Here is a 55815-nt window from a genome sequence, read left to right as displayed (position 1 = left end):
CACCGGATCCTCAGGCGTCGATGACCACCGGGATGATCATCGGACGGCGGCGCAGCTTCTGCCCCACCCACGAGCCGAGCGTGCGCCGGACGACCTGCTGCAGCGCGTAGGTGTCGAGCGTGCCCTTGGCCATGGCGTCCACGACGGCCTGCTCGACCTGCGGCCGGATCCGGTCGAAGACCTCCTGCCCCTCGGCCACGCCGCGCGCCGTGATCTCCGGGTCGGCGACGACCTCATGGGTGGAGGTGTCGACGATGACGATGCAGGTGATGAAGCCCTCGTCGCGCAGGATCCGACGGTCACGCAGCAGGTCGTCGCCGGTCTCGCCACCGAGGGCCGAGCCGTCGACGTACACGTAGCCGCACGGGACCTCGCCGACGATGCGTGCGCGGCCGCGGACCAGGTCCACCACGGTCCCGTCCTGGCAGAGCAGCACCTTGTCGTTCGGGACCCCGGTCGCCTCGGCGAGCTTGCCGTTGGCCACCAGGTGCCGCCACTCGCCGTGCACCGGCATGACGTGCCGGGGCTTGACGATGTTGTAGCAGTAGAGCAGCTCGCCGGCGCTCGCGTGGCCCGAGACGTGGACCTTGGCGTTGCCCTTGTGCACCACGTCGGCGCCCAGACGCATCAGCCCGTTGATCACCCGGTAGACGGCGTTCTCGTTGCCGGGGATGAGGGACGAGGCCATCAGCACGGTGTCCCCGGGCCCCACCTCGATGCGGTGGTCGCGGTTGGCCATCCGGGACAGGGCCGCCATCGGCTCGCCCTGGGAGCCGGTGCAGATCAGCACGAGCTGGTCGTCGCGCAGCGAGTCGACCTTCTTGACGTCGATGAGCACGCCGGGCGGGACGTGCAGATAGCCCAGGTCGGCGGCGATGGTCATGTTGCGCACCATCGAGCGGCCGACCATGGCGACGCGGCGACCGGCCTTGTGCGCGGCGTCGAGGACCTGCTGGACGCGGTGCACGTGCGAGGAGAAGCACGCGACGATGATCCGGCCGGAGGTGTGCCGGAAGACCTTGTCGATCGCCGGGGCGATCTCCCGCTCGGGGGTGGTGAAGCCGGGCACCTCGGCGTTGGTGGAGTCGGTGAGGAAGAGGTCGACGCCCTCCTCCCCCAGCCGGGCGAAGGCCCGCAGGTCGGTGAGGCGGTCGTCCAGCGGCAGCTGGTCCATCTTGAAGTCACCGGTGTGCAGCAGCGTGCCTGCCGTGGTGCGGACCATCACCGCCAGCGCGTCGGGGATCGAGTGGTTGACCGCGACGAACTCGCACTCGAAGGAGCCGAGCCGCTCCACGTCGCCCTCGCGGACGCCGAGGGTGAACGGCTGGATCCGGTGCTCCTTGAGCTTGGCCTCGACCAGGGCGAGCGTCAGCTGGGATCCGACGAGCGGGATGTCGGGCTTGCGGCGCAGCAGGTACGGCAGGGCCCCGATGTGGTCCTCGTGGCCGTGGGTCAGCACGACGGCGTCGATGTCGTCGTAACGCCCCTCGAGGTACTCGAAGTCCGGCAGGATCAGGTCGATGCCCGGGTGGTGCTCCTCGGGGAACAGCACCCCGCAGTCGATGATCAGCAACCGGCCGCGGTGCTCCAGCACCGTCATGTTGCGGCCGACCTCGCCGAGGCCACCGAGGGCCACCACCCGCAGGCCGTCGGTGGGCAGGGTGGGCAGAGCCGCGACGGTGCTCGTCGGCAGCTCGGTGTCAGTTGGGGTCACAGCAGTCCTGAGTCGTGGAGGCCGGATCGGAGGATCTCGACCTGGTCGGGGGTGGCTTCGACGAGGGGCAGACGCACCGTGGGGTGCGCGATGACGCCCAGCTCGACGAGGGCCGCCTTGGTCATGATGGCGCCCTGGGTGACGTTCATCACCGCGTCGACCGCGGGGACGAGGCGGCGGTGGATCTCCCGGGCGCGCGCGAGGTCACCGGCGTCGACGGCGTCGACCATAGCCCGGTAGTCCGAGCCGGCCACGTGGCCGACGACGCTGACGACGCCCACCGCGCCGAGCGCCAGGTGTGCCAGGTTGGCGACGTCGTCGCCGGAGTACCACAGCAGGTCGGTGTCCCGCATGAGCCTGGTCGCGGCCCACAGGTCGCCCTTGGCGTCCTTGACCGCCGTGATGCGGGGGTGCTCGGCGAGGCGCAGCGTCAGGTCGGTGGGGATCGGGACGCCCGAGCGGCCGGGGATGTCGTAGAGCATCACGGGCAGGTCGGTCGCGTCGGCCACCGTGGTGAAGTGCCGCTCGAGCCCGGCCACCGGGGGCTTGTTGTAGTACGGCGTCACCACGAGCAGCCCGTCGACGACCCCCGAGCCCGCGGCCTGGCGGGCGAGCTCCACGGTGTGGTGGGTGTCGTTGGAGCCGACGCCCGCGACGATCCGCAGATCCGGACCGACGGCCTCGCGCACCAGGCGCAGCAGCTCGAGCTTCTCCTGGTCGCTGGTCGTCGGGGACTCCCCGGTCGTGCCGTTGACGACGACGCCGTCGTGGCCGTGGTCGGCCAGGTGCCGCGCCGCCTGCTGGACCCCCTCGCGATCGAGAGAACCGTCGGGAAGCATCGGGGTCACCAGGGCCGAGAGGACCCGGCCGAAGGCAGTGGCGGTCGTCATACGGTCAATGTATCGCCTGCCGCCGACAGACACCTGGACAGGCTGTCCGACGCGGGCGCCGTCGTTCACGCGGGTGCGGACGTGGCGATCGCGCAACCACCCGCTCGGGGGTCCGGGTGGTTGCGCGATCCGGGAGGGACATCGGACGAGCACCGGCGTTCGTTACCCCGGGGCCAGGAAGTCAGATGTGTGCTGCATCACACCTACCCTGGCGGGTGGCGCAGCCGGTACGGCGCTGACCGGGGCCGGTCGGCGTCGGCGGCTAGCGTGGTGGCATGCAGCAGTACCACCAGCTCCTCGCCCGCATCCTCGACGAGGGCGCCGTCAAGACCGATCGCACGGGCACGGGCACCCGCAGCGTCTTCGGCCACCAGATGCGCTTCGACCTGGCCGAGGGCTTCCCGGTGCTGACCACCAAGCGGCTGCACCTGCGCTCGATCATCGGAGAGCTGCTGTGGTTCCTGCGCGGAGACACCAACGTGCGGTGGCTGCAGGAGCGCGGCATCACCATCTGGGACGAGTGGGCGGACGAGCGGGGCGACCTCGGTCCGGTCTACGGCCACCAGTGGCGCAGCTGGCCCACCCCCGACGGCGGGCACGTGGACCAGATCGCCCGGGTCCTCGAGCAGCTGCGCACCCGTCCCGACTCCCGCCGCCACGTGGTGTCCGCCTGGAACGTCGCCGACGTGGACCGGATGGCGCTGCCGCCGTGCCACGCGATGTTCCAGTTCTACGTCGCGGACGGACGGTTGTCCTGCCAGCTCTACCAGCGGTCGGCAGACGTCTTCCTCGGGGTGCCGTTCAACATCGCGTCCTACGCCTTGCTGACCATGATGGTCGCCCAGCAGACCGACCTGACCCCCGGCGACTTCGTGCACACCCTCGGCGACGCGCACCTCTACCTCAACCACCTCGACCAGGCCCGGCTGCAGCTCACCCGGGAGCCCAGACCCCTGCCCACGATGCTCATCCGGCGGCGCGCGTCGATCGACGCCTACGAGATCGAGGACTTCACCCTCGAGGGCTACGAGGCGGACCCGACGATCAAGGCTCCGATCGCCGTATGACGAACCCCACCCCTCCCCCCGCCTCGCCGGTGCCGGTGCCGGGACAGACCCTGACCCTGGTCGCCGCCGTCGGCCGCAACGGCGCGCTCGGTCGCGACGGCGCCCTGATCTGGCACCTGCCCGGCGACCTGCCGCGGTTCAAGGCCCTCACCGTCGGGCGGCCGATGATCGAGGGCCGGCGGACCTATGACGCGATCGGCCGGGCCCTGCCGGGGCGCCGGACCATCGTGGTGACCCGCGACGACCGCTGGCACCGCGACGACGCCGAGACCGCAGGGTCGATCGAGCAGGCCCTGGTGCTCGCCGGTCCCGGCGAGGTGACCTGCGGCGGGGGCGGCGAGATCTACGCCCTCGCCCTCCCGCACGCCGACCGGCTCGAGCTCACCGAGGTCGACGACGCCCCGGCGGCCGATGCCTACTTCCCCGAGGTCGACCCGGCGCAGTGGCGCGAGACCGCGCGCGAGGAGCGTCCCGCGGGGCCGGACCACCCGGCCTTCGCCTTCGTGACCTACGAGCGGGTGCGAGGCTGAACCGTGCGCAACCGGACGATCCTGCTGCTCCTGCTGCCCGGCATGCTCGCCGCGGCGGGGCTGGCCGCCGGCTGGCTGCGACCCCGGGAGCGGGCGGCGCGGCTGGCGGGCCGACCCCCGGGCCGACCCCACGTGTGGGCCCTGACCCTGCTCGGGGCGCTGCTCGGGCTCCTGGTCGGGGTGGCCGTCGGCACCCTGGGCGGGATGGCCGACCACCACCGCGACCTCGGGGCCGACGCCATGGACGGAACCTTCCTGCTCGTCCCCGGCATGCTGATGGGGCTGGCGGCGGGGATCGGTCGCTGGGCGGTCGTCCGGGCAGAACGCCGGCGCCGGGTCCGGCTGCGGCTGCCCGGCCGGCGACGTCGCCGTTGAGGGCCCGCCCGCTCACCAGAGGCCGAGCAGTCGGCCACCGATGCGGATGACGAAGCCGCCGACCACCACCACGAACACGACCCGGACGAAGCCGGTCCCCTGGGCCACGGCCGTCCGGGCCCCGAGGTAGCCGCCCGCGACGTTCGCCGCGCCCATCGCCAGGCCCACCGGCCAGATCACCGCGCCGTGCGGGACGAAGACCACCAGGGCCGCGAGATTGGTCGCGAGGTTGGCGATCTTGGCCTTCGCGCTCGCCTCGAGGAAGGCATAGCCCAGCAGCCCCACCAGCGCGAAGACGAAGAAGGAACCCGTGCCGGGCCCGAGCGCCCCGTCGTAGCACCCGATCAGGGCCCCGACGGCCAGGGCGGCGCCCAGGTGCCGGCGCCCGGACCACCGCAGCCGGGTGGCCGACCCCAGGCTCGGCCGGAACACCGTGCAGGTCCCGACGACGACCAGCGCGACCAGGATGACCGGGTCGAACGCCGCCTGGGGGATGCGGGTGGCCAGGCCGGCCCCGACCAGGGACCCGGCGAAGGCCGCGAGCGCGAGGGGTATCGCGGTGCGCAGGTCGGGCCGCACCCGGCGGTAGTAGGTCGCCGCGCTGGTCGTGGTGCCGCAGATGGACGCGAGCTTGTTGGTGGCGAGCACCTGTGCCGGGGAGGCACCGGGCAGGCCGAGGAGCAGCGCCGGCAGCTGGATCAGTCCCCCGCCACCGACCACGGCGTCCACCCAGCCCGCGCAGAAGGCCGCGGCCACGAGCCCGGCGAGCACGGGCGCGGACAGGTCAGCCATCGGGCGGCCGCCCGGGGCCGCCGCCCGCCCGCCAGCCGTCGACGATCGTGAGCACGTCGAGCAGCTCGTGGGCCACGGCGTCCGGCTCGGCGTCGTGGGAGACCTGCTGCGCCACCGGGATCCGCGAGTGCGGCACCCAGATCGCCCGCATCCCCACCTGCTGCGGGCCGTGGACGTCCTCGAAGGACCGGTCGCCGACATACACGCAGCGCTCCGGCGCCACCCCCACCGCCCGGGCCGCCGCCCGGAAGGCCTCGGGGTGCGGCTTGGCCCACGCGATCTCGCTGGAGTAGACGTCGCCGTCCAGCAGGTGCTCGACGCCGTCGCGGGCGAAGATCGCGCGGTGGTGCTCCCGCGTCCAGAGGGTGTTGGACAGCACGCCGACCCTGATCCCCCGCTCGCGCAGCCCCGCCCACAGCGGCAGCACCTGCGGGTCGGTGAGGGTGTGCTGCTCCCAGAAGCGTTCGTAGGCCGCGAGCCCCGCGCGGGTGGCCTCGCCGTCGGGGTCCAGACCGACCCCGGCCAGCAGCTCGGCGAGCCGGGACGACTCGTGGGTGGTCCGGGAGCGGCGCCACAGCTCGTCCTCGGCGACGACGAGACGCCCGGTGAGCTCGTGGAGCGAGCAGGCCATGGTGCCGTAGCCTCGCGCGAACTCCACCCACTGCTGTCGCAGGTCGACGTCGTGCCAGGGGGTCAGGGTGCCGCCCCAGTCGAAGATCACCGCATCCACGGGTCGGTGCGCGCTCTCGACCGGAGAAGACGTCATGGGTCGCATGCTAGGACGGGTCGTCCCCGCAGGGACGACCCGTCCAGGTGCGGCGTGGCGCGGCCGAGATGTCGAGGCCGACCGGGCCGTCAGCCGCGGACCTCGCGCACCACCTCGGTGACGACGTCGGCGGGCGAGACCTCGCGACGATCGCCCGACCGGCGGTCCTTGATCTCGACGACGCCCTCGGCCAGGCCCTTGCCCACGACCACCATGGTGGGCACCCCGACGAGCTCGGCGTCCTTGAACTTCACGCCGGGGCTGACCTTGCCGGTGCGGTCGTCGTAGATCACGGTCAGGCCCTGGTCGGCGAGCTCGCGGGCGATCCGCTCGCCCTCGGCGAAGAGCTCCTCGCCCTTGCCGGCGGCGATCACGTGGACGTCGGCGGGAGCCACGTGGCGGGGCCAGACCAGCCCGAGGTCGTCGTGGTTGGCCTCGGCGATCGCGGCGACGGCCCGGGAGACGCCGATTCCGTAGGACCCCATGGTGACGGTGACCAGCTTGCCGTTCTCGTCCAGGACCTTCAGGCCCAGGGCCTCGGCATACTTGCGCCCGAGCTGGAAGATGTGACCCATCTCGATGCCGCGGGCGGTGCTGAGCGTGCCCTCGCCCTGCGGGGACGGGTCACCGTCGCGGACCTCGGCCGCCTGGATGATCCCGTCGGCCTCGAAGTCGCGGCCGCGCACCAGGTTGATCACGTGATGGCCCTGGCGGTTGGCGCCGGTCGCCCAGGACGAGCCGATGCCGACCCGCGGGTCGAGCAGGTAGCGGATGCCCTCGACGGACACCACCTGGCCCTGGTCGTCGCGGGTCACCTGCTGCCCCAGCGCCTCCGGACCGATGTAGCCGCGCACCAGCTGCGGGTGGGCCGCGAAGTCGGCCTCGGTGAAGTCCTCGACCTCGGCCGGGGCGACCTGCGCCTCGAGCCGCTTGGCGTCCACCTGGCGGTCGCCGGGCAGGCCGACGACGAGTGGCTCGCGGGTGCCGTCGGGCTGCCGGAGCATGACGACGACGTTCTTGAGGGTGTCGGCGGCGGTCCAGGGGCGGCCGTCGTGGCGGGGGTGCTCGGCGTTGAGCACCTCGACGAGGGTCTCGATGGTGGGGGTGTCGGGGGTGGCGACGACCTGGGCGCCCGGGACGTCGGCGAAGTCCACGGGTGCGGCCTCGGCGACCTGCACGGCCTCGACGTTGGCGGCATACCCGCTCCCGTCGCGGACGAAGGTGTCCTCGCCGACCTCGCTGACCGCCAGGAACTCCTCGGACGCGGAGCCACCCATGGCGCCGGACGTCGCCTGGACGATGACGTAGTCGAAGCCGAGGCGGTCGAAGATCCGGACGTAGGCCGCGCGGTGGGCGTCGTAGGACCGCTGCAACCCCTCGTCGGAGACGTCGAAGGAGTAGGAGTCCTTCATGACGAACTCGCGACCGCGCAGCAGCCCGGCGCGGGGGCGGGCCTCGTCGCGGTACTTCGTCTGGATCTGGTAGATCGACAGCGGCAGGTCCTTGTAGGAGCTGTAGAGATCCTTGACCGTGAGGGTGAACATCTCCTCGTGGGTGGGCCCGAGCAGCATGTCGGCGCCCTTGCGGTCCTTGAGCCGGAAGAGGTTGTCGCCGTACTCCGTCCACCGGCCGGTCGCCTCGTAGGGCTCGCGCGGCAGCAGCGCGGGGAAGCTCAGCTCCTGGCTGATCTGGTCCATCTCCTCGCGGACGACGTCCTCGACGCGGCGCAGCACCTTGAGCCCGAGCGGCAGCCAGGTGTAGACCCCGGGCGCGGCGCGACGGATGTAGCCGGCGCGCACGAGCAGCTTGTGGCCGGGCAGCTCGGCGTCGGCCGGGTCCTCGCGCAGGGTCCGCAGGAAGAGGGACGACATGCGCATGACGGCACCTGACACGGTGGGGCTCCTCGGGGCGGGGTGCGGAGGACGGGACGGCCCTCCCTGGTCCCGGCAGGATATCGGCCGTACGGCGGGACGGACGAACCGATGGCACCGCCGGTGCCGGTCCTGCGACGGCTCGCGGGCGCCTCAGAGCAGGACGGTCCGGAAGTCGCCGACGTGCTGCATCCCGATCCCGGCGTAGGTCGCCCGGGCCCGGACGTTGAAGTCGTTGACGTAGAGGGAGACCCGCGGCGCCGTGGTCGCGAGCACGGCCTCGACGACCGAGGCCATGGCCGGCCCGGCCAGACCTTGTCCTCGCAGCCGCGGCGTCAGCCACACCCCCTGCACCTGGGCGACCCCGAGCGCCACCGAGCCTACGTCCGCCTTGAAGACCACCTCGTCGCCCTCGGTGACGACATACGTCCGGCCCTGCTCGACCAGCAGGGCCACGGCCTGGCGGTAGGCCGCGACCGAGCCGACGTAGGGCGGGTAGCCGATCTCCTCGGTGAACATCGCCGCCGCCGCCGGGACCACCGCGTCGACCTCCCCGGGGCGGGCCAGCCGGACGCGTTCGTCCAGGGCGCACCCGAGCAGGCTGGGCGGGGTGGTGGTGGCCATGACCGGCTGTCGCTCCCGGACCGCGCGCGGTCGACCCCACCCCGGGGACAGCCCGCCCCACAGGGCCTGGACGGCGGCCGCCGGGCCGAAGACCGACGAGGACCATCGACGGCGGCGGCGCAGCCGGCCCAGGTAGGCCGGGGCCTCGGACGGCTCGAGCTGCACGGGAACGACGTTGGCGCCGGCCCAGACCAGGCTCCGCCACCGGCCCGTGGTGTCGTCGTGCGGGTGCCCCAGCAGCAGCCCAGCACTGCCGCGCAGGACGCCGTCGAGGATGCGCGCGGCGACGAAGACGTTGGCGTCGGGATCCTGCGCGCAGGTGGCCAGCGCAGCCTCCGCGTCGGCCGGCCCCAGCTGGAGCACGGGCGAGCGGGATCGGAGCATGCAGACACTGTGGCCGCTCGGTCTCGCGTTGTCACGTCGCCACAGCGGCCGGGGCGCCTCGCGCCCGGCAGGTCACGGGCCGGACATAGGGGCCAGGGGGCGCCCAGGGGGACATTCGGCACCGCGAACGATCAGACCTGCTGAGGCATTTGGTCACCTTGCGTCAACAATCTTCGCCCGAGTGGGTCTACTGAGGCCTGCCCTCCTGGTCGAGACTTCAAGTTCTCCTAACTGAGAGTGACCTGTTCAGTCACTCTTTGTGATGGGTCCTCCCGGTGGTGCTCAACGCCGGCCCTCGCCCTCGACATGATCCAAGGACATCCCCATGTCTCTCGCCGTCACCCTCCACACCACCGTCACCTTCGCGCTCGGCTCCGTCTCGGCCCTGGCGGTCTCCGTCCCCGCCGTGGTCGCTCCGGAGCCCTTCCCGACCCGGGTGTTCGCCGCGGACTCGTTCTGGTACCGCAGACTGCCCACCACCACCCCCACCGACCCGCAGTCCGTCGCCAAGGCGCAGTTCCTCTACGACCAGTCCATCCAGTACTACGGCAAACCCGGCTCACCGGCCATCGGTGTCAACACCAAGGCCTACTCCTCCCCGCTGTACGTCGCACGCAACACCGATCCGCTGGTCACCTACGCCTGGGACAACTGCCAGGGCAAGACATACGGCGACTCCGGCCTCATCTCGGGCCACCTGACCAACCTGCACATCCCCGACCGCGCCGTCCCCGCCGCCGGCACCGACCAGGAGATGACCGTCTACAACGCCGACACCGGCGAGCTCACCGAGACCTGGATCACCACCAAGACCAACGGCCGATGGACCGCCTGCTGGGGCGGCACCATCCGCACCGCCACCACCTCCAACGGCGTCTTCCCCGCCCCCTTCGGCACCACCGCCTCCGGCCTGTCCTTCGCCGGCGGCACCATCCGCGCCAGCGAGCTCGCCGCCGGCCACATCGACCACGTCGTCGGCATCGCCCTGCCCAACATCGCCCCCTGGCCCACCATCAGCGCACCAGCCAACCGCACCGACGGCTACAACCCCACCGGCCGCGCCACCGTGGCCCAGGGCCAGATGCTGCGCCTGCCCAGGACCGTGAACCTGGACGCCATGAAGCTGTCCCCCACCGCCCGCACCATCGCCAAGGCCGCCCAGGACTACGGCCTCATCGTCTGGGACACCGCCGGCAGCGTCTCCTTCCGCGCCGAGAACCCCCTGGCCCTGCCCACCGACCCCTACCCCACCCTCTTCCGCGGCCGCGCCGACTGGCAAGAGATGCTCGGCGACCCCACCAAGGGCGAACGCGCCTTCCCCCTCGAGCTGCTCGAGGTCCTCCCCATGAACTACGACAACCCGAACAGGACCGGCACCCCCGCGCCCGCCCCCACACCGACGCCCACCCCGACGCCGACGCCGACGCCGACGCCGTCACCAGCACCGGCGCCGGCACCGGTCACCAACGGCACCAGCGTCGCCCGTGAGGTCACGGCCTTCTCCCCGGTGACCGATCGCCGTGGGCTGGTGTGGAACCCGCGTGCCGGGTTCGACTCCTTGAACACCGCCACCGCGATGGCCACCATGGACGTCACCGGCACTCAGGACGACGCGTTGTACCGCACCACGGCCTACAACTTCACGAGCTACCGCCGCGCCCTGCCCAACGGCACGTACACCGTCAAGCTCTACACCGCCGAGGACTACCACACCGCCCCTGGCAAGCGGGTCTTCGACGTCACCGCCGAGGGCAGGACGATCGCCACCAACGTCGACATCTATGCCCGGACCGGCGGCCGCTACCGCGCCTACGAGCCCACCTTCACCGTAACCGTCAGCGACGGCCGCCTGGACCTCGGGTTCCCGCGCAAGGTCGACTCCCCCCTGCTGGCCGCGGTGGAGGTCCTGAGCGCGCCCCGCGCGACCACCAGCCTCGCAGCGACCACCGTCACCGGCACCCGCGCCACCGCCCCGACCGCCGTCCGTCACCGCTGACCCGGCGACGACGACCCGGGCCAGGACCTGCCGCTCCGCCGCGGGCAGGCGGGCCCGCGGGGTCCGGCCGGTCAGGCCACATCCCCGGTGCGCCCGGTCGAGGATGCAGAAAAGGGCCCCGCCGACACGTCGACGAGGCCCTTCCTGCCTGTGGTGGGGCGCTCGTCCCCCACCTGGTGCACGCGAAGGGAGCGGCGCCCATCTCGCCGTGATGCCCCCGATCGGCCCCATCTGCCGAACCGCGTGCAACGCGATCATAGCGGAGACTTCGACGTCGAAATGACACGGGGTCCACCTCACCCTGCGCGTTTGCTCGATGACGCGAAGCAGCCGTCCTACCTGGGCGAAGGGCCGATCCCGGGGCCTGGCCCAGCCGAGCACGGCGAGCGGCCGGCCGCCCGATCTGGGTCCGCCGAACGAGTGCCGCCCGGTTCCTCCCAGCGTCCGGGCCAGTCATTTTCGGCAACACTGCGTCACTGGTGGTAACCGTCACTCACTCTGCCTCTGAGCCCGGCCGAAGCGTCGGCACGTCCCGCGAGGAATCCCATGCGTCTGCGCCCCCACCCCCTCGCCCGGATCACCCGCGATCGCGCTTGCGACGGTCGGCGCGCCCGGGCCCGAGGCGTCACCACGCTGGGCGGGGTGCTCGTGGTCTGCCTGGCCACCGTCACCTTCGCGCTCGGCTCCGTCTCGGCCCTGGCGGTCTCCGTCCCCGCCGTGGTCGCTCCGGAGCCCTTCCCGACCCGGGTGTTCGCCGCGGACTCGTTCTGGTACCGCAGACTGCCCACCACCACCCCCACCGACCCGCAGTCCGTCGCCAAGGCGCAGTTCCTCTACGACCAGTCCATCCAGTACTACGGCAAACCCGGCTCACCGGCCATCGGTGTCAACACCAAGGCCTACTCCTCCCCGCTGTACGTCGCACGCAACACCGATCCGCTGGTCACCTACGCCTGGGACAACTGCCAGGGCAAGACATACGGCGACTCCGGCCTCATCTCGGGCCACCTGACCAACCTGCACATCCCCGACCGCGCCGTCCCCGCCGCCGGCACCGACCAGGAGATGACCGTCTACAACGCCGACACCGGCGAGCTCACCGAGACCTGGATCACCACCAAGACCAACGGCCGATGGACCGCCTGCTGGGGCGGCACCATCCGCACCGCCACCACCTCCAACGGCGTCTTCCCCGCCCCCTTCGGCACCACCGCCTCCGGCCTGTCCTTCGCCGGCGGCACCATCCGCGCCAGCGAGCTCGCCGCCGGCCACATCGACCACGTCGTCGGCATCGCCCTGCCCAACATCGCCCCCTGGCCCACCATCAGCGCACCAGCCAACCGCACCGACGGCTACAACCCCACCGGCCGCGCCACCGTGGCCCAGGGCCAGATGCTGCGCCTGCCCAGGACCGTGAACCTGGACGCCATGAAGCTGTCCCCCACCGCCCGCACCATCGCCAAGGCCGCCCAGGACTACGGCCTCATCGTCTGGGACACCGCCGGCAGCGTCTCCTTCCGCGCCGAGAACCCCCTGGCCCTGCCCACCGACCCCTACCCCACCCTCTTCCGCGGCCGCGCCGACTGGCAAGAGATGCTCGGCGACCCCACCAAGGGCGAACGCGCCTTCCCCCTCGAGCTGCTCGAGGTCCTCCCCATGAACTACGCGGCGCCGCCGACCTCCGCACCGGGCCCGCAGCCCGGCACGGCGGGCACTCCCACCGCCCGGGAGGCCATGGCCTGGTCGCCCTTCCTCGACGAGACCAGGCGCGCCTGGGAGCCGCGTCACAACGTGGACACGACCACGACCTCGACCGAGCTGGCCGGCAAGGACGTGCTCGGCACCACGTCCGACTCGGTCTACCGCACCCAGGCCTTCGACGTGCGGTCCTACAGCCGTCCGGTGCCCGACGGCACGTACACCGTCCGGCTCTACCAGGCCGAGGACTACCACACCGCCCCTGGCAAGCGGGTCTTCGACGTCACCGCCGAGGGGCGGGTCGTCGCGAGCCAGGTGGACCTGGTGGCGCGCACCGGCGGCCGTCACCGCGCCTACGAGCCGACCTTCGAGGTGACCGTCACCGACGGCCGCCTCGACCTCGGCTTCGTCCCCCGGGTCGGTGGCGCCGTCCTCGCCGGGGTGGAGATCGTCAGCGGACCGCCGTCCGTGGAGCCGCTACGCCCCGTCTCCGCACCCACCACCCGGCCGAGGCCCGTGCTGCGGCCGCGGCTCGCCCCCCGCTCCCCACACTGACGCGCCCTGCCGTCCCCACCCGCCCGCGACGCCGCCGGAAGCGCGGACACTCCCGCAGCGGCGCCCTGCCTGCGCCCACCCACGGGATCGGGCGGCACGTGTGGCCCCGGGAGCAGACGCAGGTACGCCGAGAAGCCGTCAGCACGGGCGTCGTCTCGGCGTACGACCTGGTGCGACGCCGCTCAGCTCACGCTGACGGTGGGGGCACCCGCGGACTCCTCGTCCACCGGCTCGCCCATCTCCTCGGCGAGGCGCATGGCCTCCTCGATCAGGGTCTCCACGATGGCCGACTCCGGGACGGTCTTGATGACCTCGCCCTTGACGAAGATCTGGCCCTTCCCGTTGCCGGACGCGACGCCGAGGTCGGCCTCGCGGGCCTCGCCGGGACCGTTGACGACGCAGCCCATGACGGCGACGCGCAGCGGCACGGTCATCCCTTCCAGGCCCTTGGTGACCTGCTCGGCGAGGGTGTAGACGTCGACCTGGGCCCGGCCGCACGACGGGCAGGAGACGATCTCCAGCTTGCGGGGGCGCAGGTTGAGGCTCTGCAGGATGGCGATGCCGACCTTGACCTCCTCGACCGGCGGCGCGGACAGCGAGACCCGGATGGTGTCGCCGATGCCCTTGCTCAGCAGCGCGCCGAAGGCCGTCGCGGACTTGACGGTGCCCTGGAAGGCGGGCCCCGCCTCGGTCACGCCCAGGTGCAGCGGCCAGTCGCCGCGCTCGGAGAGCATCTCGTAGGCCCGCACCATGACGACCGGGTCGTTGTGCTTGACCGAGATCTTGAAGTCGTGGAAGTCGTGCTCCTCGAACAGGCTCGCCTCCCACACCGCCGACTCGACGAGCGCCTCGGGCGTGGCCTTGCCGTACTTCTCCAGGAGGCGCTTGTCCAGGGACCCGGCGTTGACGCCGATGCGCAGCGAGGTGCCGTGGTCCTTGGCGGCCTGGGCGATCTCCTTGACCTGGTCGTCGAACTTGCGGATGTTGCCGGGGTTGACGCGCACCGCGGCGCAGCCCGCCTCGATGGCCGCGAAGACGTACTTCGGCTGGAAGTGGATGTCGGCGATCACCGGGATCTGCGACTTGCGCGCGATGGCGGGCAGCGCATCGGCGTCGTCCTGGCTCGGGCAGGCCACCCGCACGATGTCGCACCCGGCCGCGGTGAGCTGGGCGATCTGCTGCAAGGTGGCGTTGACGTCCGATGTCAGCGTCGTCGTCATCGACTGCACGGAGACGGGCGCGTCGCCGCCGACCTCGACCGTGCCGACCGAGATCTTGCGGGTCGGGCGGCGGGGTGCCAGCACGGGGGCCGGGCCGGAGGGCATGCCTAGCGAGACGGTCATGTGGTCAGTATCTCCCAGCGCGGTGCTCGGTCGGGACGGACGGGGTGGGTTCGGGCGCCCGGCTGAGACCGGGCCCGGGCTCAGCCGAGCTTCACCGGCCGCACGATGTCGGCGTAGATCAGCAGGCCACCCATCACGATCAGCACGAGCGACATGGCATAGGCGATCGGCAGGCCCTTCGCGACGTCGACGTAGCCGGGGTCGGGGCGACCTGCGACCTTGGCGACCTGCCGGCGCAGGCCCTCCCACAGGGCGCCGGCCACGTGCCCGCCGTCGAGCGGCATGAGCGGGATCAGGTTGAAGACGAACAGCGCCACGTTGAGCGAGGCGATCAGCGAGATCAGCGTGATCAGGCGGGAGCCGACGCCCTCGAGCCCGGCGACCTGGCCGCTGGCGACCTCGCCGCCGATGCGCCCCACGCCGACCACGGAGATCGGCCCGTCGGGGTCGCGCTCGCCGGAGCCGAAGGCCGCCTGCGCGATGCCCACCATCTTCTGCGGGATCTTCACGACGACCCCGGCGGTCTGCGCGACGGCGTCCCCGATGGCCCCGGGGACGGCGGTGACGGACTGACGCTCCCGCTGGTAGATCCGGGCGGACGCCATACCGACGAAGCCGGTCTGCTCCAGCACGGGCTTGCCGTCGGGCCCCTCCACCACGGCGCCGTCGGCGTCGAGCCTGGGCAGGGCGTTGGTGATCGGGGTGACGGTCAGGGTGAGCTGCTTGCCGTCGCGCTCGACGACGATCGGCGTGGCCTGCCCCGCGCGGGGCCGCAGCGACGCGGACACGTCGGCGGAGCGCTCGATCGGCCTGCCCGCCACCGAGACCAGCCGGTCACCGGGCTCGATGCCGGCCTGGGCCGCCGGGGTGGGGCGGTCCTGGTCGGTGCAGGGGGTGGTGGTGTCGGCGCCCGCCGGGCGCACGCACTGCTGGATCGAGCCGACCCGGGCCCCGCGGTCCACGGGGATGCCGTAGCCCACCATCACCCCGCCGATGAGGACGGTGGCGATGAGCAGGTTCATCAGCGGGCCGCCGGTCATCACCAGGACCTTCTGCCAGGTGCGCAGCTTGTAGAACACGCGGTCCTCGTCGCCCGGCCGGACCTCCTCCATCGACTGCGCCCGGGCGTCGTCGATGAGGGCGCCGACCCGACCCGTGCCCGACGGCCGCAGGTGGTGCTCGTCCTCCCCCGCCCGCTTGGGCGGGAACATGCCGATCATCTTGACGTAGCCGCCGAGCGGGATCGCCTTGAGCCCGTACTCCGTCTCGCCGCGCCGCCGGGCCCACACGGTCGGCCCAAAGCCGATCATGTACTGCGGGCACTTGACGCCGAAGGTCTTGGCGGGCAGCAGGTGCCCGATCTCGTGCAGGGCGATCGAGGCTCCGACGCCCAGGGCGACGAAGAGGATGCCGAGGATCGTCGAGAGCACGGTCATGCGGATTCCTTGCCGGTCGGGTCGGGGCGGCCGTCCTGGGGCGCGAGCCCCAGGATCTCGCGGGTGCGGGTGCGAGCCCAGTACTCGGCCCGCAGCACAGCGGCAACGTCCAGGTCGGCCGGGTTGTTCCCCAGGTTGGCGACCGGCTCCCCGCCCGCGTGGTGCTCGTCCACGACCCGCTCCACGGTGTCCACGATGTCCAGGAAGCCGATGCGCCGGTCGTGGAAGGCCTCGACGCACTCCTCGTTGGCGGCGTTGTAGACCGCGGGGTGGGTCCCGCCCGCCTCGCCGACCCGATAGGCCAGCGGCACGGCGCGGAAGGCCTCGCGGTCCAGGGGGTGGAACTCGAAGGTGCGCGGCACGCTCCAGTCGTAGGCCGGTGCCGCCTCCGGCACCCGGTCCGGCCAGGCCAGGCCCAGCGCGATCGGGATCAGCATGGTGGGCGGGCTCGCCTGCAGCAGCGTCGACCCGTCGGTGAACTCGACCATCGAGTGCACGTCGCTGGTCGGGTGCACCACGACCTCGATCCGGTCGAAGCCGATCCCGAAGAGCAGGTGTGCCTCGATCACCTCGAGCCCCTTGTTGACCAGGGTGGCGGAGTTGGTCGTGACCACGCGGCCCATGTCCCAGGTCGGGTGGGCCAGGGCCTGCTCGGGCGTGACCTGCGCCAGCGCCGCCCTCGGCATGCCGCGGAAAGGTCCGCCGCTGGCCGTCACCACGAGCCGCCGGACCTCCTCGGCGCGCCCCCCGCGCAGGCACTGGGCGAGCGCGCTGTGCTCGGAGTCGACCGGCACGATCTGGCCGGGTGCCGCGGCCCGGGTGACGACCGGGCCGCCGACGATCAGCGACTCCTTGTTGGCCAGGGCCAGGGTGCTGCCCGCGTCCAGGGCGGCCAGCGTGGGCCGCAGCCCGATGGAGCCGGTGATCCCGTTGAGCACCACGTCGGCGCCGTGCGCGGCTACCTCGGTCGAGGCGTGCTCGCCCACCACGACCTGCGGGTCGTATGCCGGGAGGCCGGCCTCCGCCATCGCGGACCGCACGGCGGCCCGCACCTGATCCGCGTCGCCGCGTGCCACGCCGATCACCTCGGGGCGCAGCCGCGCCGCCTGCCGGGCCAGCAGGTCGAGCTGCCCGCCTCCCGCGCAGAGCGCGGTCACCGTGAAGCGGTCCGGGTTGCGGGTGACGATGTCGATCGCCTGGGTGCCGATGGAGCCGGTGGAGCCGAGCAGCGCCACGGTGCGGTGGCCCTCGGGCAGGACGTGGGGGCTCGATGAGGTCTGCGTCACGGGGCCAGTGTCCATCATCGCGACGACGCGGAGGTCTAGGGTGGTGCGTGGTTCACGAGCACGCCGCCGACCCAGAGAGAAGGTCTTCCAGACCCATGGCCAAGGACAACACCGGGCTCAGCCTCGGTTACCGCATCATGTGGCAGCTCCGCTACCTGGGGGTGTCTGTCTTCGGTCCCGCGCAGCTCGACCCGGACAACGACCCCAAGGACAACCTGATCAAGGAGCGTCAGCGCAAGGTGGCCGCGGCGCACGCGGCGGCCGGCACCAGCCCCAGGCGCTGACGCCGGACGCCGTCGGCGGCATCGACCACCTGGCCGCGCCGCCGTCTCAGGCCTGCAGCGCCACGGCGATCTTGTCGATCACGGCCCGCTCCGCAGGGGCCACGCCGTCGGCGGCTCCGGCCACCTCGGCGCAGGCAGCCAGGACGACCTGGCGGTAGCCGTCCGCCTGGGCCGGCGCCGCGGTGCGCAGCGCGGTCATCGCCGCCTGCAGGTCGGCCACCCGCGTCTCGACCTCCTCGGCGGAGCCGGTGGCAGGCGTGGGCAGACCGCCGGGCCCGGCCAGCAGCTCGCGCACGTCGGCGGGCGCCGCGGCGAGCTCCTTGGAGCCCGCCATGGACTCGCGGAACATCGCCGGCAAGCCCGGGTCTGCCTTGGACACCAGCGCGATGGCGCCGAAGGCACCGTTGCGGATCTGCTCGCGCTGCTCGTCGGTCAGGGCGACGGCGGTGTGGTCGGTCATTCCTCCGGGTTACCCCCGGGCCCCGGGTCGTATGCCGGTCAGCCACCCCGTCGCCGGCCCGGCCCGACGAGCCGCGGAGGACCGAACGGCCCGAGGGGCGTGCCGGTGGTGGCTCAGCCGCGGTGGCGACCCAGCGCCTGGGCGCCCACCACGCAGAGCACCGCGAGCAGGAACATCGCGGTCCCGATCACGTTGGCCTCGGCGGGGATCCCGCGCAGGTAGGCCGTGTAGACGTACGTCGGGAAGGTCTGCACCTGCCCCGACACGAAGGTCGTGATGATCACGTCGTCGAAGCTCAGCGCGAAGGACAGCAGCGCCGCCCCGGCGACCCCTGGCAGGATCGTCGGCAGCGTCACCCGCACGAAGGTCTCCCACGGCCCGGCATACAGGTCGGCGGCCGCCTCCTCCAGCCGCGGGTCGAGCGACTGCAGTCGCGCCCGCACCGTGACGACCACGAAGCTCAGGCAGAACATCACGTGGCTGAGGACCACCGTCCACCAGCCCAGCTCGAGGCCCACCCGCGCGAAGCCCTGCACGAAGATCGTCAGCAGCGAGGCCCCCAGCACCACCTCGGGCGTGGCCATCGGCAGCAGCACGAGCAGCTCCACGAGCCCACGCCCGCGGAACCTGCCTCGGGCCAGGGCGAGCGCCAGCATGGTGCCGAGCACGGTGGCGACGGTCGTCGCGACCAGCCCGATCTGCACCGAGGTGCCGAGAGCCTCGCACACGCCCGGTGCGCCGCAGGGGTCGCGCCAGTGGTCGAGGGTGGGCCGGCCGGACCAGGAGATGTTGGACTTCGTGTAGGAGTTGAACGAGAACACGAAGGTGTAGGCGATCGGCAGGAAGAGGTAGGCGAGCACCAGCGCGGCGACGGCCGGCACCAGCAGGTCGGCGGCCCGGCGCGGGGGGCGGGTCGCGCGCCGCGCACGTCGAGGGGTCGCGGGGATCACACCAGCTCCTGGGTGCCGTAGCGCCGCACGTAGCCGGTGACGAGCGCCAGGATCAGCGTCATCAGGGTGAACGACAGCGCCGCGGCGGTGGGATAGCCCCCGATGACGCGGAAGAACTCCGCGTTGATGGCGTTGCCGACCATCGAGGTCCCGCGGTCCGAGCCGAGCAGGTCGACGTTGACATAATCCCCCGCCGCCGGGATGAAGGTCAGCAGCGTCCCGGCGACGACGCCCGGCATCGCGAGCGGAACCGTGACCAGCCGGAAGGTCTGCCACGGGCTGGCGTAGAGGTCGCCCCCGGCGGCGACCAGGGCCGGGTCGACGCGCTCCAGGGAGGCGTAGAGCGGCAGCAGCATGAACGGCAGGAAGGTGTAGGTCAGCCCCAGCACGACGGCCACCCAGGTCTCGGTGAGGTGCCCGCCGGGCAGCAGGTGCAGCGCCCGCAGTCCTCGGGCGAGCGGCGCGTCGTCGGCGAGGATCTGCCGCCAGGCGACGGTGCGCAGGATGAACGAGGTGAAGAAGGGCGCCACCACGAGCACCATGAGCAGGCCGCGCCATCGCCCGGCCCGGAAGACCATGGTCCAGGCGAGCGGGAAGGCGAGGACCAGGCACAGCAGAGTCGCCAGCGCGGCATACAGGAAGGACCGGCCGAGCTGGGGGGCGAAGGTCGTCAGGGCGTGGGCGTAGTTGCCGACGTCGACGTCCCGGTAGTAGAAGCCAGGCTGGCCCGGGTAGTCCGACTGCAGGCTGACGCTGGCTAGCTGCACGAGCGGGGCGACGAAGAACACCGCCAGCCACAGGATCCCGGGCAGGACCAGGAGGTATGCCGAGCGCCGACTCACGACCGCGGGTCCCCCGCGCCGCGCGGCGCGACCTCCACCGTGGCCCCGCCGAGCCCGGCCTCGAGGTCGGACGCGGCCCGTTCCTCGGCGGCGATCTCGGCGAGGTCGACGACGTCGGCGGACAGGCCGGCCAGCGGGTCGTCGTCCCCGGGCAGGGTGAAGCTGTGCCGCAGGTCCCACGCGATCGTCACCTGGTCGCCGGGTCGTGCGGTGCTCTCGACGTCGACGTTCTGCTCGTAGACCGTCCACGTGCCCGCTCCGGGCACGTCCACGAGGTACTGCGTGGCGACCCCGGTGAACGACACGTCGCGGACGGTGGCGCGGGTGAGGACGTTGGCGACGGACTTCTTGCGGACCTTGTCGCCCGCGGCCACCACGCGGACCTTCTCCGGACGGACGCCGAGCAGCACCCGGCGGGCGCCCACCTGCGCGGTGCGGGATCGCAGCACCCGCACCCGCTGGCCGGCGAGCTCGAGGACGAGCAGGTCGCCCTCGGCGCCGACGACCGAGGCCGGGGCGAGGTTGGACTGGCCGAGGAAGTTCGCGACGAAGCTCGTCCGCGGCAGGTCGTAGAGCTCGGCGGGGGCGCCCACCTGCTCGATCCGCCCGTCGCGCATGACGGCCACGGTGTCGGCCATGCTCATGGCCTCCTCCTGGTCGTGGGTCACGTGGACGAAGGTCAGCCCGGTGGCCGCCTGCAGCCGCTTGAGCTCGACCTGCATCTGGCGCCGCAGCTTGAGGTCGAGCGCGCCCAGCGGCTCGTCCAGGAGGAGCACCTCCGGGCGGTTGACGACGGCCCGGGCCACCGCGACCCGCTGCTGCTGGCCGCCGGACAGCTGGGCGGGGCGCCGGTCCGCCATACCACCCATCTCGACCAGGGCGAGCGCCTCGCGCACCTGCTCGGCGACGACCTCGCGCGGCAGCCCGCGCCGGCGCGGTCCGAAGGCCACGTTGTCGGCGACGGACAGGTGCGGGAAGAGCGCGTACGACTGGAAGACCGTGTTGACGGGCCGCCGGTGGGGGCGCAGCGTGGTGACGTCGCGCTCGCCGATCAGCACCCTTCCCTCGTCCGGCTGCTCCAGACCCGCGATCATCCGCAGGGTCGTGGTCTTGCCGCAGCCGGAGGGGCCGACGAGGGCGAAGAAGGAGCCCTGCGGGACGACCAGGTCCAGTCCGTCGACGGCGAGGTGCCGCCCGAAGCGCCGGGTCAGCCCCTCCAGGCGCAGGTCGCCGGTCGGGCCGTCCTCGCCGCGGGGGGCGGCCGCCTCCGGCTGTCGGGTGCGTCGGAGCATCACTGGCCCACCACCTTGGTCCACATCGCGGCGTAGTCCGCCTCTTCCTGGGGGTCCAGCGCGCGGAACACGCTGGTCTGCCTGGCGAGGAAGTCCGCGGTCGGGAAGATCAGCGGGTCCGCCACGAGCTCGGGGTCGACCTTCTCCATGGCCTTGCGGGCGCCCGCGACGGGGCAGATGTAACGCACCCAGGCGGCCACCTGGGCGGCGATCTCCGGCTGGTAGTACCAGTCCAGGAGCCGCTGGGCGTTGCGGCGGTGCGGGCTGGTGGCCGGGATGACGGCGTTGTCGCTCCACAGCATCCCGCCCGACTCGGGCACGACGAAGGTCCAGTGCTCGTTGCCGGTCTCGGCGCGCAGGGTGGCGATGTCGCCGCTCCACACCATCCCGGCGAGGGCATTGCCGCTCTTGAGGTCCTCGACGTAGGAGTTGCCTTTGACCCGGCGGATCTGGCCGGTGCCCAGCTGCCGGTCGACGACCTCCACGGCGGCGGCGACCTGGTCGTGCCCGAAGGCCTTGGCCGGGTCGACGCCCTGCGCCCGCATGATCAGCCCGAGGGTGTCACGCCACTCGGACAGGGCGACCACCTTGCCCTTGAGGTCGGGGCGCCAGAGGTCGGCCACCGCCTTGACGGGCCGGACCTTGCTCGCGTCGTAGCCGATGCCGGTCAGGCCCGACTGCCACGGCAGGGAGTGCTGGCGTCCGGGGTCGAAGGGCGCATCCATGAGGGCAGGCAGGACGTTGCCGGCGTGGGGCATCCGGATCAGCTCGAGCGGCTGGACCAGGTCCTGGGCGATCATCCGGTGGACCATCCAGTCCGAGAGCACGACCAGGTCGCGGCCGACGTCCTGGCCGGCGCGGATCTGGGGGGCGATCTTGTTGACGTAGAGGTCGTTGTCGTCGATCTCCTCGACGTACGACGCCCGGATCCCGCTGGCCCTGACGAAGGCGTCCAGCGTCGGGAAGCGCTTGGTGCGCTCGTCCTGGTCGAGGTACTGCGTCCAGTTGGCGAACCGCACGACCCGGTCGGTGGCCGAGCGGTCGGCGGGCAGGGCCCGGGTGGTGCGGGCGGCGGCGGGCGGCTCCGGCGGCGCGCACGCGGCGAGGAGGGCTGCCCCAGCGGCCGATCCCAGAAGTCCCCGCCGGGTGATCGGGGGGCGGGGGTGCTGCTGGTGGGTCGGGCTGCCGGCCACGGCCGGGCGAGGGCGAGCGGGCAATAAAGGACCTCCGACTGGGCCCGGGCGGGCGCCGGGCTGAGACACGTCGGCCCGGCCGTCGTCGGTCCGACCGCCGGGCAACCTGCCAGAGGCTAGCAGCGCGCGGGGGCCGGGGCGCGCCGGTCGGGCCGCTGTCGCCCCGGCGGCGGGGCCGACCACCCGGATGGCGATCGGCCCCGCCCCTGATCGTGACGTCTGGCCACGACCGGTGGTGGCTCCTGGTGTCGGCCCAGGTCCGCGTCACTGCTCGCGCCGCAGCACCGCCGTGAGCGAGTCGAGGACGCCGCGGTCCTCGATCGTCGAGGGCACCTGGGCCTCCTGGCCGTCCGCGATCTGCCGCATGGTCTTGCGCAGGATCTTGCCGGACCGCGTCTTGGGCAGCCCGTCCACGATGTCCACGCGGTGCAGCGCGGCCACGGCCCCGACCTCCTCGCGCACCCGCTGCACCAGCTCGTTGCGCAGCCGCTCCTGGGCCTCCTCGGTCGAGGCGTCCACCCCGGACTTGAGCATCACCAGAGCCCGGGGGACCTGTCCCTTGAAGGAGTCGGCGACCCCGATGACCGCGCACTCGGCGACCGCGGGGTGACCTGCCAGGGCCGCCTCGATCGCCCCCGTCGACAGCCGGTGGCCGGCGACGTTGAGGACGTCGTCGGTGCGACCCATGACGTAGATGTAGCCGTCCTGGTCGATGTAGCCGCCGTCGCCGGTGAGGTAGTAGCCCTCGAAGGCCGACAGATAGCTGGAGACGTAGCGCTCGTCGTCCTGCCACAGCGTCGGCAGCGTGCCGGGCGGCATCGGCAGCGTGATGACGATCGCGCCCTCGGTGCCCGGCGGCACCGGCTGCCCCTGGTCGTCGAGCACCTGCACGTCGTAGCCGCACACCGCGGTCGACGGCGACCCCGGCTTGACGGGCAGGTCCTCGATGCCGCGCGGGTTCGACGCGATCGGCCAGCCGGTCTCGGTCTGCCACCAGTTGTCCACCACCGGCCTGCCGGTCTTGTCGTGGGCCCAGTGGTAGGTGTCCGGGTCGAGCCGCTCGCCGGCCAGGAAGATGGTCCGCAGGCAGGAGATGTCGTAGTCCGCCAGCAGCTTCGCGTCCGGGTCGTCCTTCTTGATCGCCCGGAAGGCCGTCGGCGCCGTGAACAGCGCGCTCGCGCCATACTCCTGCACGACCCGCCAGAACGCCCCGGCGTCGGGGGTGCCCACGGGCTTGCCCTCGTAGACGACCGTCGTGGCGCCGGTCAGCAGCGGGGCGTAGACGATGTAGGAGTGACCGACCACCCAGCCGACGTCGGACGCGGTGAACATGGTGTCGCCCGGGTTCACGCCGTAGAGGTGGGGCATCGACCAGCGCAGCGCCACGGCGTAGCCGCCGGAGTCACGGACGATGCCCTTGGGCTTCCCGGTCGTCCCGGAGGTGTAGAGGATGTAGAGCGGGTGGGCGGACTCGACGGGCACGCACTCGGCCGGCTGCACCACGCCCGGGCGCATGACCTCGGCCCAGTCCAGGTCCCGCTCCCCCATCTGCGCGGGCTCCTGCTCGCGCTGGAGGATGACGCATCGGTCGGGCTTGTGCTCGGCCCGGCGGATCGCCTCGTCGAGGTAGGGCTTGTACTTCACCACCCGCCTGGGCTCGATGCCGCAGCTGGCGCTGACGACGACCTTGGGCGCCGCGTCGTCGATGCGGGCCGCGAGCTCCTGCGGGGCGAAGCCGCCGAAGACCACCGAGTGGATCGCCCCGATGCGTGCGCACGCCAGCATGGCGATCACCGCCTCCGGGACCATCGGCATGTAGACCACCACCCGGTCGCCCTTGGTGACCCCCAGGTCCCGCAGCACTCCCGCGAACCGGGCGACCTCCTCGAGCAGCTCGGCGTAGGTGTAGGTGCGCCTCGCCCCCGTGACGGGCGAGTCGTAGTGCAGGGCCGGCTGGTCGGCGCGGCCCTTGACGACGTGACGGTCCAGCGCGTTGTAGCAGACGTTGAGGCGGCCGTCGGGGAACCAGGTGTAGAACGGCGCCCTCGAGTCGTCCAGCACCTCGGACGGCGTGGTGATCCAGTCGATGTCCGCGGCCGCCTCGGCCCAGAAGGCCTCGGGGTCCTGCCTGCTCTTGTCGTACGCCGCTGCGTAAGCACCCTTGCTCATGGATATATACAACACGTGTCCCGGTGGCCTGGGCCACCGGGACACGGCGTCGGAGCGGTCGTCGGACCGCTGGGTGCGGCGAGCGGTCAGCAGCCGCCGAGGCGCAGACCCTTGAGCACCGCGGCGGGCGCGATGCCGCAGCCCACCTGCGAGGTGCCGAGGTCGGCGACGGTCCAGCGACCGTTGACCAGGCGCAGCACGACGACGGCGTCGTCGGTCTGGCCCTTGGTGGCGTGGACGGTGGCGCGGGCCCAGCCGCCGGAGACGACCTGGACGCGCTGCACGCGCCAGTCAGCGCGCTTCCAGCCGCGCATGGAGCGGTCGGTGGCGATGGCCCAGTAGATCTTGGAGACCGTCGCGCGGGAGACGGGGACCTGACGCACGGCGGCGACGGGGCGGGTCGGCGCGGCGGACGAGGCGGTGGCGTGACCGGACAGGCCCACGCTCATGGCGAGGAGAGACGAAGCGGCGGCGGCCACGAGGGTGGAACGACGAGGCATAGGGATGTTCCTTTGCAGACCGGACGAGGAGGCGACGGAGCCACTACATCACTCCGGCGCTCATCCGTCTGCCCCCGAGCTGCCGGACCGACGGCAACATCACCCATGTGGTCGGACATGATGACCTGGTGGAGATCCATGATGCGCACAGTCTGACCATGCTCCTCGACCAGGGCCTGCCGCTCCAGGGCGTCCGGCTGCAGTCGGTCGATCTGACCCGTTGCCGCGAGTCCCTCCTGCGACGTGACGATCTCGGCGGACTCGTGGTCCTCGGCGGGGCCCGCACCGAGGACCTGACCGAGCACCTCGTCCGGGCCGGGGCGGTGGTCTTTCCCACCGTCACCGACGTCCCCGTCGATGTCTACCGCGCCGCGCTGTACGCCCCCGAGGAGCTCTACGCCGGGCTCGACGAGGGCTACGACCGCACGCCCGACGCCCGGGCCTACGCGTGGTCCCAGGACGCGGCGCTCGCCGGCGATCCCTACGTCGCCGTCCTGCGCTCGCTGCACGACGACGCCATGGAGGACGCCCTCGACGAGCTGCTCGAGGACCGGCGGGTGGTCGGCGTCATGGGTGGTCACGGGGTCTCGCGAGGGACGCCGGAGTATGCCGACGCGGCGCGGCTCGGCCACGCCCTCGCGCGCTCCGGGACGGTGGTGCTCACCGGCGGCGGACCTGGGGCCATGGAGGCCGCCAACCTCGGGGCGGCCGCCCCCGATGCGGCGGCGCTCGAGGCGGCGCTGGGGCAGCTGGGCCGGGTCCCGGGCTTCCGGCCGTCCGTGGCCGAGTGGGCTCGCGTGGCGTTCGGCATACGGCAGTCCTGGCCGCTCACGACCGCGGTGTCCAGCGTGGGCATCCCCACCTGGTTCTACGGCCACGAGCCGCCGAACGTCTTCGCCCAGCAGGTGGCGAAGTTCTTCTCCAACGCGCTGCGGGAGGACCTGCTCCTCGCCCGCTGCACCGACGGGGTGGTGGTGCTGCCGGGCGCCGCCGGCACGGTGCAGGAGGTGTTCCAGCTGTCCACCAGGCTCTACTACGCCCCGGCCGGCGGCACCCTGCCGCTGGTGCTGGTCGGCCGGGAGCAGTGGACCGAGACGCTTCCGGTCTGGCCGCTGCTGCGGGCCCTGGGCGCGGGCCGGGAGATGGGCGGCCAGCTCCACCTGGTCGACCACGTCGACGAGGTCGCCCCGCTGCTGGCACGCGCCACGGAGCTCCCGCTGCCCTGAGCCGGAACGTCTCGGGCCTCCCGGACGTCACCCCAGGCACGCCCCCGAACCGAGGAGATCGCCCTGACCACCGTCACCGCCACCCTGCCGAGCGCACGCACCCTCGCCGGCTCACCCACCACCGATCCCGCAGCCCCCGCCGGATCCACCGTCACCGACTGGGCCGTCGGGCTCATGGAGACCCTGGGCGGCCCCGGCGCCATGATCGCCACTGTCCTGGACAGCGTCTTTCCCCCGATCCCGAGCGAGCTGATCCTCCCCCTCGCGGGCTTCACGGCCTATCGCGGCGGGATGACGCTGTGGGCCGCGATCGGCTGGAGCACGCTGGGCTCGCTGATCGGGGCGCTGCTGCTCTACTGGGGCGGCGCCGCCCTGGGCCGGTCCCGACTCACCGCGGTCGCCCGACGGATCCCGCTGGTGGACGTGCACGACATCGACCGGGCCTTCGCGTGGTTCGAGCGGCACGGTCGCACCGTCACGTTCTTCGGCCGGATGGTGCCGATGGTGCGTTCCATGGTCTCCGTGCCCGCCGGGGTGGAGCGGATGCCGCTGCTGATGTTCTGCCTGCTCACCACCGCCGGCTCGCTGGTGTGGAACTCCGCGCTGATCGTGGGGGGCTATGCCCTGGGGACCCAGTGGTCGCGGATCGAGCAGTGGGCGGGCTGGTTCCAGCACGCCGTGGTGGCGTTCTTCCTCGCGCTCGCGACGCGGTGGCTCTGGCAGCGGCTACGGGCCCGCCGCGAGTCCTGAGCCGCCACGAGCCCTCGGCCGCCCCGCGTCCTGAGCTGCCGCGAGTCGGGATCGGCTGCAGGTCCTGACCGGCTGCGCCCGGCTCGTCCCGGCCCGGCGTGCCGGCCCGGCGTGCCGAGGAGCGACAGGGGCCTGGTCCGCAGGTCAGGCGGTCGCGGCGGCCAGCTGTCCGCAAGCGCCGTCGATGTCCTGGCCGCGGGTGTCGCGGACCGTCGTGGAGATCCCCCGCCCGCGCAGCCGCTCGACGAACTGCTGCTCGACGCCCTTGCGGCTCGCCGTCCACCGGCTGCCCGGCGTCGGGTTGAGCGGGATCGGGTTGACGTGCACCCAGCCCGTGCCACCGCGGGCGACGAGCTTGTCGGCGAGCAGCTCGGCCCGCCAGGCGTGGTCGTTGACGTCCTTGATCAGGGCGTACTCGATCGACACGCGTCGCCCGGTGGCCTCGAAGTAGCGCCGGGCCGCGTCCAGGGCCTCGTCGACCTTCCACCGCGTGTTGATCGGCACCAGCTCGTCGCGCAGCTCGTCGTCGGGGGCGTGCAGCGACAGGGCCAGGGTCACCGCGATCCCCTCCCCCGCAAGGCGGTCGATGCCCGGGACCAGCCCGACCGTCGACATGGTGATCCCCCGGGCGCTCATGCCCAGGCCGTCCGGGGTCGGGTCGACGAGCCGGCGGATGGCGTCGACCGCCGGTCGGTAGTTGGCCAACGCCTCCCCCATCCCCATGAACACGACGTTGGAGACCCGCAGCGGTCCGGCGTCCCCCTCGGGCATCGGGCCGAGCTCCCCCGCCCGCAGCGCCCGGGCGGCGCTGACCACCTGCTCGACGATCTCCGCGGTGCTCATGTTGCGCTGCAGCCCGCCCTGGCCCGTGGCGCAGAACGGACAGTTCATCCCGCAGCCGGCCTGGCTGGAGATGCAGATCGTCGCCCGGCCCGGGTAGCGCATGACCACCGACTCCACCAGCGCCCCGTCGTGCAGCCGCCAGACCTTCTTGTGCGTCAGGCCACCGTCGGCGACGCGCGTCGTCACCGGGGTGAGCAGCGCAGGCAGGGCCCGGGCGACCAGGTCCTCCCGCTGCGCCTTGGGCAGGTCAGGCATGTCCGCCGGATCGGTCACCAGCCGGTCGAAGTAGTGCACGCTCAGCTGCCGGGCCCGGAAGCCCGGGTGCCCCAGCCTGGTGAGCCAGGCCCTGCGGTCCGCCGGGGCGAGATCGGCCAGATGGACCGGAGGCTTGCCCCGGCGTGGGGCGTCGAAGGTCAGCCGACCCGGCTCGGGCCGGATCGTCGGCGTGGGCAGGTCCTGCGGCTGGCTGTCACTCATCGCCCCCCATTGTCGCAGCCCTCACCCCAGATAGGTGATGACCAGCCAGCACATCGGCGCCGTCAGCAGCAGCGAGTCCAACCGGTCCATGATCCCGCCGTGCCCGGGGAGGATGTGACCCATGTCCTTGATGCCGAGGTCGCGCTTGATCACGGACTCGCACAGGTCACCCACGGTCGCCGTCACGCAGGCGCCCGCCCCGAGCAGCAGGCCGGCCCACCAGGGCGCGTGCAGCAGCCAGCCCACGCAGACCGCCCCCACGACCATGCAGGTCACCATGGATCCGGCGAAGCCCTCCCAGGACTTCTTCGGGGAGACCGACGGCGCCATCGGGTGCTTGCCCTTGAGCACCCCCACGGCATACCCGCCGATGTCGCTGAAGACCGTCACGGCGATGAAGGTCACCACCTTGAGCTCGCCCGAGGGCTGGGCGAGCAACATGATGCAGAAGCTCGCGAGCAGCGGGACGTAGGCCAGCGTCAGCGCCGCTCCCCCGACGTCCCGCATCGCGTCCCGGACGCCCAGCAGGGTCCGCCACACGACCACGACGCCCAGGGCGAGGGTGAAGGCGAGGGTGAGGGCGCGGGGGCCGCCGGCATACGCGCTGAGGAGCATCGCGAGCCCGCCCACGACGGTGGGGATCACCGGGACCCGGACGTGGCCGTGGCGCACGGCGCGCACCACCTCGGTCATGCCGACGACGATGGCGGCGGCCACCAGGGCCAGGAAGGCCCGCGGGTCCCACACCAGGGTCCCGACGATGGCGGTCGCCAGGGCCACGCCCACACCGATGGCGGCGGGCAGGTCACGCCCGGCCTTCCCGGGCGTGCGGTCTCGACGCGCGTCCGCGAGGGCTCGCTGGATCCTGCGCTGCAGGCGCGAGCCCTCGCGGGCGTGCGGGAGGTCGGGCGTCGTCATGGTCGTCCGGCGGAGCTCGCTCAGACCTCGAGCAGCTCGGACTCCTTGCCCTTGAGCAGCACGTCGACCTGGTCGGTGTACCTCTTGGTCAGTCCGTCGAGCTCCTTCTCGGCGCGGCTGCCGTCGTCCTCGCCGACCTCGCCGTCCTTGACGAGCTTGTCGAGCTGGTCCTTGGCGTGACGACGCACGTTGCGGATCGAGACCTTGGCGTGCTCACCCTTCTCGCGGGCGATCTTGATGTACTCCTTGCGGCGTTCCTGGGTCAGCTCCGGGAGGTTGATGCGCAGGACCCCGCCGTCCTCCGACGGGTTCAGCCCCAGGCTGGACGCGCGCAGGGCCTTCTCCACGTCGCGGACGGCGCCCTTGTCGAAGGGAGTGATCAGGACCATCCGGGCCTCGGGGACCTGGATCGAGGCGAGCTGCTGCAGCGGGGTCGGAGCGCCGTAGTAGTCGACCATGATCTTCTGGAACAGGGCGGGGTTGGCCCGGCCGGTGCGGATCGCCGCGAAGTCCTCCTTGGCGACCTCGACGGCCTTGTCCATCTTGTCCTCTGCCTCGAGCATGATGTCGTCGATCACGGTGTCCTCCAGCGTCTTTCGGTATGGCGAAGTAGATACGGGGCAAAGCTGGTCCGGAACCGCGCGGGTCGCCCGCCGGCTCGCGGAGGTCTCAGGCGGTGACGAGCGTGCCGATGCGGGCCCCGCGGACGGCGGCAGCGACGTTGCCCTCGCCCTCCATCCCGAAGACGATCATCGGCAGCTTGTTGTCCATGCACAGGCTGAAGGCCGCCGCGTCGACGACCTTGAGGTTGCGCGCGAGCGCCTCGGCGTACGACAACGTGTCATAGCGCTTGGCCGTCGGCGTGGTGCGCGGGTCCGCGTCGTACACCCCGTCGACGCCGTTCTTGGCGATCAGGACCGCGTCGCACCGGGTCTCCAGGGCCCGCTGGGCGCTGACCGTGTCGGTGGAGAAGTACGGCATGCCGGCGCCGGCGCCGAAGATCACGACCCGGCCCTTGTCCAGGTGGCGCATCGCGCGACGCGGGATGTACGGCTCGGCGACCTGGGTCATCTCGATCGCGCTCTGGACCCGCGTCTCCACGCCTTCCTTCTCCAGGAAGTCCTGCAGCGCCAGGCAGTTCATCACGGTGCCGAGCATGCCGATGTAGTCGGCGCGGGAGCGGTCCATGCCCTTCTCCTGCAGCTGGGCCCCCCGGAAGAAGTTGCCCCCGCCGATGACCACGCAGACCTGCACGCCGCCGCGGACGGCCTCGGCGATCTGCCGGGCGATGCCCCGGACGACGTCCGGGTCCAGGCCGACCTTGCCGCCGCCGAAGACCTCGCCGGAGAGCTTGAGCAGGACCCGGTGGTAGCCGCGGTTCCCGTCAGGCGCCTGGGGCTCGGGGCGGGTGGTGGCTGCGGTCATGTCGGCTCCTCGTCACGGGCTCGTGGCCGGATCGCCGGCCGGGGTTCAGTGTTTCATACTGCGACCGGGCCCGGCCCACCACGAGGGTGGGCCGGGCCCGGGGTGTTCGACGACCTGGGTCGTCGGCGGGGATCAGCTGCCGACGCGGAACCGGACGAAGGACTTCGCCGTGGCGCCGCCCTCCTCCAGGACCTTGCCGACGGTCTTCTTGGCGTCCTTGGCGAAGGCCTGCTCGAGCAGGACGTTCTCCTTGAAGAAGCCGTTGACGCGACCCTCGACGATCTTGGGCAGGGCCGCCTCGGGCTTGCCCTCCTCCTTGGCCGTCTCCTCGGCGATGCGCCGCTCGTTGGCGACGGTCTCGGCGTCGATGTCCTCGCGGGACAGGACGTTCGGGGAGAACGCGGCGATGTGAAGCGCCACGTCGTGGGCCACGGACTCGTCGCCACCCTCGGTCACCAGCAGGACGCCGATCTGCGCCGGCAGGTCGGGGCTGGTCTTGTGCAGGTAGGACGTGACCTTCTCGCCCTCGAGGCGGGCAACCCGCTTGACCTCGATCTTCTCGCCGATGGTGGCGTTGGCCTCGTCCAGGAGCTCCTTGACGGTCTTGCCGTCGACGGTGTGGGCGAGCAGGGTCGCGGCGTCCGCGGCCTCGGCGTCCACGGCCGCCTGCAGGACGGTGTCGGCCAGCTGGCCGAACTTGTCGCCCTTGGCGACGAAGTCGGTCTCGCAGAGCACCTCGACGAGGGTGCCGACGCCACCGTCGACGTGCGCGCGGACCAGTCCGTTGGAGGTCGCGCGGCCCTCGCGCTTGGTGACGCCCTTGAGCCCCTTGACGCGCAGGATCTCGGTGGCGCGAGCCTGGTCGCCGTCGGCCTCCTCGAGGGCCTTCTTGACGTCGAGCATGCCGGCGCCGGTCTTCTCGCGGAGCGCCTTGATGTCAGCAGCGGTGTAGTTAGCCATGTTCGTAGCTACTTTCTACGCAGGTGGTGGGTGTACGCGTGCGGTGACTGCTGTGGGTCAGGCCTGCGGGGCCGCGGCCGCGTCGGCCTCGGCGGGAGCCTGCTCGGTCGCAGGCTGCCCGGTCGAGACCTGCTCGGCGGGGGCCTCGGTCGCGGCGGCCTCGGCGTAGAGCTCGCGCTCCCACTCGGCCAGCGGCTCGGCGGCGGTGGACTCCTCGCTCGACGAGCGGCCGGAGGAGCGGGCGACCAGGCCCTCGGCGACGGCGTCGGCGATCACGCGCGTAAGCAGGGTGACCGAGCGGATGGCGTCGTCGTTGCCCGGGATCTTGTAGTCGACCTCGTCGGGGTCGCAGTTGGTGTCCAGGATCGCGATGACCGGCAGACCCAGCTTGCGCGCCTCGTCGACGGCCAGGTGCTCCTTCTTGGTGTCGACGATCCACACGGCCGAGGGGACCTTGGCCATGTTGCGGATGCCGCCCAGGGTCTTCTCGAGCTTGTCCTTCTCGCGCTTGAGGACGAGGAGCTCCTTCTTGGTGCGGCCGGAACCGGCCACGTCGTCGAAGTCGATCTCCTCGAGCTCCTTGAGGCGCGTGAGGCGCTTGGAGACCGTCTGGAAGTTGGTCAACATGCCGCCGAGCCAGCGGTGGTTGACATAGGGCATCCCGACGCGGGTGGCCTGCTCGGCGACCGGCTCCTGGGCCTGCTTCTTGGTGCCGACGAAGAGCACCGTGCCGCCGTGGGCGACGGTGGCCTTGACGAACTCGAAGGCGTCGTTGATGTAGGTCAGCGACTGCTGCAGGTCGATGATGTAGATGCCGTTGCGCTCGGTGAGGATGAAGCGCTTCATCTTGGGGTTCCAGCGACGGGTCTGGTGCCCGAAGTGGACGCCGCTCTCGAGGAGCTGGCGCATGGTGACGACGGCCATGCCGAGGTCTCGCTCTCTTGTCGTTGTCAGTTACCCACGACCGACGGCGGGTGCCGCGGCCGTGCCTGGCGCCTGCGTACGCACCCCGCCGGGTGTCCCCGGACTGCCGTGGTGCGCCCCGGTTCTCACCCCACGGGTGACCTCCGGCGAGAAGGCGCGCGAATTCGGGAGGGTGCTCGCAGGCACGTCTCCCGTCCTGCCATGGTACGGCCCCGGCGGGGGCCCTCCTAATCGTCATACCGGATCGTCCCTGGACGGACGGGCGGCGTCGGTCGGCTGCCGCGCTAGATTCCCCGGTATGCCGCAGCCCCAGCACCCGGCCCTCGCCTCCTTCGGGACCACGATCTTCGCCGAGATGACCGCCCTCGCCCAGGAGCACGACGCCGTCAACCTGGGCCAGGGCTTCCCGGACGAGGACGGTCCTGCGGAGATGCTCGAGGTCGCCGCCCGCGCCATCCACGAGGGCGCCAACCAGTACCCTCCGGCGGCCGGTCTTGCCGTGCTGCGGGAGGCGGTCGCCGACCACCAGCGACGGTGGTACGGGCTGGACCTGGACCCGACCGAGCAGGTGCAGATCACGGTCGGGGCCACCGAGGCGGTCGCCGTCTGCCTGCTCACGCTCGTGCGCCCCGGCGACGAGGTGGTCGTCATCGAGCCGGCCTACGACTCCTACGCCGCCTGCATCGCCCTGGCCGGCGGGGTGGCGCGGCCGGTGACGCTGCGCTTCCCCGACTTCCGGCTCGACCCGCAGGAGCTGCGCGCGGCCTTCACGGCCCGCACCCGCGTCGTGCTCGTGAACTCCCCGCACAACCCCACCGGGCGGGTCCTGGACGCCACCGAGCTGCAGGCGGTCGCCGACCTCGCGCAGGAGCACGACGCCTGGGTCGTCTCCGACGAGGTGTACGAGCACCTGACCTTCGACGGCGCGCGGCACGTCCCGATCGCCACCCTGCCCGGGATGGGCGGACGGACCCTCACGATCTCCTCGGCGGGCAAGACCTTCTCCGCCACCGGGTGGAAGGTCGGCTGGCTCACCGGCCCGCCCGACGCCGTCGCCGGCGTCCGCCAGGTCAAGCAGTTCCTTACCTTCGCCCACGCCGCGCCCTTCCAGCTGGGGGTCGCCGCCGCCCTCGCCCTGCCCGCCGGGCGGGTGCAGGACCTCGCCTCCCGCCTGCAACGGCGTCGGGACCTGCTGGTCGCCGGGCTGGGTGACGCGGGCCTGGAGGTCAGCGTGCCGGCGGGGACCTACTTCGTGGTGGCCGACCTGGCTCCGCTCGGCTGGCGCGACGCCGTCCGAGACGCCCGCACCATGGCGCAGGACCTCGGCGTCGTGGGCATCCCGGTGGCGGTGTTCCACAGCGACGACCGCGAGGCCCGGACCCTCGCGAGGTTCGCGTTCTGCAAGCAGGAGCCGGTGCTGCTGGAGGCGGTTCGACGGCTCGCGCGATGAGCGGCGCACTCCCCTGCCAGGGACCGGCTCAGGGATAGGGCCAGGCGACGCATCCCTGCAGGGTCTTGGTCTGCTGCAGCATCACCGGGGCCGGGTGTCCCGGACCCGGACAGGCGTCGTGCCCGTGACCCAGCCCGTGCCCGACCTCGTGGTTGACCAGATAGATCCGATAGCGGGCGAGGTCCTTGCCGTAGGTGTACGCCCCCGTCACCCAGCGCTGCGCGTTGATCCAGGCCGTCCCGGCGTTGAAGCACGAGACGGCACTGTTGGTCTGCAGGGGTCGGCAGCCGGCGTCCACGGTCCCCGGGCTGGCCAGGGCCACCCGGATCTGCGGCTGCGTCCCGGACGCCACCTGCTGGGGGGACAGCCCCACCCACCGCACGTGGTCGGCCGCCTGCCACCCCCGCGGGTCCAGCAGGGTGGCGGCCACCGCGGTCGCGAACTCCCCGGCATCCTGCGGCAACCCGTCCTCCACGGCGATCGAGTAGGTGACGACGCGCCCCGGCACGGTCACCGGCGCGCTGCGGGCCGCCAGGACCGTGAACGTGCCCCGGCCGTGCTGCGGGACGCGGGGCGAGATGTCGCCGTACACCCCGTGGTAGCCGCCCTGGTCGTCGTCGGCGCCCGGGGTCGGGGCGGCGGGGGTGACCCGGGACGACACGGCCACGGCCGCGGGCGTCACGGCCGGGGGGACGGGCACCGAGGTGCTGGGGGCGGGAGCGGCGACCTGGGTCGTCGGGCGGGGGCGCAGGGCCCACGCACCCAGCACGCCGATGAGCAGCACGAGCGCGATCGCCACGGTCCGCCGGAACCGGCGGCGCCGACGGGCGCTCCACCCCCGCCCGGCCCGGTGGGCAGGCGGGCGCCCGGGGTGCCGGCCCTGGCTGGGCACCTGACGTCGAGACTCGCGCACGCCCACACCCTAGGCGACGGCCCTGCGGACTCCGACCGGCCGCAGGTCCTCGTCCCCAGGCGGGCAGGTCCGCTCGCGGTCCGGTCCGTCCTCGTCCACAGGAGGCCCCGAGACCAGGACGGTCCCGGCGTCCGCGGGCCAGGCTCAGGGGTATGCCGATACCCGCGCCCCTGCTCGCTCTCCTTCCCCTCGTCCTCGGGCTGGCTCCGCTGGTCGCGTCCCCCCGCACCGGTGACCCGGGCGCCCCCCTGCCGCCCGCGGTGGCCGCCACCAGCCGTGCACACCCGGTGGTGCGGGCGAGGTGGGTGTCGCCGGTGACGCCGCCGGTGGTGCTGCACCCCTTCGTCGCCCCGGCGCACCGGTGGTCACCAGGCCATCGTGGCGTCGACCTGGCCCTGCCCGTCGACGGGCCCGTGCACGCGGCGGCCGCCGGGGTCGTGGCCTTTGCGGGGATGGTGGCCGGTCGTCCGGTGGTGGCGGTGGACCACGGCGGCATCCGGACGACCTACGAGCCCGTCCGGGCGGTGGTGCCGGTCGGACGGACCGTGACGGCCGGTGAGCTCCTCGGCACGCTGGCCGGGCCCGGGCACTGCCTGCAGGGGTGCGTGCACTGGGGTGCGCTGCGCGGTGAGGACTATCTCGACCCGTTGAGCCTGCTCGCACCGCCGCAGATCGTGCTGCTCCCGCTGCGGTGAGGTCCTCACGCGCGGGGGTGCGCCTGCTGGTACGCCCGCCGCAGCCGGTCGACGGACACGTGCGTGTAGATCTGGGTGGTGGACAGGCTCGAGTGGCCCAGCAGCTCCTGGACGACCCGCAGGTCCGCCCCACCGTCGAGCAGGTGGGTGGCGGCGCTGTGACGCAGTCCGTGCGGGCCCAGGTCGGCTGCTCCCCCCACCTGGGCGACCGCCCGGTGCACGACCTCCCGGACCTGACGCGGGTCCACGCGACGGCCCCGGCGTCCGAGGAACAACGCCGACCCGCTCGCGTCGGTCACCAGCTGCGGCCGGCCCCGCCCGAGCCAGGCCCCGAGCGCCCGCTCGGCGGGGACGCCGTACGGCACCGTGCGCTCCTTGGCACCCTTTCCGAGGACTCGGGCGGTCCGCGACGCGCGGTCGACGTCGTCGACGTCCAGGCCGACGAGCTCGCCCACGCGGACACCGGTGGCGTAGAGCAGCTCCAGCATGGCCAGGTCCCGGAGCCGGAGCGGGTCGTCCGGCTCCTGCGGCGCAGGGGCCGCCGCGTCGAGCATGGCCTCCGCCTGACCGTGGTCGAGCACCTCCGGCAGGGTCCGCCGGCGACGAGGCGCCGCGAGCCGGGCGGCGGGGTCCACGGCGACGAGCCCGCGCCGGGCGGCCCAGGCGTAGAAGGACCGCACCGCCGCCGATCGACGTGCGACCGTGGAGCGCGCCGCGCCCGCCCCGGCGTGGCGGGCGAGCCAGGCGCGCAGGTCCGGGAGCGACAGCTCGAGCAGCCCTCCGGCACCCACCTCCCGGGCATGGTCGTCCAGGTGCCGCAGGTCCCCGACATAGGCCCGGACGGTGTGCTCGGAGCGGGCCCGCTCCGCCATCAGGTGCCGTGCGAACTCGTCGAGGGGGTCGGTCGACATGACCACACTCTCCCAAGTCCGCCCGACGCCCGCGGGCAGCCGGCGGCCGACGCGCCGCCGAGGTCACCCGTCAGACCGAGCCGCCCGCCTCGCTCAGGGGTCGAGGCGGGGCGCACCCACCTCACCGTCCGCGGCCCGCGTCTCGGCGAGCTCCCGGCGGCGGCGGGTCTCCCGCAGCCGCTCGGACCTCACGCGGCCGCTCAGGCGGCACAGGCCCTCGTCGGTCTCGGCCAGATCGAGCGAGACCAGCCGCCCGAAGGCGGCCCGGGCGTCGGCGAGCGGCAGACCGGCCCGCCGGGCCACGCTCTCCAGCGCCCGGCCCCGGGCGTACGGCAGGGCGTCCAGGAGGGCCTGGTCGACGGGAGCCAGCCGGTCCCGCTCGCACTCCGGTCCACGAAGCTCGGGAGCCAGGTCCTCCCCCATCCGGCCGCAGAGCTCGGCGACCTCCGCCGCGTCCGTCACCAGCAGGGCGGCGCCGTCCCGGATCGCCTGGTGGCACCCCGCGCTGGCCGCAGAGGTGACCGGGCCCGGGACGGCACCGACGGGTCGCCCGAGCGAGACCGCGTGCCGCACGGTGCTCAGGGCGCCGCTGCGGTGACCCGCCTCGATGACCACGGTGCCTGCGGTGAGGGCGGCGATGAGCCGGTTGCGCTGCAGGAAGCGCGAGCGGGTCGGGGCGCAGGCCGGGGGCACCTCGCTGACCACCGCGCCGGTCTCGGCCACCAGCTCCAGCAACCGCGCGTGGGCCGCCGGGTAGGGGCGGTCGACACCTCCGGCCAGCACCGCCACCGTCGTCCCGTCGCACCCGAGGGCGCCGCGGTGGGCCGCCGCGTCGATGCCGAAGGCCGCTCCCGACACCACGCAGAAGGCCCTCGCGACCAGGCCGGCGGCCAGCTCGTGGGCCACGTGCTCGCCGTAGGCCGTGGCCGCCCGCGACCCGACGAGCGCCACCGAGCGCCGCAGGGCCAGGTGCAGGGGGACGGGGCCCCGCACCCACACGCAGGCGGGTGCGAGCCGCCCCAGGTCGTCCAGCCCCGAGGGCCACTCCGCGTCCCCGGGCACGACGAGACGGGCCCCGCACCGCTCGGCAAGATCGAGGTCGCGCGCCAGGTCGGCGTCGCGCAACCTGCCCTGCAGCGGCTGGAAGCGCTCGTCCCGGCTGGTCGCCAGCGCCGCCAGGGCAGCCTCGTGCTCCCCCCGGCAGGCGTCCAGCAGCGCGAGCATCCGGCGGTCGCAGGGCTCGGCGACGCGGCTCCACAGGGCCCGCGCAGCACGGTCGTCCTGCGGGAGGTGGCCGGGGGTCATGCCGCCGTCCCCTCGGCCTGGCGCAGGGTGAGCGCCTGGTCGACGTCGTCCCTCGTGGGGACGACGTGACCGGCGAGGTCCGCGACGGTCCACGCCACGCGCCGCACCCGGTCGTAGCCCCGCAAGGTCAGCGCCCCCCGCTCGAGCGCGGCGTCCAGGGAGCGCAGCGCAGCCCTCGGGATCTGCCAGGCACCGTGCTGCAGGGCCCGGCCGGGCACCTCGCCGTTGGTGCGCCAGGGCTCGGTGGCGGCGCGGGCCGCGGCGGCCGCTCGCGCCTGGACGACCCGCCCCGCGACGGCGGCGCTCGGCTCGGGCTCGGTGTCGACGCGGTGCAGGCTGGTCACCGCCGGCACCGTGAGGCGCAGGTCGATGCGGTCCAGCAGGGGCCCGGACAGGCGGGACAGGTAGGTGCGTCGCTGCAGCGGCGTGCAGTCGCAGGCCAGGCCCTTGCCGACGGCCCGGCCGCAGGGACAGGGGTTGGCCGCGAGGACCAGCTGGAAGCGGGCCGGGAAGGTGGTGGTGCGGCGAGCCCGCCCGACCGTCACGCACCCCGCCTCCAGCGGCTGGCGCAGTCCGTTGAGGACGTTGGTCGCGAACTCGGGGGCCTCGTCGAGGAAGAGCACACCGCGGTGCGCCGCCGTGACCGCCCCCGGCACCGGGTGACCGATCCCCCCGCCCACGAGCGAGGCCATCGAGGCTCCGTGATGGACGGCGCGGTACGGCGGGCGGCGCACCAGACCCAGCGGGGCTGCGTCCGCGCTCATGACCGACTGGATGGCGGTGACCTCGAGCGCGTGGTCGTCGGCGAGGAGCGGCAGGAGCCCCGGGAGGCGCTCGGCCAGCATGGTCTTGCCGGCTCCGGGCGGGCCGCACAGGAGCAGGTGATGACCCCCGGCGGCAGCCACCTCGAGCGCGAACCGCGCCTGGGCCTGCCCCACGACGTCGGCGAGGTCCGGCGCCTCGTCCGGCGTCGGCTCCTCCTCACCTGCCGCCACCGCCAGAGTGCCCTGTCCACGGTGGAAGGCCACCACCTCGGCCAGGTGCCAGGCTCCACGCACGTCGGCGCCCTCGACCAGCGTCGCCTCCCGCAGGTTCGCCGCCGACACGACGACCCGGGTGCGCCCCTCGGCCACCGCCGCCCGCACGGCCGGCAGCACACCGCGGACGGCCTTGATGCTCCCGTCCAGCGACAGCTCGCCCAGGTGCACGGTCTCGGCCACCCGGCCCGGGACCTGACCGTCGGCCGCCAGCAGGGCGATGGCCATGGGCAGGTCCAGCGAGGAGCCGGCCTTGGGACGCCAGGCCGGTGAGAGGTTGACGGTGAGTCGCCGGGTGGGCAGCGGCACGCCGGCGTTGGCCGTGGCCGCGCGGATCCGGTCCTTGGCCTCGCCGACGGTCGCGTCGGCCAGCCCGGTCACCGTCAGCGCGGGCAGCCCCGGGCTGGCGTCCGCCTCGACGTCGACGACCAGCCCTTCCAGACCGTCCAGCGTGACCCCGCGGGTCAGCCCGATGCTCACGACAGCACCGCCTCGAGGTGCTCGACCTGCGCCGCACCGGACCGAGGCACCGTCACCCCGACCACGTCCACCCGCACGTGCGGGGACGTGACCTCGGGATGTGCCTGCAGCCAGCGGACGGCGAGCCGGCGCAGGCGGGCAGCCTTGCGCAGGGTCACCTGCTCGAGGGGGCCCCCGAAGGCCGTCGACGTGCGGGTCTTGACCTCGCACACCACGAGGGTCGGCGGCTCGCCGGGGGTCACCGCCACGATGTCGACCTCACCCAGGTCGCACCGCCAGTTGCGGTCCACCACCCGCAGACCGGACGCCTCCAGGTGGCGCACCGCCACCTTCTCGCCATACTCACCGACCGCGCGATGCCGCGCAGGCCCCGTCCCAGCACCCATCGTCCACCTCGCCCTCCACCCGGCCACCATGGCCGGGGGAACCAGGGTGACGTGGCCCGGACCGAGGCGACGCAGATCCCGCCGGCCCTGTGGACGGACCCCGCGGGACCGCGACGAGCTGGGGACAGAGCCCCGTCGGAGAGGGGTTCCGGGCTCAGCGTGGGAAGCCGGGGTCCTTGGCGAGGTCCAGCTCGGACTTGGCGAGCTCCTCGACGTTGACGTCCTTGAAGGTCACGACCCGCACGTTCTTGACGAACCGGGCCGGGCGGTAGACGTCCCACACCCACGCGTCGGACATGGTGACGTCGAAGTAGACCTCGCCGCCGTCCGAACGGACCCGCACGTCGACCGAGTTGCACAAGTAGAACCGTCGCTCGGTCTCGACCACGTGGGAGAAGAGGCCGACGACGTCGCGGTACTCGCGGTACAGCGCCAGCTCCATCTCGGTCTCGTAGCGCTCCAGGTCCTCTGCGCTCATCGCCCCTGCTCTTCCTCGTCGACGTCCGGCCCCCGGGCCGGTCCCCCATCATCCTCCATGACGCCACCCGGCGGCTGCACGCCCGGCAGCCGCCAGGACCGCCGGTGGTGCGCCGAGGGTCCCAGCCGGGCGAGCGCGTCCAGGTGCCCGGGGGCGGCGTAACCCTTGTTGTCGGCGAAGCCGTAGTCCTCGGCCACCTCCCCGGACGCCGCGAGGGCGGCCATGACGGCGTCCCGCTCGACCTTGGCCAGCACGCTCGCGGCAGCCACCGACGAGCACCGCAGGTCCGCCTTGATCATCGTCCGGACGGGCAGGACGGCGTCGTCCCAGGCACCGAACAGGCCCACCCGGTCCGGCTCGGTGAACCAGTCGTGGTTGCCGTCCAGCAGCACCAGCGCAGGGGTCAGTCCCGCGCCCCTGGTCCGGTCGAGTGCTCGGCGCGCGGCCAGCCGGAGCCCGGCCATGATCCCGCGCTCGTCGATCTCGGCCGCGGAGGCATGGCCCACGCCGTGTGCCGGCGCCCAGCGTCGCAGCCGGGGCACGAGACGCTCGCGGGCGGTGGGCGTGAGGAGCTTGGAGTCCCGCACGCCGGTGGGCGCCGGGTCGACCTGCTCGTGGACCAGCACCACCCCGACGCTCACGGGCCCGGCGAGCGCACCCCGGCCCACCTCGTCGACCGCGGCGATCACCCGGTGCCCCTCCGGAAGCTCACGCAGCAGGGACCGCTCCAGTCGCAGCGTCGGCCGGATCGTCCTGGCCCCGGCCGTCATCCGGCGGGACGGGTGGCCGAGCGCAGCAGCGTCGGTCGTGGTCACCGGGGGTCGGGGACCGTGGCGAAGACCTCGCTGGGCTGACCGATCCAGGTCAGGTCCGACAGCGGCCAGACCACGGTCACGGCGCGGCCGACGACCTTGCTCACGGGCACCGAGCCCTGCGAGCCGTCCTGCCTGGGGTCGTGCAGGCGGGAGTCGCCCGAGTCGCTGCGGTGGTCGCCCATCAGCCACAGCTTGCCCGCAGGCACCGTGATGTCGAAGGGCTGGTTGCTGGGGGCGTCACCGGGCTTGAGATAAGGCTCGGTGACGGCGGTGCCGTTGATGGAGAGCTTGCCGTCCGGCGTGCAGCACCTGACCTTGTCGCCGGGGAGCCCGATCACCCGCTTGATCAGGTGGTTGTCCGAGTCGTTGGGCATGAGGCCCACGAAGACGAGGGTGTCGTGGACGGCCTTGGACAGCCCGGTGCGCTCCGTCGGGGGCAGGGTCGACAGCCAGTGGTCCGGGTCCTCGAAGACGACGATGTCGCCGCGCTCGAGGGAGAACGGTGAGGGTGTCAGCTTGGAGACGACGACCCGGTCCCCCCGGACGAGGGTGTCCTCCATCGAGCCGGAGGGGATGTAGAAGGCCTGCATCAGCCAGGTCTTCACCGCGAGGGAGAGCACCATGGCGAGAACCACCACCACGACGAACTCACGCAGCGCGTGGAGGACGTCCTGGCCGGGCCGCCGCTCGGCCTGGGTCTCGACCCGCGTGGCCCGCGGCCGCGCGTCGTCGGGCACCGAGGCCGTCACCCGGCCGCGCTCGCGCGAGTCACGGACCTCGTCCGGCTCTCCGGCGTCCCTGCGCGGGGGCGTCAGGTCGTCGCTCATCGATCTCCTCCGAGGGTGGGGGTGGGTAGGGCGGACAGCTCGCGGCGGTGTCCGGGCGGCCAGATCACCTGGACCACGTGGCCGGTGACGTCCCCCGTCGGAAGGAAGCCGCCGCCGGGTCGGCCGAGCCGGGACCGGGAGTCGGCCGAACGACTGCGGTGATCACCCATCAGCCACAGTGTGCCCGTTGGGACGGTGACGGAGAACGCGACGTCGCTGGGCGTGTCCCCCTGCGCGACATACTCCTCGCGCAGCGGGTGCCCGTCCAGCAGCAGACGCCCCTGCGCGTCGCAGCACCGGACCTGCTGACCGGCCGTGGCGATCACTCGCTTGACCAGGTGCTGCCCGGGCGACTCCCCCGCGAACCGGCCCAGGAGTCGGCGCGCCCAGGGGCGACGGTCCTCCAGGTCGAAGCTGCGACCGTCCACGACCACCACGTCCCCCGGACGGAGCGCGGCGGGCCGCTTGTCGACCAGGATCACCTCGCCCGGCCGCAGCGTGGGCTCCATGGAGGCGCTGGGCACCGCGAACCAGTCGACGAGGAAGGTGCGGGCGAGCACGAGAGCCAGCCAGGCGACCAGGGCCAGCGCCACGAGGTGCCGGGCACGCCGGGACGGCAGAACCCCGGCCGACGTGCTGTCGGCCGGGGTCCGGTCTCGGTCCTGGGGCTGCACCGGGGAAGCCTAACGGCCCCGCCTGGGAGCAGCGCCCACGATCACTTGCTGGGGACGTTCTCGCGCTTCTCGCGGATCTTGGCCGCCTTGCCGCGCAGGTTGCGCAGGTAGTACAGCTTCGCGCGGCGCACGTCACCGCGGGTCATGACCTCGATCCGGTCGATGACCGGCGTGTGCAGGGGGAAGGTGCGCTCGACGCCGACGCCGAAGGAGATCTTGCGGACCGTGAAGGTCTCGCCGATGCCGCCGCCGGACTTGCGGATGACCACGCCCTGGAAGACCTGGATGCGCGAGCGGGTGCCCTCGATGACCTTGACGTGGACCTTCAGGGTGTCACCGGCACGGAAGTCAGGGACGTCGGTGCGCAGGCTCGCGGAGTCGAACTCGGCCAGCTTCTTCATCAGTGTTCCGTTTCTCGCAGGGCGCCACAGGTCGTCCTGCCGTCAGCCTCGCCGGGGCGAGGAGAGCCTGGGTGGTATGACGTCCCGGACCGCCACGTGCCCACCGCGCAGCGGGGGGGCACTCCCCCTGTGGCAGGGGCGTGATGTCCGTCGGGAACGCAAGGAATCATTGTGCCAGACCCGAGGGGCTGATCCCAAAAGCGCGGCCCGCGCGGGCCGCGGGTCGTTCAGCGGACGCCGGGCCCGGTCCGGGAGGGGTCCCCGAGCGCCGGACGGGAGTGCTCGGCGGCCCCCTCGGGCAGGTGCCGCCGTCGGGCGGGCCGGTACCCCGCCTTGCGGGCGATGCGCCGGGCTCGCTCGTCGGCGTCGGCGAGGTCTGCGACGAGGTGACGGGTCCCGGACGGGGCAGCGGTCTCGGCGTGCTCCAGCAACGCTCGTCCCAGCCCGCGCCCGGTCAGGTCGGGGGCCACTACCAGGCGGCCGACCTGCCAGGTCTCGCCGTCGAGCGCGCGTCCCGCGACCGCGGCCACCACCCGACCCCCCGCACGGGCCACCCAGGTCCGCCAGCCGCCACCGACGAGCTGGGCCACCTCGCTCGCCGGCCCAGCACCGTCAGGCAGGTCACCGCCGCCGACTGCCCGGGCGGCGGCGCGGAGCACCCACAGCTCCGCCGCGTCGGCAGGCACGGCCGGCTCGGGGACGACGTCGGCGCCGGTCAGCGCGGCGGAGGGCGGCAGCAGGTCGGGCCGCCGGGCCGCGGTCCGCTCCAGCCGCTGCTGGTGCCGCCACGACGCGATGGCGCCGTGGTCGCCTGACAGCAGCACGGAGGGCACCTCGCGGCCACGCCAGGTCGCCGGCTTGGTGAAGACGGGGTACTCCAGCAGCCCGTCCTCGTGGGACTCCTCCACGAGGGACTCGGCGTTGCCGACCACGCCCGGCAGCAGCCGAGCCACCGCCTCGGTGATGGTGAGCACCGCGACCTCGCCGCCGTTGAGGACGTAGTCACCCAGGGAGACGACGCGCACGCGGCCGTCGAGCCGCTCGGCCGCGTAGTCGTAGACGCGCTCGTCGATCCCCTCGTAGCGCCCGCACGCGAAAGCGAGCCAGGGCTCCTCGGCGAGCTCGTGCGCCATGGCCTGGGAGAAGCGTTGCCCGCCCGGACCTGGCACGACGAGCAGGGGCCGCCGCCCGGCATACCTGTCGTCCCCGATCTCGGCGAGATGGTCGATCGCACGGGCCCACGGCTCGGGCGTCATGACCATCCCGGCTCCCCCGCCGTACGGGGTGTCGTCGACGGTGCGATGCCGGTCGGTGGTCCAGCCACGCAGGTCGTGGACGTGCAGGTCCAGCAGCCCCTCCCGACGTGCCTTGCCGATCAGGGACAGGTCCAGGGGTGCGAGGTAGTCGGGGAAGATCGAGACGACGTCGAGGCGCACGGTCACCCCTCCGCGAGGTCGAACAGCCCCGCCGGTGCGTCCATGACGATCCGGCCCCCCGGCACGTCGACGACGGGCACGATGGCCTCGACGAAGGGGACCAGGCCCTCCCGCCCGTCGGACAGGCGGACCTCGAGCAGGTCCTGCACCGCGCGGGGGTCGAGCCCGACGACCTCACCGACGACCTGCCCCTGCGGGTCCTCCACCCGCAGGCCCACGAGATCGCTCTCGTAGTAGCCCTCCTCGTCGTCCTCCTCGGCCGAGATGGCGTCGGTGGAGAGGACGAGCAGGGCGTTGCGCAGGGACTCGGCGCCGGTGCGGTCCGGGATCTGCTCGAAGGCCAGCAGCCACACACCGTTGTGCAGGCGCGCCGAGCGCAGGGTCAGCTCGCGCGGCACCCCCGAGCCGGGACGGGCCTCGGTGGCGAAGCTCACCCCGGGCACGAAGCGCGAGCCCGGGTCGTCGGTGCGGCTCTCCACGGTGACCTCACCGCGCAGGCCGTGAGCCTTGCCGATGCGGGCGACGACGACGTCCATGGGGGGTCCTCCTGCGGTCGGTGCGCGGTCTGCCCGGGTGCGGACAGACCACGAGGGGCGTATGCCGGAACCGGCACACGCCCCTCGTCAGTGCTGCTGCGTGCTCAGCGCACGCGGTCGGTGTCGACGATGTCGACGCGGACCTGCTTGCCGCCGGCCAGCGCGCCCAGCACGGTGCGCAGGGCGCTGGCCGTGCGGCCGGAGCGGCCGATCACGCGCCCGAGGTCGTCCGGGTGGACGCGGACCTCGAGCACCTCCCCGCGGCGGAGCTCCTTGCGGCGCACCACCACGTCGTCATCGTGGTCGACGATGCCCTTGACGAGGTGCTCGAGAGCCTCCTCGAGCACGATCAGGCCTCGGCCTTCTCGGTGGTCGCCGCGTCCTCGACGGACTCACCGGCCGGGACCTCCTCGGCCTCTGCGGCACCGGCGGCCTCCGCGGCCTCCGTCGCGTCGGTCGTGGCCGGGGCCTCGGTGGTGGGCTCGACCGGAGCGGCGTCAGCCTTGGGCTCCTCGGTCTTGGGCTCCTCCTTGGCCTTCTTGGCCTTCGGAGCCTCCTTGGGCTCGAGCTCGGCCTTGGCGAGGGCCTCGTTGTAGAGCTCCTGCTTGGACCGCTTGGGCTCCTTGACCTGCAGGGTGCCCTCGGCGCCCGGCAGACCCTTGAACTTCTGCCAGTCACCGGTGATCTTCAGCAGCGCGGCGACCTGCTCGGTCGGCTGGGCGCCGACACCCAGCCAGTACTGCGCGCGCTCGGAGTCGATCTCGATGCGGGAGGGCTGCTCGGTCGGGTGGTACAGACCGATCTCCTCGATCGCACGACCGTCGCGCTTGGTGCGCGAGTCCATGACGACGACGCGGTAGTACGGAGCACGGATCTTGCCCATGCGCTTCAGGCGAATCTTGACGGCCACGAGTGTGGTGTCTCCTTGGATGTGATGTGGGTGAGACCGGTCACGACACCGTGGGGACAGGCGCGGACGGACTCGGGTGGACACGACAGGCTCGGTGAGAGGGTCCGCACCCGGCGCATACGAGGGTCCATCATGCCAGACCGGCGCCCTCCGCGTGACATCCGCCGTACGGGCTCATCCGTGTTCATCCGCGCTCCGGCGGACCGGCGTCGCCGTGGTCCGCCAGCAGCTGCTCGAGGTCGAAGGACTCCGGGATCTGCGCGATCGAGGAGAACTCGTCGAAGAGGTGCCCCTGCGCGTAGTCGCAGCCCAGGTCGCGCAGCACCCGCCCGACGCAGGCCTGCTCGATGCCTTCGGCGACGACCTGGAGGCCGAGGGTCTGGGCCATGGTGATGACGGCGGCGACCAGGGTGCGGTCGGAGTCGCTGTGGGCGGCGCGCACGACCAGGGAGCGGTCGATCTTGAGCAGCTGCACGGGCATCCAGGACAGGTGGACCATCGAGCTGTGGCCGGTGCTGAAGTCGTCGATGGCCAGTCGCACCCCGGCGTCGGCGAGGTTGCGCAGGACCTCGGCCTCGGCGGAGGCGACGTCCACGAAGGACCGCTCGGTGACCTCCACCACCAGGCGCTCGCGGGAGATGCCCGCGTCGTCGAGACGTCCGGTCAGGTCGGCGAGCAGCCCGGGTCGGCGCAGCTCGCGGGGCCCCAGGTTGATGGCCACGAAGCGAGGCGGCGGGCCGGACGCGAGGTCACCGATGGCCGCTGCCATGACGACCCGTCCGAGCTGGTCGATCAGCCCGGACTCCTCGGCGATCTCGATGAACTCCGCGGCCCGGACCCGCCGGCCGTCCTCCTCGAGGCGGCACAGGGCCTCGACCCCGACGACCTCACCGGTGCGCAGATCCACGATGGGGTCGTAGGCCGGGAGGATGCGCCCGTCCTCCAGCGCCCGGCGGACCCGGTGCTCCACCTCGAAACGGCGCAGCGCCTGCTCGCGGTCGGCCTGGCCGAAGACGTAGATCCCGCCCCCGCCCTCGGCCTTGGAGCGGTGCAGGGCCACGTCGGCGTCGCGCAGGAGGTCCAGGTCGGTGCCTCCGACGCTGCGCGGCGAGCCGGGGCCGGTCTGCACCACCCCGATGCTGATCTCGGGCCGCACCGCGCCGACGCCGGGCAGGTCGATGGGGCTGGCCAGCTCCAGGACGAGGGTGCGGGCCAGGGCGACGGCGTCCAGCTGGCCCTCGCTGTCGACCAGCACGCAGAACTCGTCACCGCCGAGGCGGGCGACGCAGGTGCTGCCGGACAGGGTGAGGACCGCCGTCTCGAGCCGCCGGCCGACCACGGACAGCAGCGCGTCACCGACGTCGTGCCCGTGTGCGTCGTTGACCACCTTGAACCGGTCCAGGTCGAGGTAGAGCACCGTGCGCCAGGTGCCCGGGCCCACCGGGACCCGTAGGCGGGCCAGCAGCGCCTCCCTGGAGTAGAGCCCGGTCAGCTCGTCGTGGGCGGCTCGCCAGGTGAGCTCGGCGGTGCGCTGCCGGACGAGCAGCCGCAGCTCCTGCTCACGGCGGCGGGAGCGCTCGAGGTCGGCCCGCAGGAGGTCGACCTGGTGCTGCTCGGCCAGGGTGCGGGCCCGGTCGGCAGCCTCCGTACGCTGCTCGGCCCGCAGGGCCTCCCGCTGCTCCTTGAGCAGCTCCAGGGCCGCGCGTTCGTCGCCCGCGCGCTCGACCGCCTCGGCGAGCACGTCGTACACCGCCTCGCGGTGGGCGCTCGGCAACGCTCTGGCGGGGGCGTACGGCGCGAGAGCGCGCACGGCGGCCTGGGGGTCGCCGGCCCGCAGGTGGGCCGTCGCCAGGGCGAGGACGGTGGCGAGGGTGGGGTCGCCCGCGGTCCGCGCCTCGTCGTCGGCGAGGCGACGCAGCTGGTCGGGGGCCTCGGGGTCGCCCATCGCCGCCTTGACGGTCGCCACCCGGCGCAGGTGCTCGCTGGGGTTGAGGCCGGCCTGGACGCCGAGCCCCGCGGCCCGCTCGCTCTCGGCGAGGGCCTCCTCGCCCCGCCCCGCGGCGAGGAGCAGTTCGGCGCGGATGCCGTGCAGCCGCGCGTCGGCGGCGTCGGAGCGCGGCTGCCCGTCCGCCTGCAGTGCGCGGTCGACGTAGGGCAGGCCGAGCTCGGGCTTGCCCAGCGAGAGCATGAGCTGGGCGAGTCGGGCGAGGAGCAGACCCCGCACGCCGCCGTCGGGGTCCACGTCCAGGCCGGCGCCGAAGGCCAGCATCGCCGCCTCGGGGTCCCCCGCCGTCGCGGCGCACTGCCCCTCCAGCGCGTGGTACGCGGCGAGGGCCCGACGGGCGAGCGGATGCTCGGGAAGGGGCAGTCCCAGCGAGGACTGGGCGGCCTGGCCGCACTCGCGGGCGCGCCCGACGTCCCCCACCGCGAGCAGCGCCTCACCGCGGCTGACCTGGGCCTGGATCTCCACGACCAGGCTCCACGGACTGGGGGGCAGGTCGTCCACGACCTGCAGCGCCCCCGCCGCGACCTGCAGGGCGGACCCGGGGTCGTTCTCCCCGAGGTAGCCGAGCTCGGCAGTCAGGTCGACGGCGCACTGGACGGTGGCGTCGTGGGTGATGTCGCGGTCGTCGCGGGTGAGGCGCTCCAGACGCCGGGTGGCGCGGGCGGCGCGGCGGATCCGCAGGGCGGCGTCGCTGGCCGCCAGCCCGACACGCAGGAGAGCCGAGTCGTCGCGGACTCGGCCCTGCTGGGGATCGTGCAGGCTCACAGGGCACATCATGCCCGACGATGTGCACTCAGAGTCACGAATCGCTACTTCTGGTTATATCTGGCCGTGGTGGCGCCGGGACGAGCGCGACGACCCGAAAGCCTCCCCGCCAGGGCAGGGAGGCTTTCGGGCACCGCTGTCGACGGCTCAGGCCGAGGTCACTTCACCAAGGACGAGAGGGTCGGGTCGTTGGCGTAGGCCTCCTTGGCGTTGGCCTTGGTCACGATGACCGGCTCCAAGAGGTTGGCCGGGACGACCTTGACGCCGTTGTTGTACGACTTCTCGTCGTTGACGGTCGGCTTCTGACCGGCCTGCAGGGCCTTGGTCATCTCGATCGCGGCGGCCACCAGCTTGCGGGTGTCCTTGTTGATGGTGGAGTACTGCTCCCCCGCCAGGATCGACTTCACGGACTCGACCTCGGAGTCCTGGCCGGTGACGACCGGGACCGGCTTGCCGGCCTGCTTGACCGAGGTCATGACGGCGCGCGCGAGCGTGTCGTTGGGCGACAGGACCCCGTCCAGCGCGGCGGAGGCGTAGTGCGCCGCCAGCAGGTTGTCCATGCGCTTCTGGGCGTTCTCGGCCTTCCAGTCCTGGGTGACGGCCTGCTGGAAGGTCGACTGGCCGGAGACGACCTTGAGGGTGCCGTCCTTGATCTTGGGCTGCAGCACGCTCATGGCCCCGTCGAAGAAGACCTTGGAGTTGGCGTCGTCGGGCGAGCCGGCGAAGAGCTCGACGTCGTAGGGGCCGTTGGGCTTCTTGGCCTTGAGTCCGTCGAGCAGCGCGGTGCCCTGCAGCACGCCCACCTTGAAGTTGTCGAAGGCGACGTAGTAGTCGACGGCGTCGGTGTTGGTGAGCAGCCGGTCGTAGGCGATGACGGTGACGCCCTGCTGCTTGGCGGCCTTGAGCTGGCTGCCCAGCTGGGAGCCGTCGACGGCGCCGACGATCAGGACCTTGGCGCCCTTGGTGACCATGGACTGGATCTGGTTCTGCTGCTCGGCCACACCGTTGTTGGCGAACTGGACGTCGGCCTTGAAGCCTTCCTTGGCCAGGTCGGTCTTGAAGATGTTCTCCGCGAGAACCCAGTTCTCCGAGGTCTTCTTGGGCAGGGCCACGCCGATGAGGGCGTCCTTGGCGAAGCCCGAGGCGCCGGCCCCGCCGGAGGCCTGGGCCGAGGTCGTCGCGGAGGTGGTGGTCTTCTCCTCCGCGCGGCCGCAACCCGTCAGGGCCAGGCCGACGACCGAGAGGGCCACGACGGAGGTGGTGAGCTTGCGCATGGGTGGTTCCTGTCTGTGCTGGTTCTTGGGGGCGTATGGCGCACGCCGGGTCGCCGTCGCGCGCGGTGGGGGTCCTGGGTCGGAGGACTCAGGCCTCGGTGCGGACGACGGCGTCGGTCGTCTCGGTGCGCTCCGCGGTGGTCGGCACGGAACGCCCGCCGCCACGGTTGGTGAGCATGCCGATGATCGAGGGACGGCCCTGCATCTTGTTGATCACGTCGAAGGCGACGGCGGCGAGCAGCACGAGCCCCTTGATGATGGCGGTGATCTCCGCGGTCACGCCCAGCAGGGACAGCCCGTTGTTGAGCACGGCCATGACCAGGCCACCGATGATCGACCCGACGACGGTGCCGACGCCGCCGCTGACCGCGGCCCCGCCGATGAAGACGGCGGCGATCGCGTCCAGCTCCCAGCCGAGGCCGTCGGCCGGTCCCGAGGCGGTGGAGCGGGCGACGAACATCATCCCGGCCAGGGCGGCGAGGACCGACATGTTCATCATCACCAGGAAGTTGACCTTCTTGGCCTTGACGCCGGACAGCTCGGCGGCATGCTTGTTGCCGCCGACGGCATACACATGACGGCCGAGGACGGTGCGGCTGGAGATGAAGCCGTAGAGCAGGACCAGCGCGACGAGGATCAGGCCGGAGACCGGGAAGGACGTGCCGCGGCGCCCGGAGGCCATGAGCATGGCCACGCCCATGATGGCGGCGCACACCAGGAGCAGCCGCAGCCCCAGGGTCAGCGCGTCCTCGCGCTGCAGACCGATGCGGCGCTGGTTGGCCCGGTTGCGCAGGGCACCCCCGACGATGGCCAGGCAGGCCAGCGCACCGAGGAGCACCGTGAGGTTGTTGTAGCCGGTGGCGGGACCGACCTCGGGCAGGTAGCCCGAGCCGATCTGCTGGAAGCCCTCGGGCACCGGGATGGTCAGCGACTTGCCGATCCACTGGTTGACCCCGCGGAAGACGAGCATGCCTGCCAGCGTGGTGATGAAGGCCGGGACGCCGACGTAGGCGACCCAGAAGCCCTGCCAGGCGCCGATCACGGCACCGATGGCCAGGCCCAGGAGGATCGCGAGGGGCCAGGACAGGTGCCAGTCCCGCATGGCGATGGCCACGATGATGCCGACCGCGGCGGCCACCGAGCCCACCGACAGGTCGATGTGCCCGGCGATGATGACGAGCACCATGCCGATGGCGAGCACCAGGACGTAGGCGTTGCCCTGGAGGATGTTGATGACGTTGGTGGGGTCGAGGGCCAGGCCGTCGGTCCGCCAGGTGAAGAAGGCGATCAGCGCGAGCAGGGCGATGATCATCCCGAACTGGCGCAGGTCCCCGCCGAAGACGTTCTTGAGCTTGGTCATGGTGCAGCTGCTCCCAGGTCAGGCCGTGGCGGCCGGTGCGTGGACGGAGGACGTGAGCGTCATCAGACGCATGAGGCTCTCCTGCGTCGCCTCCTCACGGTCGAGGCAGCCCGTGATGGCCCCCTCGCAGATGGTGTAGATGCGGTCGGACAGCCCGAGGAGCTCGGGCAGCTCCGAGGAGACGACGACCACGCCCTTCCCCTCCAGCGCGAGCTGCTGGATGATCCCGTAGATCTCGAACTTGGCGCCGACGTCGATGCCGCGGGTGGGCTCGTCGAGGATGAGCACCTCGGGGTCGGTGAACAACCACTTGGCCAGGACGACCTTCTGCTGGTTGCCGCCGGAGAGCTTGGCCACGCCCTCGTCGACCGAGGGGGTCTTGGTGCGCATCGACAGGCGGTACCGGTCGGCCCACTCGTACTCCTTGTCCCGGTCGACGACGCCGGCGGGTGCGATCTTGCCGAGCTTGGCCGAGACCGTGGTGCGCTTGATGTCGTCCAGCAGGTTCAGGCCCAGGGACTTGCGGTCCTCGGTGACGTAGCCCAGCCCCTCCCGGATGGCGGTGGGGACGTCGGTCAGGCTGAGCCGGCGCCCGTCCAGGAAGGCCTCGCCGCCACGAAAGATCCCGTAGGAGTGGCCGAACAACGACCGCATCAGCTCGGTCCGGCCGGCTCCCATGAGCCCGGCGAAGCCCACGATCTCGCCCCGGCGGACCGTGAAGCTCGACCGCTTGCAGACCAGCCGGCCGGGGACCTGCGGGTGCTCCACGGTCCAGCCGCGCACCTCCAGCAGGGTCTCGCCGATCTGCGGGGTGTACTCGGGGAAGCGGGAGTCCAGCGGGCGTCCGACCATCGAGCGGATGATCCGGTCCTCGTCGACCCCGCCGGCGTGGACGTCCAGCGTCTCGATCGAGCGGCCGTCGCGGATGATGGTGATCGAGTCGGCGATCGCGGCGATCTCGCCGAGCTTGTGGCTGATCATGATGCTCGTGATGCCCCGCTCGCGCAGACCCCGCATCAGGGTCAGCAGGTGCGCCGAGTCCTCCTCGTTGAGGGCGGCGGTGGGCTCGTCCAGGATGAGCAGCCGTACGTTCTTGTTCAGCGCCTTGGCGATCTCCACGAGCTGCTGCTTGCCGACGCCGATGTTCTTGACCGGGGTCTCGGGATCGTCGCGCAGGCCGACCAGGTCCAGCAGCTCGCGGGCCCGCTGGTTGGTGCGCACCCAGTCGATCACGCCGCCGCGACTGGCCTCGTTGCCGAGGAAGATGTTCTCCGCGATGGACAGCTCGGGGATGAGTGCGAGCTCCTGGTGGATGATCACGATCCCGGCGCGCTCGCTGGCGCGGATGTCCCGGAAGGCCGTCTCGGCGCCGTCGTACATGATCCGGCCCTCGTAGCTGCCGTGCGGGTAGACACCGGACAGCACCTTCATCAGCGTCGACTTGCCGGCGCCGTTCTCGCCGCAGATCGCGTGGACCTCACCGGCGCGCACGGCCATGGAGACCTCGTCCAGCGCCTTGACGCCGGGAAACTCCTTGGTGATGCGGACCATCTCCAGGAGAACGGGTCGGTCTCCCGGGGGCTGGAGGGTCGTGCTCATCGTGGTCCCTTCTTCGCGACCTGACGGCATCGTTACCGCCTCATGTTCAGGAAGTGAACTCTGGATCGCTGGATTCGTCAACTACCCCGCGTGTCGGAGCGGCACCTGCGCCGCGTCGTGAGCAGCGCCTGCGGCGCCCATCGCCTCGGCCCGGGCGCCCAGGGTCTCCAGGGCCAGCGTGGTCGACGCGGCGACCACGGGCGGCGTCGCGCGCTCCAACCCGCGGCGGGTGGCGGCGAGCAGCAGGTCCCCGACGCCGGTGAGCGGCCCGGCGAGCAGGACGACCTCGGGGTTGAGCAGGTTGCACAGTCCGCCGAGGACCTGTCCGAGGGCCAGCCCGGCGTCCTCGAGGACCCGCAGCGCCGCCAGGTCGCGCGCCTGCACGAGCTGCAGCAGCTCGGAGGTGCGCGGGGTGCGACCGGTGGAGGCGGCCAGCGCGGAGAGCATCGTCGGGATGGCGGCGACGGTCTCCAGGCACCCGCGGTTGCCGCACCGGCACACCGGACCGAAGGGCTGGACCTGCAGGTGCCCGAGCTCGCCGGTGATGCCGATCTGCCCGCGGTGCACCTGGCCCCCGAGGACGAGTCCCGCGCCGATACCACTCGCCACCTTGACGAACACCAGGTGGTCGGCGCCGGAGTGGTCGCCCCAGCGGTGCTCGGCCAGCGCACCGAGGTTGGCGTCGTTGTCGACGACGACCGGCATGGCCAGGCGCTCGGCCAGCGCGGGACGCAGCTCCAGGCCCACCCACTCCGGCAGGACGGCGGCGTGACCCACGACACCGGTCCGCGCGTCGATGGGTCCGGGGATGCCGACTCCCGCCCCGACCAGCTCGGACCGGCTGACCCCGGCGTCGGCCAGCGTGCGGTCCAGCATGGAGTCCATCAGCACCAGGCAGCGCTCGGGCCCGTGACCGGCAGCGATGCCCTCGTAGGACTCGCCGAGGACCGATCCGTCCTCGGCGGCGAGGAGCAGGCGCACGTGGCGTCGCCCCACGTCGATGCCGACGGCGACGGCGAGCTCCTTGCGGGCCAGGGCCACCCGCACCGCACGCCGCCCGGACGAGGTGGTCGGGTCCGTGGTCACCAGCCCCTCGTCCCCGAGGGCGCGCACCAGGTTGGAGACCGTGGCGGGCGACAGGCCGGTGGCCCGCGCCAGTGCCGCCTGGGTCATCGCCCCCCGGAACCGCAGGGTGTCGATCACCCTCTCGTAGTTGGCCCTTCGCAGTGCGCTGGGCGACCCGGCGCCCCGTGGGGCTCGGCCGGGGACCGGGGTGTCGTCGTTGACCATGGGCCCACTGTGGCCCTCTCCACGTCTGGCGTCAAGAAGTAAATTCAACGTGATTTTTAGTCGACATAACTTGTACGCAGAGTTATTTCTACGCCAGGCGCGTCCCCCGCAGCACCACCGCTCGGGGGAAGGCCAGCACGTCGATCTCCGCCCGCGGATCGGCGGCGTAGACGCACAGGTCGGCGGGTGCCCCCTCCTCCAGACCGGGTCGCCCGAGCCAACGCCGGGCCCCCCAGCTCACCGCGTCCAGCACCTCCGCCGCCGTCAGGCCCGCGGCCCGCAGCTCCCGCGCCTCGGACCCGACGAGCCCGTGCGGCAGCGCTCCCCCGGCGTCGGTGCCGACGTACACCGGCACCCCGGCCTCGTGCGCGGCCCGGACCGTCTCGTGCCGGGCCGCGTGCAGGTCCAGCATGTGCCGGTGGTAGGCCGGGAACTTCGTCCGGGCCGGCTCGGCGATCTGCGGGAAGGTCGCGATGTTGACCAGGGTCGGGACGATCGCGATCCCCTGACGCGCGTAGTCGTCCACGACCGAGCCGCGCAGCCCGGTGGCGTGCTCGACGCAGTCGATGCCGGCGCGCGCCAGCTGCGGCAGGACCTCCTCGCCGAAGCAGTGGGCGGTGACCCTGGCTCCGGCCTCGTGCGCGGCGGCGATGGCGGCGGTGACGACCTCCTCCGGCCAGCAGGGCGCCAGATCACCGGTGTCGCGGTCGATCCAGTCGCCGACGAGCTTGACCCACCCGTCGCCGCGCGCCGCCTGCTCGCGGACGGCCGCGACGAGCAGGTCCGGCTCCACCTCGTCGGCATACCCCCGCAGGTAGCGACGGGTGCGCGCGATGTGTCGCCCGGCCCGGATCACGACCGGCAGGTCCGCACGGTCATCGATCCAGCGGGTGTCGGCGGGCGAGCCCGCGTCCCGGATCAGCAGGGTCCCGGCGGCGCGGTCCCCCAGGATCTGCCGCTCGGCGGTCTCGGCGTCCACCTCGCCGTGGGCGTCCAGCCCGACGTGGCAGTGGGCGTCGACCAGCCCGGGCAGCACCCAGCCGGCGATGGTCTCGACGTCGCCGGCCGGTCGCTCGAAGGTCACCCGACCGTCCACCACCCACAGCTCGTCGCGGACCTCCTCGGGGCCCACGAGGACCGGACCGGACAGGTGCAGGGCTGCGGCGCTCATGGTGGCGACCCTAGCGGCGGAACCGTTAGGAAGGGCGGTCGTGAATCACGTTCCAGCCCAGTGGCGTGTAGTCACTTTCCGTATGCTTTTACGCACAGCAGTCATTACGGTGAGATGCTGACATATCACTCATCGAAGTAGTCACAGGCCGATGCGGTAAACCCGGCGCCGGACGCGCACCAAGGCGCAGTGACGACCCGTTTGCTGGTTGTGACAGGAGGGGCCGACAGCCCCGGTCATCGACAGGGTCGCCACCGCCCGACCCTTCCCCGCTTCCCGGAGCCCACCATGCCCGCCACCTTCGTGCCGACGCCCTTCGACGTCCTCGGCCTTGAGCCGGCCGGCGCCGCGACCCCGAACCCCCTGCCCCCCGAGCCCGCCTACGGCCGCGTCCATGTCCTGGTGCCGGCGCACGACGAGGAGGCGGGGATCGCCCAGACCCTGCAGGCCCTGCGGGAGCAGACCTACCAGCCGTGGTCCGTGACGGTGATCGCCGACAACTGCAGCGACCGCACGGTGGAGATCGCCCGCGGGATGGGCGTCACGGTCGTCGAGAC

Annotated in this window: 53 protein-coding genes (1 of these 53 only partly in view); 11 read left to right on the top strand and 42 right to left on the bottom strand. The window is 72.6% G+C overall.

The genetic code is table 11. The annotated features are described in order from the left end of the window. Positions 1-10 precede the first annotated feature (10 nt). Both ACK2IS_RS06650 and dapA read right to left on the bottom strand, forming a co-directional pair. On the bottom strand, positions 11-1714 hold the full coding sequence (locus tag ACK2IS_RS06650) for a ribonuclease J (RefSeq protein WP_409485353.1): 1704 nt from the start codon (positions 1712-1714) through the stop codon (positions 11-13). Further along, entirely contained in the window at positions 1711-2604 is an 894-nt protein-coding gene (gene dapA / locus ACK2IS_RS06645) for a 4-hydroxy-tetrahydrodipicolinate synthase (RefSeq protein ID WP_409485352.1), read from the bottom strand. Before dapA ends, ACK2IS_RS06650 begins: the two co-directional genes overlap by 4 nt. Before the next feature lie 275 nt (positions 2605-2879). On the opposite strand from dapA, the gene ACK2IS_RS06640 reads away from it, so the two are divergent. Genes ACK2IS_RS06640 through ACK2IS_RS06630 form a run of 3 tightly spaced genes read left to right on the top strand, consistent with a single transcriptional unit; the run spans position 2880 to position 4576 of the window. Then, entirely contained in the window at positions 2880-3671 is a 792-nt protein-coding gene (locus ACK2IS_RS06640) for a thymidylate synthase (protein WP_409485351.1), read from the top strand. After that, positions 3668-4201 carry a dihydrofolate reductase gene (locus ACK2IS_RS06635; protein WP_409485350.1) on the top strand — a complete coding sequence of 178 codons (534 nt, stop codon included), beginning with the start codon at positions 3668-3670 and terminating at the stop codon, positions 4199-4201. Before ACK2IS_RS06640 ends, ACK2IS_RS06635 begins: the two co-directional genes overlap by 4 nt. Before the next feature lie 3 nt (positions 4202-4204). Continuing rightward, on the top strand, positions 4205-4576 hold the full coding sequence (locus ACK2IS_RS06630; RefSeq protein ID WP_409485349.1) for a hypothetical protein: 372 nt from the start codon (positions 4205-4207) through the stop codon (positions 4574-4576). A 12-nt stretch (positions 4577-4588) separates the two neighbouring features. Here the strand turns inward: ACK2IS_RS06630 and ACK2IS_RS06625 are convergent, their stop codons facing one another. The 4 genes from ACK2IS_RS06625 to ACK2IS_RS06610 form a co-directional block, all read right to left on the bottom strand. Beyond that, complete coding sequence (locus tag ACK2IS_RS06625) at positions 4589-5368, bottom strand: sulfite exporter TauE/SafE family protein (RefSeq protein ID WP_409485348.1); 780 nt, start codon at positions 5366-5368, stop codon at positions 4589-4591. Then, positions 5361-6134, bottom strand: coding sequence for an HAD family hydrolase (locus ACK2IS_RS06620; protein ID WP_409485347.1), 774 nt, complete (start codon positions 6132-6134; stop codon positions 5361-5363). The genes ACK2IS_RS06625 and ACK2IS_RS06620 overlap by 8 nt, the downstream gene beginning before the upstream one ends. 89 nt (positions 6135-6223) lie before the next feature. Beyond that, on the bottom strand, positions 6224-8011 hold the full coding sequence (locus ACK2IS_RS06615; protein WP_409485346.1) for a proline--tRNA ligase: 1788 nt from the start codon (positions 8009-8011) through the stop codon (positions 6224-6226). A gap of 147 nt (positions 8012-8158) precedes the next feature. Further along, complete coding sequence (locus tag ACK2IS_RS06610) at positions 8159-9013, bottom strand: GNAT family N-acetyltransferase (protein WP_409485345.1); 855 nt, start codon at positions 9011-9013, stop codon at positions 8159-8161. 325 nt (positions 9014-9338) lie between these two features. Between ACK2IS_RS06610 and ACK2IS_RS06605 the strand changes: the two genes are divergently transcribed. Next, the gene (locus ACK2IS_RS06605; protein WP_409485344.1) at positions 9339-11009 is read left to right on the top strand and encodes a malectin domain-containing carbohydrate-binding protein; all 1671 of its coding nucleotides are present in this window, start codon (positions 9339-9341) and stop codon (positions 11007-11009) included. A gap of 546 nt (positions 11010-11555) precedes the next feature. Further along, positions 11556-13262: a malectin domain-containing carbohydrate-binding protein gene (locus ACK2IS_RS06600; RefSeq protein ID WP_409485343.1), complete on the top strand. Its 1707-nt coding sequence runs from the start codon at positions 11556-11558 to the stop codon at positions 13260-13262. Positions 13263-13444: 182 nt separating this feature from the next. On the opposite strand, the gene ispG is transcribed toward ACK2IS_RS06600, so the two are convergent. The 3 genes from ispG to dxr form a co-directional block, all read right to left on the bottom strand. Further along, positions 13445-14605, bottom strand: a complete 1161-nt coding sequence (gene ispG / locus ACK2IS_RS06595; protein WP_409485342.1) for a flavodoxin-dependent (E)-4-hydroxy-3-methylbut-2-enyl-diphosphate synthase — start codon at positions 14603-14605, stop codon at positions 13445-13447. A gap of 80 nt (positions 14606-14685) precedes the next feature. Further along, positions 14686-16041, bottom strand: a complete 1356-nt coding sequence (locus tag ACK2IS_RS06590; RefSeq protein ID WP_409485341.1) for a M50 family metallopeptidase — start codon at positions 16039-16041, stop codon at positions 14686-14688. Then, entirely contained in the window at positions 16038-17342 is a 1305-nt protein-coding gene (gene dxr / locus ACK2IS_RS06585; RefSeq protein WP_409485646.1) for a 1-deoxy-D-xylulose-5-phosphate reductoisomerase, read from the bottom strand. Before dxr ends, ACK2IS_RS06590 begins: the two co-directional genes overlap by 4 nt. Before the next feature lie 80 nt (positions 17343-17422). Here dxr and ACK2IS_RS06580 point away from each other — a divergent pair, with 80 nt between their 5' ends. After that, complete coding sequence (locus ACK2IS_RS06580) at positions 17423-17611, top strand: hypothetical protein (RefSeq protein ID WP_409485340.1); 189 nt, start codon at positions 17423-17425, stop codon at positions 17609-17611. A gap of 46 nt (positions 17612-17657) precedes the next feature. On the opposite strand, the gene ACK2IS_RS06575 is transcribed toward ACK2IS_RS06580, so the two are convergent. From ACK2IS_RS06575 to ACK2IS_RS06545, 7 genes are all read right to left on the bottom strand, one after another. After that, positions 17658-18071, bottom strand: coding sequence for a hypothetical protein (locus ACK2IS_RS06575; RefSeq protein ID WP_409485339.1), 414 nt, complete (start codon positions 18069-18071; stop codon positions 17658-17660). A 113-nt stretch (positions 18072-18184) separates the two neighbouring features. Then, complete coding sequence (locus ACK2IS_RS06570) at positions 18185-18958, bottom strand: ABC transporter permease (protein WP_409485645.1); 774 nt, start codon at positions 18956-18958, stop codon at positions 18185-18187. Between the two features lie 59 nt (positions 18959-19017). Then, positions 19018-19863, bottom strand: a complete 846-nt coding sequence (locus tag ACK2IS_RS06565; protein WP_409485338.1) for an ABC transporter permease — start codon at positions 19861-19863, stop codon at positions 19018-19020. Beyond that, positions 19860-21155, bottom strand: a complete 1296-nt coding sequence (locus ACK2IS_RS06560; RefSeq protein WP_409485337.1) for an ABC transporter ATP-binding protein — start codon at positions 21153-21155, stop codon at positions 19860-19862. The genes ACK2IS_RS06565 and ACK2IS_RS06560 overlap by 4 nt, the downstream gene beginning before the upstream one ends. Beyond that, positions 21155-22372, bottom strand: a complete 1218-nt coding sequence (locus ACK2IS_RS06555) for a spermidine/putrescine ABC transporter substrate-binding protein (protein ID WP_409485336.1) — start codon at positions 22370-22372, stop codon at positions 21155-21157. Before ACK2IS_RS06555 ends, ACK2IS_RS06560 begins: the two co-directional genes overlap by 1 nt. A 240-nt stretch (positions 22373-22612) precedes the next feature. Beyond that, positions 22613-24517 carry a propionyl-CoA synthetase gene (locus ACK2IS_RS06550; protein WP_409485335.1) on the bottom strand — a complete coding sequence of 635 codons (1905 nt, stop codon included), beginning with the start codon at positions 24515-24517 and terminating at the stop codon, positions 22613-22615. An 86-nt stretch (positions 24518-24603) separates the two neighbouring features. Next, positions 24604-25017, bottom strand: a complete 414-nt coding sequence (locus tag ACK2IS_RS06545) for a hypothetical protein (RefSeq protein ID WP_409485334.1) — start codon at positions 25015-25017, stop codon at positions 24604-24606. Positions 25018-25175: 158 nt separating this feature from the next. Between ACK2IS_RS06545 and ACK2IS_RS06540 the strand changes: the two genes are divergently transcribed. Together ACK2IS_RS06540 and ACK2IS_RS06535 are read left to right on the top strand one after the other, a co-directional pair. Further along, positions 25176-26243 (top strand): LOG family protein, encoded by a 1068-nt coding sequence (locus ACK2IS_RS06540; RefSeq protein WP_409485333.1) that lies wholly within the window; start codon positions 25176-25178, stop codon positions 26241-26243. Positions 26244-26417: 174 nt separating this feature from the next. Continuing rightward, positions 26418-26993: a DedA family protein gene (locus tag ACK2IS_RS06535; protein WP_409485332.1), complete on the top strand. Its 576-nt coding sequence runs from the start codon at positions 26418-26420 to the stop codon at positions 26991-26993. Positions 26994-27137: 144 nt separating this feature from the next. Here ACK2IS_RS06535 and rlmN read toward each other — a convergent pair whose 3' ends face one another. The 6 genes from rlmN to rpsB all read right to left on the bottom strand — a co-directional run bounded on the left by rlmN (position 27138) and on the right by rpsB (position 32540). Beyond that, positions 27138-28313 (bottom strand): 23S rRNA (adenine(2503)-C(2))-methyltransferase RlmN, encoded by a 1176-nt coding sequence (gene rlmN / locus ACK2IS_RS06530; protein ID WP_409485331.1) that lies wholly within the window; start codon positions 28311-28313, stop codon positions 27138-27140. 21 nt (positions 28314-28334) lie between these two features. Then, positions 28335-29231: a phosphatidate cytidylyltransferase gene (locus ACK2IS_RS06525; RefSeq protein WP_409485330.1), complete on the bottom strand. Its 897-nt coding sequence runs from the start codon at positions 29229-29231 to the stop codon at positions 28335-28337. A gap of 20 nt (positions 29232-29251) precedes the next feature. Continuing rightward, positions 29252-29809: a ribosome recycling factor gene (gene frr / locus ACK2IS_RS06520; RefSeq protein ID WP_409485329.1), complete on the bottom strand. Its 558-nt coding sequence runs from the start codon at positions 29807-29809 to the stop codon at positions 29252-29254. A 91-nt stretch (positions 29810-29900) separates the two neighbouring features. Next, complete coding sequence (pyrH, locus tag ACK2IS_RS06515; protein WP_409485328.1) at positions 29901-30656, bottom strand: UMP kinase; 756 nt, start codon at positions 30654-30656, stop codon at positions 29901-29903. A gap of 132 nt (positions 30657-30788) precedes the next feature. Continuing rightward, a complete protein-coding gene (gene tsf, locus ACK2IS_RS06510) occupies positions 30789-31616 on the bottom strand; it encodes a translation elongation factor Ts (protein WP_409485327.1) in 828 nt (275 codons plus the stop codon). A 57-nt stretch (positions 31617-31673) separates the two neighbouring features. Further along, positions 31674-32540: a 30S ribosomal protein S2 gene (gene rpsB, locus ACK2IS_RS06505; RefSeq protein ID WP_409485326.1), complete on the bottom strand. Its 867-nt coding sequence runs from the start codon at positions 32538-32540 to the stop codon at positions 31674-31676. Positions 32541-32838: 298 nt separating this feature from the next. On the opposite strand from rpsB, the gene ACK2IS_RS06500 reads away from it, so the two are divergent. Beyond that, positions 32839-33990, top strand: a complete 1152-nt coding sequence (locus tag ACK2IS_RS06500) for an aminotransferase class I/II-fold pyridoxal phosphate-dependent enzyme (protein ID WP_409485325.1) — start codon at positions 32839-32841, stop codon at positions 33988-33990. 28 nt (positions 33991-34018) lie between these two features. On the opposite strand, the gene ACK2IS_RS06495 is transcribed toward ACK2IS_RS06500, so the two are convergent. Further along, positions 34019-34903 carry a DUF3152 domain-containing protein gene (locus ACK2IS_RS06495; RefSeq protein WP_409485324.1) on the bottom strand — a complete coding sequence of 295 codons (885 nt, stop codon included), beginning with the start codon at positions 34901-34903 and terminating at the stop codon, positions 34019-34021. A 152-nt stretch (positions 34904-35055) separates the two neighbouring features. Between ACK2IS_RS06495 and ACK2IS_RS06490 the strand changes: the two genes are divergently transcribed. Then, positions 35056-35598, top strand: coding sequence for a M23 family metallopeptidase (locus tag ACK2IS_RS06490; RefSeq protein WP_409485323.1), 543 nt, complete (start codon positions 35056-35058; stop codon positions 35596-35598). A 5-nt stretch (positions 35599-35603) separates the two neighbouring features. Here the strand turns inward: ACK2IS_RS06490 and ACK2IS_RS06485 are convergent, their stop codons facing one another. From ACK2IS_RS06485 to ACK2IS_RS06395, 19 genes are all read right to left on the bottom strand, one after another. Continuing rightward, positions 35604-36509 (bottom strand): tyrosine recombinase XerC, encoded by a 906-nt coding sequence (locus tag ACK2IS_RS06485; RefSeq protein WP_409485322.1) that lies wholly within the window; start codon positions 36507-36509, stop codon positions 35604-35606. Between the two features lie 93 nt (positions 36510-36602). Next, entirely contained in the window at positions 36603-37814 is a 1212-nt protein-coding gene (gene dprA, locus ACK2IS_RS06480; protein WP_409485321.1) for a DNA-processing protein DprA, read from the bottom strand. Then, the gene (locus tag ACK2IS_RS06475; RefSeq protein WP_409485320.1) at positions 37811-39331 is read right to left on the bottom strand and encodes a YifB family Mg chelatase-like AAA ATPase; all 1521 of its coding nucleotides are present in this window, start codon (positions 39329-39331) and stop codon (positions 37811-37813) included. Before ACK2IS_RS06475 ends, dprA begins: the two co-directional genes overlap by 4 nt. Further along, positions 39328-39717 carry a YraN family protein gene (locus ACK2IS_RS06470; RefSeq protein ID WP_409485319.1) on the bottom strand — a complete coding sequence of 130 codons (390 nt, stop codon included), beginning with the start codon at positions 39715-39717 and terminating at the stop codon, positions 39328-39330. Before ACK2IS_RS06470 ends, ACK2IS_RS06475 begins: the two co-directional genes overlap by 4 nt. A 154-nt stretch (positions 39718-39871) precedes the next feature. Next, positions 39872-40195, bottom strand: a complete 324-nt coding sequence (locus ACK2IS_RS06465) for a DUF2469 domain-containing protein (RefSeq protein ID WP_241451884.1) — start codon at positions 40193-40195, stop codon at positions 39872-39874. Beyond that, positions 40192-40965, bottom strand: coding sequence for a ribonuclease HII (locus ACK2IS_RS06460; protein WP_409485644.1), 774 nt, complete (start codon positions 40963-40965; stop codon positions 40192-40194). The genes ACK2IS_RS06465 and ACK2IS_RS06460 overlap by 4 nt, the downstream gene beginning before the upstream one ends. Before the next feature lie 41 nt (positions 40966-41006). Continuing rightward, positions 41007-41837 (bottom strand): signal peptidase I, encoded by an 831-nt coding sequence (gene lepB / locus ACK2IS_RS06455; protein WP_409485318.1) that lies wholly within the window; start codon positions 41835-41837, stop codon positions 41007-41009. Further along, positions 41834-42511 carry a signal peptidase I gene (gene lepB / locus ACK2IS_RS06450; RefSeq protein ID WP_409485317.1) on the bottom strand — a complete coding sequence of 226 codons (678 nt, stop codon included), beginning with the start codon at positions 42509-42511 and terminating at the stop codon, positions 41834-41836. The genes lepB (ACK2IS_RS06455) and lepB (ACK2IS_RS06450) overlap by 4 nt, the downstream gene beginning before the upstream one ends. A gap of 41 nt (positions 42512-42552) precedes the next feature. After that, entirely contained in the window at positions 42553-42912 is a 360-nt protein-coding gene (gene rplS / locus ACK2IS_RS06445) for a 50S ribosomal protein L19 (RefSeq protein ID WP_409485316.1), read from the bottom strand. A gap of 227 nt (positions 42913-43139) precedes the next feature. After that, the gene (trmD, locus tag ACK2IS_RS06440; RefSeq protein ID WP_409485315.1) at positions 43140-44348 is read right to left on the bottom strand and encodes a tRNA (guanosine(37)-N1)-methyltransferase TrmD; all 1209 of its coding nucleotides are present in this window, start codon (positions 44346-44348) and stop codon (positions 43140-43142) included. A gap of 2 nt (positions 44349-44350) precedes the next feature. Beyond that, positions 44351-44884 carry a ribosome maturation factor RimM gene (gene rimM / locus ACK2IS_RS06435; RefSeq protein WP_409485314.1) on the bottom strand — a complete coding sequence of 178 codons (534 nt, stop codon included), beginning with the start codon at positions 44882-44884 and terminating at the stop codon, positions 44351-44353. 104 nt (positions 44885-44988) lie between these two features. Further along, positions 44989-45231 (bottom strand): RNA-binding protein, encoded by a 243-nt coding sequence (locus ACK2IS_RS06430; RefSeq protein ID WP_409485313.1) that lies wholly within the window; start codon positions 45229-45231, stop codon positions 44989-44991. 2 nt (positions 45232-45233) lie between these two features. Further along, positions 45234-45794, bottom strand: coding sequence for a 30S ribosomal protein S16 (gene rpsP / locus ACK2IS_RS06425; RefSeq protein ID WP_409485312.1), 561 nt, complete (start codon positions 45792-45794; stop codon positions 45234-45236). A 184-nt stretch (positions 45795-45978) separates the two neighbouring features. Then, positions 45979-47739 (bottom strand): putative bifunctional diguanylate cyclase/phosphodiesterase, encoded by a 1761-nt coding sequence (locus ACK2IS_RS06420; protein WP_409485643.1) that lies wholly within the window; start codon positions 47737-47739, stop codon positions 45979-45981. 983 nt (positions 47740-48722) lie between these two features. Further along, positions 48723-49838, bottom strand: coding sequence for a substrate-binding domain-containing protein (locus tag ACK2IS_RS06415; protein ID WP_409485311.1), 1116 nt, complete (start codon positions 49836-49838; stop codon positions 48723-48725). Between the two features lie 88 nt (positions 49839-49926). Continuing rightward, positions 49927-51198 carry a multiple monosaccharide ABC transporter permease gene (mmsB, locus tag ACK2IS_RS06410; RefSeq protein WP_409485310.1) on the bottom strand — a complete coding sequence of 424 codons (1272 nt, stop codon included), beginning with the start codon at positions 51196-51198 and terminating at the stop codon, positions 49927-49929. A gap of 18 nt (positions 51199-51216) precedes the next feature. Next, positions 51217-52797, bottom strand: a complete 1581-nt coding sequence (gene mmsA / locus ACK2IS_RS06405; RefSeq protein WP_409485309.1) for a multiple monosaccharide ABC transporter ATP-binding protein — start codon at positions 52795-52797, stop codon at positions 51217-51219. Between the two features lie 81 nt (positions 52798-52878). After that, positions 52879-54087: an ROK family protein gene (locus tag ACK2IS_RS06400; RefSeq protein WP_409485308.1), complete on the bottom strand. Its 1209-nt coding sequence runs from the start codon at positions 54085-54087 to the stop codon at positions 52879-52881. 88 nt (positions 54088-54175) lie between these two features. Then, positions 54176-55258: an amidohydrolase family protein gene (locus tag ACK2IS_RS06395; protein WP_409485307.1), complete on the bottom strand. Its 1083-nt coding sequence runs from the start codon at positions 55256-55258 to the stop codon at positions 54176-54178. A gap of 288 nt (positions 55259-55546) precedes the next feature. Here ACK2IS_RS06395 and ACK2IS_RS06390 point away from each other — a divergent pair, with 288 nt between their 5' ends. After that, positions 55547-55815, top strand: partial view of a glycosyltransferase family 2 protein gene (locus tag ACK2IS_RS06390; RefSeq protein ID WP_409485306.1) — the start only. 949 nt of this gene lie beyond the right edge of the window; 269 of the gene's 1218 nt are visible here — the first part of the coding sequence; it begins with the start codon at positions 55547-55549; its stop codon lies off the right edge, out of view.

It is taken from the genome of Arsenicicoccus dermatophilus (assembly GCF_046267915.1).
GTDB classification, from domain to species: Bacteria; Actinomycetota; Actinomycetes; order Actinomycetales; family Dermatophilaceae; genus Arsenicicoccus; species Arsenicicoccus dermatophilus_A.
Note: the sequence above shows the minus strand (reverse complement) of the source record. Positions and strands in the feature narration are given on the sequence as shown.

Excerpts from the sequence above, each read along its gene's own strand:
- dapA (WP_409485352.1), bottom strand. The coding sequence starts at position 2,604 with ATGACGACCGCCACTGCCTTCGGCCGGGTCCTCTCGGCCCTGGTGACC.
- ACK2IS_RS06640 (WP_409485351.1), top strand. The coding sequence starts at position 2,880 with ATGCAGCAGTACCACCAGCTCCTCGCCCGCATCCTCGACGAGGGCGCC.
- ACK2IS_RS06635 (WP_409485350.1), top strand. The coding sequence starts at position 3,668 with ATGACGAACCCCACCCCTCCCCCCGCCTCGCCGGTGCCGGTGCCGGGA.
- ACK2IS_RS06625 (WP_409485348.1), bottom strand. The coding sequence starts at position 5,368 with ATGGCTGACCTGTCCGCGCCCGTGCTCGCCGGGCTCGTGGCCGCGGCC.
- ACK2IS_RS06620 (WP_409485347.1), bottom strand. The coding sequence starts at position 6,134 with ATGACGTCTTCTCCGGTCGAGAGCGCGCACCGACCCGTGGATGCGGTG.
- ACK2IS_RS06615 (WP_409485346.1), bottom strand. The coding sequence starts at position 8,011 with ATGCGCATGTCGTCCCTCTTCCTGCGGACCCTGCGCGAGGACCCGGCC.
- ACK2IS_RS06610 (WP_409485345.1), bottom strand. The coding sequence starts at position 9,013 with ATGCTCCGATCCCGCTCGCCCGTGCTCCAGCTGGGGCCGGCCGACGCG.
- ACK2IS_RS06605 (WP_409485344.1), top strand. The coding sequence starts at position 9,339 with ATGTCTCTCGCCGTCACCCTCCACACCACCGTCACCTTCGCGCTCGGC.
- ACK2IS_RS06600 (WP_409485343.1), top strand. The coding sequence starts at position 11,556 with ATGCGTCTGCGCCCCCACCCCCTCGCCCGGATCACCCGCGATCGCGCT.
- ispG (WP_409485342.1), bottom strand. The coding sequence starts at position 14,605 with ATGACCGTCTCGCTAGGCATGCCCTCCGGCCCGGCCCCCGTGCTGGCA.
- ACK2IS_RS06590 (WP_409485341.1), bottom strand. The coding sequence starts at position 16,041 with ATGACCGTGCTCTCGACGATCCTCGGCATCCTCTTCGTCGCCCTGGGC.
- dxr (WP_409485646.1), bottom strand. The coding sequence starts at position 17,342 with ATGGACACTGGCCCCGTGACGCAGACCTCATCGAGCCCCCACGTCCTG.
- ACK2IS_RS06580 (WP_409485340.1), top strand. The coding sequence starts at position 17,423 with ATGGCCAAGGACAACACCGGGCTCAGCCTCGGTTACCGCATCATGTGG.
- ACK2IS_RS06575 (WP_409485339.1), bottom strand. The coding sequence starts at position 18,071 with ATGACCGACCACACCGCCGTCGCCCTGACCGACGAGCAGCGCGAGCAG.
- ACK2IS_RS06560 (WP_409485337.1), bottom strand. The coding sequence starts at position 21,155 with ATGCTCCGACGCACCCGACAGCCGGAGGCGGCCGCCCCCCGCGGCGAG.
- ACK2IS_RS06550 (WP_409485335.1), bottom strand. The coding sequence starts at position 24,517 with ATGAGCAAGGGTGCTTACGCAGCGGCGTACGACAAGAGCAGGCAGGAC.
- ACK2IS_RS06545 (WP_409485334.1), bottom strand. The coding sequence starts at position 25,017 with ATGCCTCGTCGTTCCACCCTCGTGGCCGCCGCCGCTTCGTCTCTCCTC.
- ACK2IS_RS06540 (WP_409485333.1), top strand. The coding sequence starts at position 25,176 with ATGCTCCTCGACCAGGGCCTGCCGCTCCAGGGCGTCCGGCTGCAGTCG.
- ACK2IS_RS06535 (WP_409485332.1), top strand. The coding sequence starts at position 26,418 with ATGGAGACCCTGGGCGGCCCCGGCGCCATGATCGCCACTGTCCTGGAC.
- rlmN (WP_409485331.1), bottom strand. The coding sequence starts at position 28,313 with ATGAGTGACAGCCAGCCGCAGGACCTGCCCACGCCGACGATCCGGCCC.
- ACK2IS_RS06525 (WP_409485330.1), bottom strand. The coding sequence starts at position 29,231 with ATGACGACGCCCGACCTCCCGCACGCCCGCGAGGGCTCGCGCCTGCAG.
- pyrH (WP_409485328.1), bottom strand. The coding sequence starts at position 30,656 with ATGACCGCAGCCACCACCCGCCCCGAGCCCCAGGCGCCTGACGGGAAC.
- tsf (WP_409485327.1), bottom strand. The coding sequence starts at position 31,616 with ATGGCTAACTACACCGCTGCTGACATCAAGGCGCTCCGCGAGAAGACC.
- rpsB (WP_409485326.1), bottom strand. The coding sequence starts at position 32,540 with ATGGCCGTCGTCACCATGCGCCAGCTCCTCGAGAGCGGCGTCCACTTC.
- ACK2IS_RS06500 (WP_409485325.1), top strand. The coding sequence starts at position 32,839 with ATGCCGCAGCCCCAGCACCCGGCCCTCGCCTCCTTCGGGACCACGATC.
- ACK2IS_RS06490 (WP_409485323.1), top strand. The coding sequence starts at position 35,056 with ATGCCGATACCCGCGCCCCTGCTCGCTCTCCTTCCCCTCGTCCTCGGG.
- ACK2IS_RS06485 (WP_409485322.1), bottom strand. The coding sequence starts at position 36,509 with ATGTCGACCGACCCCCTCGACGAGTTCGCACGGCACCTGATGGCGGAG.
- dprA (WP_409485321.1), bottom strand. The coding sequence starts at position 37,814 with ATGACCCCCGGCCACCTCCCGCAGGACGACCGTGCTGCGCGGGCCCTG.
- ACK2IS_RS06470 (WP_409485319.1), bottom strand. The coding sequence starts at position 39,717 with ATGGGTGCTGGGACGGGGCCTGCGCGGCATCGCGCGGTCGGTGAGTAT.
- ACK2IS_RS06465 (WP_241451884.1), bottom strand. The coding sequence starts at position 40,195 with ATGAGCGCAGAGGACCTGGAGCGCTACGAGACCGAGATGGAGCTGGCG.
- ACK2IS_RS06460 (WP_409485644.1), bottom strand. The coding sequence starts at position 40,965 with ATGACGGCCGGGGCCAGGACGATCCGGCCGACGCTGCGACTGGAGCGG.
- lepB (WP_409485318.1), bottom strand. The coding sequence starts at position 41,837 with ATGAGCGACGACCTGACGCCCCCGCGCAGGGACGCCGGAGAGCCGGAC.
- rplS (WP_409485316.1), bottom strand. The coding sequence starts at position 42,912 with ATGAAGAAGCTGGCCGAGTTCGACTCCGCGAGCCTGCGCACCGACGTC.
- rimM (WP_409485314.1), bottom strand. The coding sequence starts at position 44,884 with ATGGACGTCGTCGTCGCCCGCATCGGCAAGGCTCACGGCCTGCGCGGT.
- ACK2IS_RS06420 (WP_409485643.1), bottom strand. The coding sequence starts at position 47,739 with ATGGGCGACCCCGAGGCCCCCGACCAGCTGCGTCGCCTCGCCGACGAC.
- ACK2IS_RS06415 (WP_409485311.1), bottom strand. The coding sequence starts at position 49,838 with ATGCGCAAGCTCACCACCTCCGTCGTGGCCCTCTCGGTCGTCGGCCTG.
- mmsB (WP_409485310.1), bottom strand. The coding sequence starts at position 51,198 with ATGACCAAGCTCAAGAACGTCTTCGGCGGGGACCTGCGCCAGTTCGGG.
- mmsA (WP_409485309.1), bottom strand. The coding sequence starts at position 52,797 with ATGAGCACGACCCTCCAGCCCCCGGGAGACCGACCCGTTCTCCTGGAG.
- ACK2IS_RS06400 (WP_409485308.1), bottom strand. The coding sequence starts at position 54,087 with ATGGTCAACGACGACACCCCGGTCCCCGGCCGAGCCCCACGGGGCGCC.
- ACK2IS_RS06395 (WP_409485307.1), bottom strand. The coding sequence starts at position 55,258 with ATGAGCGCCGCAGCCCTGCACCTGTCCGGTCCGGTCCTCGTGGGCCCC.